This window comes from Planotetraspora kaengkrachanensis (genome assembly GCF_016862895.1).
Taxonomy (GTDB): Bacteria; Actinomycetota; Actinomycetes; order Streptosporangiales; family Streptosporangiaceae; genus Planotetraspora; species Planotetraspora kaengkrachanensis.
Genome location: NZ_BONV01000003.1, coordinates 1 through 56,927 on the forward strand (window position 1 = coordinate 1; position 56,927 = coordinate 56,927).

The following is a 56,927-nucleotide window of genomic DNA, read 5'->3' on the forward strand; positions in this document are numbered from 1 at the left end:
CCAACCAAGACGCCGACCCCACCAACCAAGGCGCTGACCAGGGAGCTGAACCAGACCCCGCCGACGACACCACCGACCGCGTCACAAGGCACGCCGGGGAATGGCCCAGCGACCCACGAACGCGGCCAGGCACCCCCGACGAAGACCAGGCACGAAGACAAGGCCAGGCCCGAGAGCCAGAACAAGAACCAAAGCGGTCGCGGCTGCGATGGAAAGTACCCGGACTCCTGCTGTCGACCGGACAACTGCTGTCCCCCTCCGACATCGACCGGCTCGCCCGCACCTCCACCCTCATCCGCCTGGTCATGAACGCCGACGGACAAGTCCTCGACATGGGCCGCGCCGTACGACTGGCCACCAAACCCCAACGCAAAGCCGTCTACGCCCGCTACTCCACCTGCTGGATCGACGGCTGCCCCCTACCCGCCACCATGTGCCAGATCGACCACGCCGACAACTGGACCGACGGCGGCCTCACCAACCTCAACCTCCTCGGCCCCGCCTGCCAGTTCCACAACCGCGACCGCTACCGGCACCCCCATCGCTACCAACGCCACCCCCAAGGCAAAGACCGCTGGGCCTTCACCTACACCCCCCGACCCCAACACCACCCACCACAACCCCGCAGACAGCGACCACCGTGACCACAGAGGACACATGAACCACAGGGACCACAGCAAAAGACACCCCACCGGACCGGCCGCCATGAAAGCAGCAACGCCACATGCACCGGCGGCCGGTGATCTTCTCGATCCGGAGGTAGCCCGTGATCAAATTCGCACGTCGGCGGACGGCTGACCGGCGCCCTCGGTACCGGTGTCCGCCGGGTGCCCGAACCAGCGGCCGAGGGCGGATCGCAACTCCGCGCGCTGCCGGTCGTCTGGACTGGGTGACGCCGAGGCCCAGGCGACGTAGCAGTCGGGCCGCAGGAGCAGCGCGGTGACGCCGGCGTCGTCGCATCGGGCGGTCACGACGTCGACCCGGTCGCGCCACGGTGCCGCGACATCGGCGAGCGTCCCGCCGTCGGTGAGTGTCCCGCCGTCGGTAAGCGTCCCGCCGTCGGTGAGGTCCAGGAGCAGCGGCCGGGCGTCGCGGGTGAGTTCGGCGAGTCGCACCGCACCCCCAGCGGTGCGCAAGAGCAGGTCGGGCGCCCAGCGGCCGGTCAGAGCGGCGTCCGCCTCGCCAGGGACCGTCCCCGCGACACGGAGAGCCCCGCCCGCGACACCAGGAGTCATCCCCGCGACACCAGGAGCCCCGCCCGCGTTGCCAGGGACCACCCCCGCGACACCGGCGGAAGCCGTACCCTCACCCCCGGATGCCATGTCCATGTCGTAGCGGATGTCCGCGCCGGCTATCAGATTCGCGAGGTGCCGCACGGTGTTCTGGTCTGCCAGCAGTTCGCTGAACAGCTCACGGAGCGCGGTGACCTCGCTGCCGGGACCGGACAGGACGGCCTGCGCCTGGGTGTGCATGGTCACCCGTCGGCCGGCCGGGCGGCGCTCGGCCTCGTAGGTGTCCAGCAGGCCCTCCGGCGCCCAGCCGCGCAACTCGGCCGCGAGCTTCCACCCGAGGTTGATCGCGTCCTGCAGGCCGAGGTTGAGCCCGGGCCCGCCCATCGCGGAGTGCACGTGGGCGGCGTCTCCGACGAGCAGGATCCGCCCGGCGCGGAATCGGTCGGCCAGCCTGGTGTTGCCACCGGTCAGCCGCCGCAGCAGGTGCGGTCCGGGCCCTTCCGGCGGGCCGATCGGCACATCGACGCCGAGCACCCGCTGGACGCTGTCGCGCAGTTCGGCGATCGTGAGCGGCTCCTCGTAGCCGGCGTCGTCGCCGGGCTCCAGCCACTCCGTCGTGTTCATCAACTGCGGCCCGCTGGGGAACCGCGCGAATGTGATCAGTCCCCGCTCGGTGCGGTGGTGCAGGAAGGGCGGGACGGTGCCGTAGCCGGGGACGAGCAGCCCGCCGGAGACCGGATCGATCAGTTCCGCCGGCATGCTGACGTGGGCGCTGCGCGAGATCCTGCGGTCGGTGGTCACGCCGGGGAAGCCGACCCCGGCGAGCTTGCGGACCACGCTGTGCCCGCCGTCGGCTCCGACCAGGAACCGCGCCTCGATCCGGTACGGCCCGGCGGGACCGGTCACCTCGACCGTGACCGCGCCGGAGTCCTGGGTCAGCCCGGTCACCTCGTGACCTCGCCGGATCTCGACGCCGAGCTCGGTGGCCCGCTCCGCCAGCATCTCCTCGATGCGGCGTTGCGGCACCATCATCACGTAGACGGGGTTGTCGGGCAGCGCGGTGAAGTCCAGGGGAAACGCGCCGAACATGAAGCCCGGTGCCGGGCTCGGCGGGGCGGCGGTGCCGGTGAGCCGTTCGTGGAGGCCGCGCCGGTCGAGCATCCGCACGACCTGGCCGACGAGCCCGTTGGCCCGCTGTTCACCGGACGGACCGGTCAGTCGCTCGAGGACGAGTGGCCGGACACCGGCGAGGGCCAGTTCGCAGGCCAGCATGAGCCCGTTCGGTCCGGCACCGGAGATGACGACGTCGATGGGCATGACAAGATCCTTTGAGTGCGGGCGCGCGTGCGCGCACGATGGATCGACCCGGCGGCGCCGGGTTGACGTACTGGAGGATGAGCCCGCGCTACGGCGTGGGCAGGCCCGCGGCGAACTGCGCCAGAGCCTCGGACAACAACTGCTCCATCCCCACGGGAGGCTCGGACAACAACCGCTCCATCTCCCCGGGAGGATCGGTGCGCAGCCAGTGCTGCATGGCCACGTTGCCGGCGGCCGTGACGGCGGCGGCCACCAGATGCGGATATAGGTCACGGTTGACGTCGGTGCCGGTGCGCTCGGCCACCGCGGCGGCGATCTCGGCCTCGGCGAGCGCGCCGGCCCGCAGGAACTCGCCCTGCATCGCCGGCTCGGCGACCATGAGCCGCACCCCGGCGATCCACTGCTGGCGGTCGGTCACCGGACGCGCGACCGTCTCCGGCGGCGGCTCGAACTGCGCTCGCGCCGCGTAGGCGATGGACTCCCAGAGCGGCTCGGAGGCGGGCCGGCTCCGCAGTATCTCCGCGACTCGCAGGGCGCGGTCGAGGTGGCGGGCGACGATCGCCTCGGCCTTACTGGAGAAGTAGTTGTTGAACGTGCGTGGTGACACCCCCGCCGCCTCGGCGATGTCCTCCACCCTTACGCGGTCGAACCCGCGCTCGACCGTGAGTCTGACGGCCGCCCAGCTGAGCATCGCCCTGGTTTCGCGCTTCTTGCGCTCCCGCAGGCCGATTCTCGCGACGTCCTCAGTGCTCATGGCACCCACCCTAACCGATGTTGCGCGTTCGGCAAAGATGCGTGCCCCGCAATTTTCCAATCCGCGCGGGGTCTCATTTCCGGGCGGCGCGGGAGCTCCCCCACCAGCGATGTCCAGTGACGTGAAAGGTTCAGACTTCTTAAAGCTTCCAGTTTGTCTCTATATATCCGCTTATGCGTGGCTTACGGTGGCCCAATGGACAGAGGTAGTCCCCTTGGCGATTTCCTCCGCGCCCGGCGCCAGGCCAGAGACATCGAAGACCTGGGGCTGCGCGACTCCGGGCGTCGCCGGACGCCTGGACTGCGCCGCGACGAGGTGGCCACGTTGGCCGGCGTCAGCGCCGACTACTACACACGGCTCGAGCAGGGGCGCGAGCGTCATCCATCGGATCAGGTGCTCGGCGCGCTCGCACGGGTGCTCCAGCTCGACCACGAGGCGACCGATCACCTGTTCGAACTCGTCCGCCCCCGGGTGGGGAGGCCGACGACGTCCGAATGGACCGACCGGGTCAGCCCGAGCGTTCAGCGCCTCATGGAGCGCTGGGACGACATGGTGACGTTCGTGACGAACCGCTGGTACGACGTCCTGGCCATGAACCACGTGGCCGCCGCCCACCTGGGTGCGCTGGAGCACAGCGACAACCTGCTGCGGCTGACCTTCCTCAACCCGTCGGCGCGCGAGTTCTACCTGGACTGGGAGGAGCAGGCATGGTCCAAGGTGGCGCACGTGCGCGCCGCGGCGGGAACGGAACCGGACGACCCGGCGCTGCTCGAGTTGGTCGAGGAGTTGTCGCGGCGAAGTGAGGACTTCCGCCGGATGTGGGCCCGCCACGACGTGCGGGCCAAGACCAATGAAGTGCTCCACCTGAACCACCCGATCGTCGGCGAGGTGGTCCTCTTCCAGGAGTCGTTCACCGTCAACAGCGCCCCCGGGCAGTTCCTCTTCGTCGCCCAGGCCGAGCCGGGCAGCCGGTCCGAACGGGCACTGGCCGCGCTGGCCGCGCTGGGCGACCCCTCGTCCGGCGCCGGCCGCCCGAACGCCCGCCGCGCCGGACGGCCAGGCGGATCTTCAGATTTGAGGGGCTCCACCGGACCCGCGCGCCGACCGGACTCGGCCGCCGTCTCCCCGCGGATGAGCGGGCGCGGGTAGCGCGCTCCCTCCCCCGTCCGCACGACCCAGACTGGCCACATCTCATTTCGCAATCGATTGCGCAACACCCCTGATCTGAAGCCCGAGGTAAGCCTCTTACTGCCCAAATTATTCTGTATACAGCTCCTTGACGCTGGTCAACCGGTTGGGTACCGTCGGCGCAACCGATTGCAGCGGGCAACGCCAGAGGCAGGAAAACAGGCTGATCTGAGCAGGGAGCTGGGATGGGGCAAGTAGAGGCCCGCAGTGCGCCCGGCGCACAGCACGCCGCGGATGAAAGACCCTCGGAGCCGGCGCTCATCGAGGCGGCACATGTGACCGCGGGCTACGACAACAGGCGGGAACACACACGACTGATCGCGCTACGAGACGTCTCACTCCAGGTGCGGCGGGGCGAGTTCCTCGCCATCGTCGGACCGTCCGGTTGCGGCAAGACGACCTTCATCAATCTGATCGCCGGGTTCGTCAAGCCGCTCGAAGGTTCGGTGCGCGTGCGCGGCGAGGAGGTGACCGGACCGGGCGCCGACCGGGCGATGGTCTTCCAGGACTACGCGCTGCTCCCCTGGCGGACGGTCGAGCGGAACATCCGGTTCGCCATGGAGAACCGTCGCGGACACGTGCCGAAGGCCGAGCAGGCCGAGCGGGCGGCGCGCGCGCTGCGGCTCGTCGGGCTGACGGGTTTCGAGAAGTCCTATCCCCATGAGCTCTCCGGAGGCATGCGGCAGCGCGTCGGGATCGCACGCGCACTCGTCACCGAGCCCGAGATCCTGCTCATGGACGAGCCGTTCGGCGCGGTGGACGCGATGACGCGGGAGGCCATGCAGGCGGAGCTGGAGAAGATCATCGCCGAGACCCGGCAGACGGTCGTCTTCATCACCCACTCGATCGACGAGGCCATCCTCCTGGCCGACCGCATCGTGGTCATCAGCAAGCGGCCCGGCACGATCCGGGAGGTCATCGACGTCGACCTCCCCCGCCCGCGGTTCGACGAGCAGTCCGACGTCCAGCGCTCGCCCAGGTTCGGAGAGATCCGCAGTCATCTGTGGTCGCTTCTGGCGGACGAGGCCCTGGGCGCCAAGCAGGAGGGCGCGACACGATGACCGAGACGATCCAGAGCCCCGCGCGCACGGACGGCCAGCAGATCGAGACCATCGAAGTCAGCAAGTTCGCGCGGTTCAAGAGCGTCGGGATCACGGTGGTCAACCTGACCATCTTTTTCACGATCTGGGAGCTCGTCGCCCGCGCGGAAGTGATCAACTCGCTGTTCTTCCCCCGGGCGACCGACATGTTCGCCGCCCTGTTCAACGGCTTCGCCGACGGCACGATCTGGCCGCAGCTCAGCCACAGCCTCACGAACTTCCTCATCGGCCTGGCGATCTCGGCGGTGATCGGCATCCCCGTCGGTCTGCTCATGGGCGCCAGCAAGGTCGCCGACCTGATCCTCAGCCCCTACGTGTGGGCGATGACCTCGCTCCCCCGGGTCGCCCTCATCCCCCTACTGATCCTGATCATGGGATTCGGCAACTCCATGCAGCTGACGATCATCGTCCTGTCCGCCGTCTTCCCGATCATGGTCAACTGCATGGCGGGCGTGAAGACGGTCGAGCCTTCACTGGTCCGCGCGGGCGTCGTATTCGGTGCGAGCAGGCCGCAGATCTACCTCAAGGTGATCCTGCCCTACACGCTGCCGTTCGTGATCTCCGGCGTCAACCAGGGCATCGCACGCGGCCTCGTCGGCATGCTCATCGGTGAACTGCTCGGAGGCGGAGGCAACGGCCTCGGCTTCCTGCTCGACAGGGCGGGCGAGCAGTTCGACGCCCCGATGCTGTACGCGACCTTGATCCTCCTCGCCGTGATGTCCGTCGGGCTGGTGCAGGCGATGCGCTGGCTCGAACAGCGCGCGGCGCCATGGCGTGACATCTCACGCGCATAGATTCCTCACCCCCCACCCGGGTCGGCGCGGTTCGCCATCCCCCACTCGACACAGCCGCTTCCATACAGCCGCTTCCATGGGACGACGCCCAGGAGTCACCGATGCACAGATCCAAGCAGTTACTGTCCGTATTCAGTCTCACCGTTCTTCTCGCGGCCTGCGGAGGCGGAGGAGGAGGAGGAGGCGCGGCGGCCCCGAACGCCGCCAACAAGAGCGCCCCCGCGAGCGCGGAGGACATCGACGCGACGATCGATACGAGCAAGGTCAAGCACACTCTCGTGGTCGGCGTCGACAACCCCTACTACCTCTTCCACGAAGACATCCTGGTGGCCCAGGAAAAGGGCTACTTCAAGGAAGTCGGCATCGACAACGTCGAGATCAAGACCATCGAGGACCCGCTGCCCGCCCTCATCGGCGGCTCGCTCGACATGGCGCTGTACGACTCGGACACGACGATCGCCGCCGCCAAGAAGAGCAACACGGGGGTCCGGTTCCTGTCGGTCTACCTGGGCGGCGAGGCCAACATCCTGGGGGTCGGCAAGGGCATCAACACCGCAGCCGACCTGAAGGGCAAGACGATCACCGGCGGTCAGTTCAACAGCCGCAACGACGCGATCCTGCGTGAACTGCTCGTCAAGAACGGCGTCACGCCGGACACGGACGTCAAGATCGTCAGCACCGGCGGCCAGTCGAACGAGCGGCTCCAGTCCGTGATCGCCGGTGTGGTCGATGGGGCCAGCCTCCAGCTCCGCCACCGCGAGGTGCTGGAGAAGGCCGGCGGCAAGTTCCTGTTCGAGGAGACCCGCAGGGTGCCGCAGAACGGGTGGGCGGCCAACAAGCTGCTGACGGAGAGCCCGGAGACCGTCACTGCGTTCCTCACGGCGACGCTGAAGGCACGGCAGTTCATCACGAACCAGGCGAACAAGGACGCGGTCCTGGCCCTGATGGTGCAGAAGGGATTCGACGTCCCGCCGGAGTTCGCGGACGCGTACTCGGCCGAGAACGCCCCCGACTACCACGTGGCCGACGGCGGCTTCGACCCCGCCGACATGGACAAGTTCATCCAGGACCAGATCGGCTTCAAGTCGGTCCCTGAGGGCACCGACTGGCGTGCGTACACCTACCTCGAGCCGCTCTGGCGTGCGCAGAAGATCCTGGGCCTGCCGTTCCGGCCCGCTCTCGGGAACGTGTGAGCATGAGCCTGGGAACGGCTGCCGCCAAGGGGCTCCGCCTTCTCGCCCACCATGACCTCGCCGGCAGCGGCGACGGCATGCAGGTGATGCGTGAAGGCGACGCCATCTACGTCGGCCACAGCGGCACGTCCAGGATGGGAACCTCGATCCTGGACGTGTCGGACCCGCTGCGGCCCCGGCTGGTCGACCAGTGGGCCGCGCCGGACAACACCCACACGCACAAGGTCCAGGTCGCCGGCGGACTGCTGCTCGTCAACCACGAGCGCTTTCCCTACCGGCCGACCGGGCCGCTCGGCCCCCACTCGGCGGGCCTCGCGGTGTACGACCTGACGGACCCGTTCGCCCCGGAGCAGATCGCGTTCTGGGAGTCCGGGGGCAAGGGCGTGCACCGCATCGTGTGGGAGGGCGGCCGGTACGCCCACATGTCGGCGGTGCCGGACGGCTTCCGGGACCGCATCTGGGTCGCCGTCGACCTGTCGGACCCCGCACGTCCCGTGGAGGCCGGCCGATGGTGGTGGCCGGGACAGTGGGAGGCGGGCGGCGAGCAGCCGGACTGGCCGGAGGGCCGGCGCTACGCCGCCCACCACGCCCTCGTCTCCGGCGACGTCGCCTACCTCGGTTTCGACGACGCCAACCTGGTCGTGCTCGACGTCTCCGACATGGCCGCGCCGAAGATGATCGGCCGGTGCAGGTGGGGCGGCGGTGCGACGCACACGTGCCTCCCTCTGCCCGGCCGCGATCTCCTCGTGGTCACCGACGAGCAGCAGCACGACGGCCCGCGCGCGCCGGAGAGGCGGATCCACCTCGTGGACGTCGCCGATCCGGCCGAGCCGTCGTACCTCGGCGCCCTCCCACATCCGGACGGTCCGTACGACGACCTGCCGATGCGCTTCGGACCGCACAACCTGCACGAGAACCGGCAGGGGTCGTACCGGAGCGAGCGGCTCGTCTTCGCGACGTACTTCAACGCGGGCGTCCGCGTCTACGACCTGGAGGATCCGGGCGATCCGCGCGAGGTCGCGCACTGGGTCTCGGAAACGCCACCCGGCCAGCGGGCGCCGCAGGCCAATGACCTGTTCGTCGACGACGGCGGGCTCATCTGGGTGACCGACCGGACCCATGGCGGGCTGTTCGTCCTGGAGCCGGAACCGGAACTGGCCGCGCTGATGGAGGAGGCGCGCGCGTAGGGAAACGGCCGACGCAATCGGTTGCACGCCAAGATGACGTGGCGTTCCCGAGCAGCAGCGGATGAACCCCCGGCATCGTGCCGCACGTGCTCGCACCACATCATGCAACCGATTGCGTCGGCGCCCGGCAGCACGGCGTCAGCGGTTCGGCCCGGCGGCACCTACATCTTCGCCGCCGCCCTCTTGATCGCCTCGCGGATCCGGACGTAGGTGCCGCAGCGGCAGACGTTCTGGATCGCGTCGATCTCGGCGTCGGTGGGGTTCGCGGTCTTCCTGAGCAGCGCGACGGCGGCCATGATCTGACCGGGCTGGCAGTAGCCGCACTGGGCGACGTCCTGCTCGAGCCATGCCTCCTGCACGGGGTGGAGCGCATCGCCGTCGGCGAGCCCCTCGATGGTGGTGACCTCCCTGCCCGCCACCTCGGACACCGCGACGACGCACGGGTTGATCGCCTCCCCGTCGAGGTGGCTTGTGCAGGCCTTGCAGACGTCGATGCCGCAGCCGTACTTCGGGCCCGTCACGCCGAGCCTGTCGCGCAGCACCCACAGCAGGGGCATGTCGGCGGGCGCGTCGACGGTGACGGTCCTCCCGTTCACGGCGAAGGTGTAAGCGGGCACGATCGGACTCCTCAGCGGGGGAACGGGGTGAAGTCGACGTCGAAGTTGATGGGGAAACTGCGCGGCCGGATCCCGGTGGCCCGCGCGTAGGCGTTGGCGATCGCGCCGACCGCCGCGGGGACGCCCAGCTCCCCCGCGCCGCCCGGCTCACCGCCGGCGGGCATGATGAAGATCCGCACGTCGGACGGCGAGTCCTTCTGCCGCGCGTAGTGGAACTGCGAGTAGCTGCCCTCCAGCGGCAGGCCACGGTCGATGTGCAGGCCCGCCCGCAGGGTGGTGGAGATGGCGTCGGTCAGGCCGCCGAGCAGCTGCGCCTCCAGCCCGCGCGGGTTGATCGGGCGGCCGACGTCCGCCGCGATCACCGCACGGACCACCCTCGGCTCACCCGGATCACGCGCGTCGATCTCGACCAGGCACGCCGTGCACGACTGGTACTCGTCGTGGAAGCCGACCCCCTGGGCGAAGCCCGCCGGCATGGCGCGTCCCCAGTCCCCCTCGGCGGCGACCTTGTCCAGCACCCTGCGCTGCCGGTCGGTCTTGAGGAACGCGCGGCGGAACGCGACGGGGTCCCTGCCCATCTTCTTCGCCAGTTCGTCGACGAGGATCTCCTCCGCTCCGCGGGTGTTGGCCGAGTACACGGACCGCCAGCTCGCGGTGTGCATCTTCAGCGGCACCTCGTTGAGCAGTTCGGTCACGACGCCGAAGTCGTAGGGCACCTTCACGGTGGTGAGGAACACCGTCTGCGCGAAGCTCAGGTTGCCCGCGACCGGGAGACCGGCCGCGGTGGCCGTGAGGATCTCGCCGAGGCCGTGCCGCAGATCGGTCTCCACGGCGGCCACGCGATGTTCGTAGGTGAGCACCCGCCCGAGCGCGTAGGTGGCGCGGATCTTGTGATGCGTCGCCGGGCGGGCCCTCCCGTGCCGCATGTCGTCGATGCGCGACCACATCAGCTTGACGGGCCTGGCCATGGCCTTGGAGATCTGCGCGGCCTCGAGCGCGCCGTCGAAGAACAGCCTGCGGCCGAACGAGCCGCCGCTCTGCCTCACGTGCACGGTGACCCGGCCCTCCGGCAGGCCGATCGCCGCGGCGATGGTCTGCCTGGCGACGATCGGGGATTTCAGCCCGGCCCAGATCTCCGCCCGGTCCTCGCGTACGTCGGCGATCGCACAGTTCGTCTCCAGCGGGGCGTGGCTGACGAAGGCGAAGTCGAACTCCGCGTCGACGTACCGGGTCAGCAGCGGCGGCACGGCGAACGGCAGGGCGGCCGCGCGGAGCCGCTTGCGGATGCCGGCGTCCGACAGGGAGTCGACGGTGCCCCCGTTCCAGGTGACGTCCAGCGCGTCCTTGGCGTCCTGTGCCTGCCCGAAGGTCTCGGCCATGACCGCGACGCCGGTCGGGACGACGGCGAGGTCGATCACGCCGGGCATGGCCCGCACCTCGGCCTCGTTGTCGACCGAGCGCACGGTGCCGTTGATCGTCGGTGGGCGCCGCACCATCGTGGGCATGGCACCCGCCACGTCGAGGTCCAGCGTGTAGCGCATCGCGCCGGTCACCATCGCGCGGGCGTCGACGCGCGACGTCGGGGTGCCGACCAGGGTGTGCTCGGACTCCGGTTTCGGTTTCGCGGTGAGGCCCGGCAGCGGCAGCGTCGCCGCGAGGCTCGTGAGGGAGCCGTAGGAGGCCGTGCGCCCGTCCGGTGCGACGACCGCGCCGTCGCGGGTGGCGAGAAGGCCGGGCGCCAGGTCCCATCGCGCGCCCGCGGCCGCGACCAGGCGTGCCCGCGCGGCCGCGGCGGCCCGGCGCACGGGCCCGTACACCGAGCGGATCGTGTTGGATCCTCCGGTGAGCTGGTTCATCAGCAGTTCGGGCCGCGCGTCGGCGAGCCGCACCCGCACCTTGGCCAGCGGGAGGTCGAGCTCCTCCGCGACCAGCATGGCCACCGCCGTGGTGATGCCCTGGCCGACCTCGGCTCGTGGCAGCTCGAAGTGGGCCTCGCCGTCCTCGGTCACCTCCAGCACCAGCAGATGCGCGGTGGGCGTGCCGGCGAGGATGAGCACGTCGCCGAGGTCCATGATGTCCGCGGGCTGCGGCAGGCCGGGCAGGCCCGCCGCGACGTCCACGGAGGCGGCTGCCGCGGAGTCAGGGGCCAGGTCGGTCGTCGCGAGCGTCAACGTCGGAGCGGCGACGAGGAAGGTCAGGAACCGCCTGCGACCGACCGCGCCGCCGGTGAGTTCTGTGGAGCTAGCGGTGGGGTCGCCCATGGAAATCCCCTCTCACCGGACGCCGCGGTAACTCACGGGTAGGGAGCATCGTCGCACCGTGACGGATTCGGGATGGGCTGTTCCGCGGTATCCGCCGGAAATCTTCCGTCAGCCGCTGCTCAGGCGCCGCTCACGGGCCCGCGACCTTCGCCGCCGCGAGGTGCGGCAGGACCTCGGCCCCGATCAGGGCGATGTGGTCCAGGTCGTGGATGTCGAAGATGAACAGGTAGACCGTGTCGAACCCGATCTCCCCCAGACCCGTGAGTTGTTCGGCGATCTGGTCCGGGGAGCCGATCGCCGCGGCGCCGAGGAAGAACGGCGCGATGCCCTCGGCCCGGCGCTCCACCTCCGCGGGCGTGGACCCGCAGGCGACGGGCACACACGCCGACCGCCGCGGCTCGCCCGGGTCTCTGCCGATCTCCTCGCAGGCCCGGGTGAAGGTCGCCATCTGCTCGCGCAGGTCGCCGCCGAGACCCGCGTTGAACTCGGACGCGTACCTGGCCGCGATGGCCGGGGTCCGCTTCGGCCCGGTGCCGCCGATCAGGATCGGCGGGTGCGGCGACTGGAACGGCCGCGGCGGGGTGCGGTTGGCCTCGATGCGGTAGTGAGCCCCTTCGAAGGAGAATCCCTGCTCGTCTCCGAAGGGCGTACGCCACAACCCGGTGATGATCTCCAGCTGTTCCTCGAGCCGGTCGAACCGTTCGCCCGTGTCGGGGAACGGGAAGCCGAACGCGGCGTGCTCCCTGGCGAACCAGCCGGTGCCGATGCCGAATTCGACCCGGCCGCCGCTCATCTCGTCGGCGGACGCGACGATGGTCGCCAGCAGGCCGGGGTGACGGAACGTCGCCGCGCTCATCAGCGCGCCGAGCCGGATCCGCTCCGTGTCCCTGGCCAGCCCGCCGAGCGTGGTCCAGCAGTCGGTGGGCCGGTAGGCCGGGTCGTCCGGGTCGACGCCGAGCAGATGGTCCGAGCGGAAGAACGCGTCGAGCCCGGCGCGCTCGGTCGCCTGGGCGAGCCCGAGGATGTCCTCGTAGCGGGCGCCGTGCCGGGGCTCCATGAGAACGCGAAGCCTGATCCCTTCCCTGCTTGCCACGTGACCGCACCGCCTTCGTCTGAGACGTATCCGAGATCCACTATGCAAAGCGGCGGCATCGTGATCAAGAGGCGATCCGCGTCGGATTCCGGTGGAGACGCGGACTGTGGACAACAGATGCGATGATCTGCCGCCATTTCGGCGTGATCATTGGAAAGGACGACGCCACCTTCATCTGGTGAGCGCTCTTGTGCAGCGGGAAGCTGCAGAAATCCGCGAAGAATGGCTGGGCCGGGCGTTGTCGACGCCGCCCGCCGACCGTGGCGCCGCCGAAGCGGCCATCTCGGGCCTGTACGGCCTGATCGGACTCGATCCACCGCGCTTCCACTGGGTCTCCTCACCGGTCGCGGCCCTGACGACCGTTCCGCCGGGGCTGCCGTCACGGCCTGCGGAGAGCATCGAGCGGATGTGACGCCGTACGCCGGGCGGCCGGGGCGGTCTTCACCTCCGAACCCGCACACCCTCGTCGCCGACCCGGGAACCTGCCGCTGGACGCGCGGGGTGTCGGACTCCCACCTGTTGGCGATCGGCGTCTTCGAGACCACGGCCGTCGCCTACCTGCTCCATCCCGAGCACGGGGCCACGGGCTGCACGCCCGGCACGTACCTCGTCCGCCGGCAGCGCGAGTTCGAAGGGCGCGGTGCACGCCTCGTCGCCGACTGATCCACACAAGCCGTGAGCTCGGCTGAAGACTGAGCGCACGAGTGCACGGCCGCCTGAGGTGGCCGTGCACCCGTGCGGGATCTCGCCGTCACAGGTCCGTGGCGATGATCTTTTCGATGTTCCGTTCGGCCAGGGCCGTGATGGTCACGAACGGGTTGACGCTGGTGTTGCCCGGGATCAGCGAGCCGTCGATGACGTAGAGGCCCGGGTAGCCGACGAGGCGGCCGTAGTTGTCGGTGGCCTTGTCCAGCACCGCGCCGCCGAGCGGGTGGTACGTGAGGTGGTCGCCCCAGATCTTGTACACGCCGAAGAGGTCGGTCCGGTAGATCGTCCCCTCCTTCGCGTTGATCTTGTCGAAGATCGTCTTGGCCATGTTGATGCCCGGTTGCTTCCAGGCGGTCTGCCAGTTCAGGTCGACCTTGCCCGTCGCGGCGTTCCATGAGAACTGGGCGCGGTTCGGGTTCTTGGTGATCGACAGGTAGAACGACGCGAACGTCTCGATCCCCACCGGGAGCGGGGCGACCTCGGAGAACGCGCCGCCGGCGGTCCAGTTGTCGATGCCGGAGCAGGGAATGGTCGACTGGAGGCTGCCGGTCGGGTCCCACAGGTGGTTGGCCCGGCCGCACATGACGTTGCCGTTGTCGCCCCAGCCCTTGCCGATCTCGTCGTTCAGGTTGGGCAGCACGCCGGTGGCCTTCAGCTTCACCAGCAGCTTGCTGGTGCCGACGCTGCCTGCGGCGAAGAACACCCTGTCGGCGAGCACGGTCTTGACGTTCGTGGTGTCGCCGTTGGTGTTGAGCTGGTCGATGGAGACGGTGTAGCCGCCGCCGGCCGCCGGAGCGACCGAGGCGACCCGGTGCAGCGGGGAGATGGTGACTCTGCCGGTGGCCTTGGCCTGGGCGATGTAGGTCTTCTGCAGGGACTTCTTGCCGTAGTTGTTGCCGTAGAGGATCTCCCCGGCCAGCGCGGACCTGGTGACGGTCCCGGCCTGCTCCTGCTCCATGTAGTCCCAGTCGTACACGTTGGGCACGAAGCCCCACGGGAAACCGGAGCGTCCGGCGTGCTTACGCCCGACCCGGGAGTACTGGTAGGCGGAGGCGGACTCGAACCAGGCCGAGTCGATGACGCCGACGCCGAGCCCGGCGTTGGCGCGCGGGTAGTAGGTGTCGTACATCTCGTCGGGGTTCACCGTCGGGAGGACGAAGCTGAAGTTCTCACGCTTGGGCGTGACCGCCATGCCGCCGTTGACCAGCGAACCGCCGCCGACACCGCGGCCCTGGTAGACCGTGATGCCGGCGAAGTCCTCCGCGTCCAGGATCCCGGTGTAGCGCGAGATGTTCCGGTCGATCGGGAAGCCGAGGAAGTAGTTGAGAGGCTGCTTGGTCTTGGTCCGGAGCCAGTACGACCGCTGATCCGGGTTCAGCGTGCTGCAGAAGATCTTGCCATCGGAGCCGGGGGTGTCCCAGGCCATGCCCATCTCGATCATGTGCACGTCGATGCCCGCCTGGGCGAGACGCAGGGCGGCGACCGAACCGCCGTATCCGGTGCCGATCACCAGGACCGGGACGTGGTCGCCGGAGGCGATCGGGGCGGCTGCGGGGACGGCCGCCGCCTGGGCCGTGGTGGTACGGCCCGCGAGGGCCGCTACGCCAAGAAGAGAACCGGTTCCAGCGATGAACTTACGACGTGAGAATCCTTTGTGACCTGTGCCGCCCGAGGGGTTGTCGACCATTCGATCTTCCTTACTCTTAAACATGTTCTGGTTACTGTGCGTTAAGCCGCTACCTCTCCTTGAGTGACGTGTGGGGGGATCGCCCCACCTGACGTTCCGGACCGCTGCGCGTCTAGCCGCCGGTCCGGGGGCGCGGGGCCGACGGCAGCGCGCACACGGTGTCGAGGCCCAGCACGTGGTTGAGCCGGCCGAAGGCCAGCCAGGAGCCGATGCTCATACTCAGCTCGACGATCTCGAGTTGGCTGTAGTGCGCGGTCATCCGCGCCCAGAACTCCTCGTCGAGGCCGTGGTGATCCAGGGAGTACCGCTCGGCGTACTCGGCGGCCAGCCGGGTGCGGTCGTCGAAGGCGCCGGTGGTCCGCCACTCGGTGACCGCGTCGAGGAACTCGGGCTCGACCTTCTGGCCGTCCCGCTCGGTGCGCCAGTCGAGGCAGAAGGCGCACCCGTTGATCTGCGCGATCCGCAGCCGTGCCGCCTCGAACTCGCGCAGCCCGAGGGTCGTGTGGGCGTACACCGACATCGAGAACTTCGAGGCGGCGATCCCGATGCCGGGGACCATCTCGCCCCACACGTACTCGATCGCGTCCTTGCCCTCGGGGATGTCGATGTTCACGGGTGCTTCCTTCCGAGTCTGCCGACGGCGGGACGCAGGGGGACGTCGAGCGCGTCGTAGAGTCCGGGATCCGCGTCCACGAGCCAGTCGACGGCGCTCACCAGCCGGCCGACGGCGGTGGCGTTCCCGCCCGCGGCCCGGTTGCCGCCCTCGTCGGTGGCCTCGACCGTGACCTCGATGCGCGGGCTGCCTTCGATGATCACGCGGTGCGCTCCGTCGCCGTCGGGCGGCGTCGGCCAGTCGGGTGCGCAGGACGCGTGGATGCGGGTGACGTGCTCGATGACGATGCGGGGCTCGCCCTCGACGATGCCCTGCACCTCGAACCGGACCGCGCCCTGGGTGCCCGCCTCGAAGTCGCCCATCGACCTGGTGCTGATCGTGGTGTCGAGCGGGCGCCGGTCGAGGGTCTCGCGGATCTCGTCGAGTTCGACGCCGAGGGCCCTGGCCATCAGCCGTATCTGCCCGCCCCACACCATGGTCGGGACGGTAGGCGCGGTCATCGGCGGCTCGTAGTCCATCGGCTGGCCCATGCCGACCAGGTAGCGGACCGAGTCGGGCTGGTCGTAGGTGGAGTAGTCGAAGATCTCCTGGCAGCGGATCACGTCGACGGTCGTGCCGAGCCCGCTGACCAGCAGCGGCAGCACGTCGTTGCCCCAGCCGGGGTCGATGCCGGAGACGAACAGCGAGCCGCCCCCCTCCGCCGCGGCGGCCAGCACGGCCTCCCGCATCTCCGGCGGGGCGTTGCGCTGGTCGTAGAGGGCGTACAGCGAGGGGGTGACGACCACCGCTCCGATTCGGATCGCCCTGATGATGTCGGCGAGGGCCTCGTCGGGGCGGATTTCGCCGGACGCCGCGTACACCACGGCGCCCGGACGGGCCGCCAGCACCGCGTCGACGTCATCGGTGGCCTCGACACCAAGATCGCGGCCGAGCCCGGCGAGGTCGCCCGCGTCGCGGCCGACCTTGCCCGGGTCGTGGACGAGCACGGCCGCGAGTTTCAGGGCCGGATGTGCCTCGACGGCGCGGATGGCCGCGCGGCCGACGTTGCCGGTGCCCCAGACAATCGTGGGAATCATGGCCGGATCCTAACAAGCGCTTGCTTTGCTGTATAGTGTCCCCCCGATCCCCCGACGACCGTTCTCACCAGAGGCGTTCCACGATGGTGACGTTGGCCTGACCGCCGCCCTCGCACATCGTCTGCAGGCCGTACCGGCCGCCGGTGCGCTCCAGTTCGTGCAGCAGGGTGGTCATCAGCCTGGCGCCGGTCGCGCCGAGCGGATGGCCCAGCGCGATGGCGCCGCCGTTGGGGTTGACCCGCTCCGGGTCGGCGCCCGTCTCCTTGAGCCAGGCGAGCACCACCGGGGCGAAGGCCTCGTTGATCTCCACGAAGTCCATGTCGCCGATGGACATGCCGGTCTTCTTGAGCGCGTGCGCGGTCGCCGGGATCGGCGCGGACAACATGCGGATCGGGTCCTCGCCGCGGGCCGACAGGTGGTGGACCCGGGCCCGGGGGCGCAGGCCGTGGGTCCGCACGGCCTCCGGCGAGGCGATGAGGAGCGCCGCCGCCCCGTCCGAGATCTGTGAGGCCACCGCGGCCGTGAGCCGGCCGCCCTCCTCCAGGGTCCGCAGCGCCGCCATCTTCTCCAGGGAGGTGTCGCGTCTCGGCCCCTCGTCGGCGGCGACGCCCTCGAGCGGCGCGATCTCCCGCTCGAAGAGTCCCTCGTCGATCGCCAGGATCGCGCGGCGGTGCGACTCGTACGCGAAGACCTCCATGTCCTCCCGCGAGATGTCCCAGTCGCGGGCGATCATCTCGGCGCCGCGGAACTGGGAGACGTCCTGCCCGCCGTACCTGCCCTGCCAGCCGCGCGAACCGGCGAACGGGCCGCCGGTGAGGCCGAGGGAGTCCGTCGCGCCGCGGGAGGCGAAGGCGATCGGGATCTGGGACATGTTCTGCACCCCGCCGGCGACCACGAGGTCGCTCGTGCCCGACATCACGGCCTGGGCCGCGAAGTGCACCGCCTGCTGGGACGAGCCGCACTGACGGTCGACGGTGACGCCGGGCACCTCCTGGGGCAGCCCGGCGGCCAGCCAGCTGGTGCGGGCGATGTCGCCCGCCTGCGGGCCGACCGCGTCGACGCAGCCGAAGACCACGTCGTCCACCGCCGCGGGATCGACCCCGGAGCGCGACATGAGCTCGGTCAGCACATGGGCGCCCAGGTCCGCCGGGTGCACGCGGGAAAGACCGCCGCCGCGCCTGCCCACCGGGGTGCGCACCGCTTCGACGATGTAGGCCTCCGCCATCGGCAACTCCTCAGGTCGTCACGATCCCGTCCAGGACCATCGCCATGTACTGCCTGGCTATCTCGTCCGCGGACAGCCTGCCGTCGCGGCGGTACCAGCTCGCGGCCAGCCAGACGGTGTCGCGGGTGAAGCGGTAGATGAGACCGGTGTCGAGGTCCGCGCGGAAGACGCCCTCCATGACGCCCCGGTCCAGCACCGACAACCACATCGCGCGGAACCGGCGCTGCGAGTCGGTCAGGTAGGCGAACCGCGGATTGGTCGCCAGGTGCTTGGACTCGTTCTGGTAGATCACGACGGCGGGGCGATGCCGGTCGATCGTGCGGAACGACTCGGCGATGAGCGACCGGAAGGTCTCCCGAGCGTCGAGCCCGGCCGCGGTCACCGCGTCGTAGGCCGCCCACATGTCGGTGAGGAAGACCGACAGGATCTCGTCGACCATCGACTCCTTGGAGTCGAAGTGGTAGTAGAGGCTGCCCCCGAGCATGCCCGCGGCGTCGGCCACCTCGCGGACCGTCGTCGACGCGTATCCCCGCGACGCGAACACCTCTGCGGCGGTCGCGAGCAACTCCGCCCTGCGCTCGGCGCGGGCGGCCGCGGTGCTCTCGGAGTCTCGGCGTCGTGGGCTCATGGAAGGGCGGACCTCTCAGGGATGCTGGCTGGAGACCGAGACGACCTCCCCGGTCATGTACGAGGAGTAGTCGCTCGCGAGGAAGACGATAACGTTGGCCACTTCCCAGGGCTCCGCGTGACGGCCGAAGGCCTCCTTCTCGACGAGCCGGGCCAGCAGTTCCTCCGTCGTCACCTTGGCCAGGTGCGGATGCAGGGCCAGTGAGGGCGCCACCGCGTTGACCCGCACGCCGTACGGCGCGGCCTCGATCGCGGCGCATCTGGTCAGGGCCATGACCCCCGCCTTGGCCGCCGCGTAGTGGGCCTGGCCCTCCTGTGCCCGCCAGCCGACCACCGAGGCGTTGTTCACGATCACGCCGCGGCCCCTCGGCTGCATGCGCGACAGCGCGGCCCGCGTGCAGCGCATGGTGCCGGTCAGCGTCACGTCGAGCACCCGGGCCCACTGCTCGTCGGTCATCTCGGTGAGCCTGGCAGTGCCGCCGAGACCGGCGTTGTTGACCACGACGTCCACCGGGCCGAACCGCTCCTCGGCGACCGCGAACAGGTTTTGCACCTGCTCCTCCGAGGTGACGTCGCAGGGCACCGCCGTCACGTCGTCGCCGAACTCCGCACGCAGCTTGCCCAGGCTCTCACCGAGCCGCCGCTCGTGTGCGTCGCTGATCACCACGCGCGCGCCCTCCTCGAGCAGGCGCCGCGCGCAGGCGCCCCCGATGCCGGTGCCGGCCGCCGCGGTCACCGTCGCCACCCGGCCCCGCAGCAGGCCGTGACCGGGAACGTAGGTCGGCTGCATGCCCCGCCCTCCACGGATCCCCGGCCCGCCGGGATCCACCTCGCTGAGCTGACGTGGTTTACTCTATCAAATAGTTGTTAGAAAGAATCGAGGGTGCCATGAGCGGTGCCGTGAGCGTGGTGCGCTACGAGCGGCGCGGGCCCGTGGCGGTGGTCACCATGAACCGCCCGGAATATCGCAACGCGCAGAACTCGGCGATGACGTACGCGCTGGACGAGGCCTTCTACCGGGCGGCGGCCGACGACGAGGTCAAGGTGATCGTGCTGGCGGGCGAGGGCCGGCACTTCTCCGCCGGGCACGACATCGGCACCCCGGAGCGGGACGCCCACCTGTCCTTCGACCGCAGGGCGAGCCTGTGGTGGGACCATGTGGGCAGGGAGGGCGCGGAGAGCCGGTTCGCCCGCGAGTCGGAGGTCTACCTCGGCATGTGCCGGCGGTGGCGGGAGATACCGAAGCCCATGATCGCGATGGTCCAGGGGGCGTGCATCGCCGGCGGCCTGATGCTCGCCTGGGTCTGCGACCTGATCGTCGCCTCCGAGGACGCGTTCTTCTCCGACCCGGTGGTGCGGATGGGCATCCCCGGCGTGGAGTATTTCGCCCATCCGTGGGCCATGCCGCCGAGGATCGCCAAGGAGTTCCTCTTCACCGGCGACCGCATGCCCGCGCGGCGCGCGTACGAGGTCGGGATGGTCAACCGGGTGGTGCCCCGCGAGGAGCTGGAGGCACAGGTCCTGGCGCTCGCCGAGCGCGTCGCGGCCATGCCCCGCATGGGCCTGGCCCTGGCGAAGAAGGCAGTGAACCAGGCCGAGGACCTCCAGGGCATGCACGCCGGGATGGACTCGGTCTTCGGGCTGCACCACCTCGCCCACGCGCACAACGCCGAGACCTCGGCCGATTCGCTCGCCGGGATGGACCCCCGGAGCATGAAGGCGGCCGCCGATGGATCTTGACCTGTCGGCCGCGGAACGGTTCCGCGCCGAGGTCCGGCAGTGGCTGCGCGCCCACGTCCCCGCCACGCCGCTGCCCTCGCTGGAGACCGAGGAGGGGTTCGCCGCGCACCGCGCCTGGGAGCGCGAGCTGCATGCGGCCCGGTTGTCGGTGGTCTCCTGGCCCGAGGAGTACGGCGGGCGGAACGCGACCCCGCTGGAGTGGCTCGTCTTCGAGGAGGAGTACTACGCGGCCGGGGCGCCGGGCCGGGTCGGCCAGAACGGCATCACCCTGCTCGCCCCGACCCTGTTCCGGTACGGCACGCCCGAGCAGCTCGCCCGCGTCCTGCCGCCGATGGCCTCCGGTTCGCAGATCTGGGCGCAGGCCTGGTCCGAGCCCGGAGCGGGCAGCGACCTCGCCTCCCTGCGCGCCACCGCGACCAGGGTCGACGGCGGCTGGCTGCTGAACGGCCACAAGACGTGGAGCTCGCGGGCGGCCTTCGCCGACCGGGGCTTCGGCCCCTTCCGCTCCGACCGCGAGGCGGAACGGCACCGCGGGCTGACCTACCTGATGTTCCCGCTGGACGCCGAGGGGATCACCCGCCGTCCGATCGGACGCCTCGACGGGAAGCCCGCCTTCGCCGAGCTCTTCTTCGACGACGTGTTCGTGCCCGACAGGGACGTCGTCGGCGCACCGGAAGAGGGCTGGCGGGTCGCGATGACGACGACGGGCAACGAGCGCGGGCTCACGCTGCGCAGCCCGGGCCGGTTCCTGGCCGCCGCCGACCGGCTGGTGGAGCTCTGGCGCGAGCACGGAGACCCCGCCGACTCCGCGATGCGCGACCGGGTGGCGGACGCGTGGATCCGGGCCCGCGCCTACCGGTTGAAGGGCTTCGAGACCATCTCACGCACCGACGACATCGGCGCCGAGTCCAGCGTCAACAAGGTCTTCTGGTCGGAACTGGACGTGGCGCTGCACGAGACGGCCCTCGACCTGCTCGGCCCGGACGGCGAGCTCGCGGGCGAATGGCTGGAGGGCTACGTGTTCTCCCTCGCCGGCCCGATCTACGCGGGGACCAACGAGATCCAGCGCGACGTGATCGCCGAGCGGGTGCTCGGCCTGCCGAGAGCGGGGCGATGACACGTGAGGTTCGTCCTGGACGCCGAACAGAGACTGTTCGCGGAGACCCTGGACAAGCTGCTGACCGAGGGGTCCGCCGCCGTCGTCGCCCGGGAGTGGGCCGCGGGGAGACCCGAGCCGGGCCTCGCGCTGTGGCGCTCGCTGGCCGGCGCCGGAGTCCTCGCGCTCGCCGTGCCCGAGTCCGCGGGCGGCGCGGGGCCTCTCCCCGTCGAGCTGGTGACCGCGTTCCACGAGTTCGGCAGGCACGGCGTGCCTGGGCCGTACGTCGAGACCGTGGCGGCCGCGGTGATGCTCGGCCGTCTCCCCGAGTCGTCGCCGGCCGCCGCGTGGCTGCCCGCGATCGCCGACGGCGCCCTGGTCGTGTCGCTCGCGCTTCCTCCGGCGGTGCCGTACGCGCTGGACGCGGACGTCGCCGGGCTGGTGCTGTCGGTGGACGGGGAGGAGCTGCGCGTGGCCGGGTGCGGCGAGGCGCACGCCTCCCTGGACCCGGTCCGGCGGCTGTTCTCAGTCACCGGAGTCACTGCGGGCGAGGTGATCGCCTCTGATGCGGCGGCGGCCGAGGCGTACGACATGGGGGCGCTGGTGTGCGCCGCCCAGCTCGTCGGGTTGGGGCGCCGGCTGCTGGAGGTGTCGGTGGATTACGCGCGAACGCGACGGCAGTTCGGGCGGCCGATCGGCGAGTTCCAGGCGGTCCGGCACCACCTGGCCGACGCGCTGGTCGGGCTGGAGTACGCCCGTCCCCTGGTGTACGGCGCCGCCCTCTCGCACGGCACGCCGGACTTCGCGAGGGACGTGTCGGCGGCGAAGGCCGCGGCGTCCGAGGCCGCGTACGCGGCGGCCAGGATCGCCCTGCAGGTGCACGGGGCCATCGGCTACACCGACGAGTACGACCTCAGCCTGCTCATCCGCAAGGCGCGGGCGCTGCACTCGGCGTGGGGCTCCCCCGCCGATCATCGTGCCCGGGTGATGTCCGCGCTGGCGTGAGCGCACGCCGATGGCGACTAGATGTCCTTAAATCAGTAAATGTCTGATGTTAGGGTGACGATCACGCTTCTGCCCCTCGTAGTGGTCACCGGGGCCGAACCTCCGGTGACGCGCTCCGCCCCCCAGGAGACACGATCGTGCGAACCCGGACCGCGACCGCCCTCGTCCCCGCCCTCATGCTCGCGCTTCTCACCACCGGCCCCGTCGCCCTGCCCGCTTCGGCGGCGGCGACCCCAGTCAGGTCGTCCGTCACGGCCGCCGAGGATCCCCTGCTGGCCGCGCTCAAGGCCGTCCCCGGCCTGACGGTGGTCTCGGAGTCCCAGCCGACGGGCTACCGGTACTTCATCCTGAGTTACACACAGCCGATCGACCATCGCAACCCGAAGAAGGGGACGTTCCAGCAGCGGCTGAGCCTTCTGCACCGCGACACCGCCGCGCCGGTGGTGCTTTACACCAGCGGGTACGGCATGTCGACGAACCCGTCCCGGACGGAGCCGACCCGGCTGCTCGACGGCAACCAGGTCTCGGTCGAGCACCGTTTCTTCACGCCCTCCCGGCCCGCCCCCGCGAACTGGCGCGATCTCGACATCTGGCAGGAGGCGAGCGACGAGCACCGCATCGTCGAGGCGCTCAAGACGGTCTACACCGGCAAGTGGATCCAGACGGGCGCCAGCAAGGGCGGCATGACCTCCGTCTATCACCGGCGGTTCTACCCCGGCGACGTCGACGGCGTGGTGGCCTACGTCGCACCGAACGACCGGGTCAACCCCGCCGACCGCGAGTACGACGACTTCTTCGCCCATGTCGGTGACGCCGCGTGCCGCACCGCGCTGAAGAACGTGCAGATCCAGGCGCTCAAGCGGCGCGACCGGCTGGTACCCAGGCTGAAGGCGTACGCGGCGGACAACGGCTACACCTTCACCAGGACGCTCGGCACCGCCGACCGCTCGTTCGAGATGACCGTGCTCGACGCTCCGTGGGCGTTCTGGCAGTACTCGACCGCGGCCGACTGCGCTGAGGTGCCGACCGCCACGGCGACCGACGACGAGATCTACCAGTGGCTCGACCAGGTGGCGTCCTTCGCGTTCTACACCGACCAGGGTCTGGAGTACTACACGCCGTACTACTACCAGGCCGCCACCCAGCTCGGCTGGCCCGAGCTGAAGTTCGCGCACCTGCGCGGGCTGCTCCGCTACCCCGGCCTCTACCAGGCCAACTCGTCGATTCCCGCGGAGCTTCGCTCACGGCACGACCCCCGGCCGATGCTCGACGTCGACCACTGGGTGCGCAAGCAGTCGAGCCGGATGATGTTCATCTACGGCGAGAACGACCCGTGGAGCGCCGAGCGGTTCACGCCCACCAAGAAGGACTCCTACCTCTACGTCGCGCCCGGCGCCAACCACGGGGCGAACGTCGCCGGGCTCAACGAGGCCGACCGTCTCGCCGCGACCGCGACGTTGCGGCGCTGGGCCGGGGTGTCCGGCGTGACGGCGCTCCAGCGGAACGCGCAGGCGTCGGTTCCCGACGACGACATGCTTGAGCCCCGCCGCCCGTCCTGATCAGCACACCTGGTCACTACACCTGGTCACTACAGCTGGTCACTACAGCTGGGCGGCACACCTAGGCCGGCACGTCGCCCAGGCCGCGCAGGACGCCTGCGGCCTGGGCGACGATGCGGCCGATCAGCTCCTCGCAGGTGGGCAGGTCGTCGATCAACGCCACCACCTGGCCGGACGCCATCACGCCGAGGTCCGGCCTGCCGTCCACCATGGCCGCCTTGAGCAACATGGGCGTGTTGGCGGCCATCAGGACCTGCGACCAGCTCAGCTCCCTGTCGCGCCGCATCGCCAGGCCGTCGCGGATCAACGCGGGCCACGACATCCCGGAGATCCTCCTGAACCTGGCGGCGCTGCGCACGGCCCGGAGCAGGCGGGACGCCCCGCCCGACCGCTCGAGCCCGTCGACGAACTCGGTCCGCAGCACGCGGTGCGGCATGCCGTCGACCTGACGGGTGACGACGGTCTCCGTCGTGCCGAGGTAGGCCTGCTTGACCGCGTCGGGCACCGGGCTGTCGGCGGTCAGCAGGAACCGGGTGCCCATCCCCACCCCGGCGGCGCCGTACGCCAGGGCGGCCGCCAGGCCGCGCCCGTCGAAGAAACCTCCTGCGGCGATCACCGGGATGTCCACCGCGTCGACGACCTGGGGCAGCAGCAGAGTGGTGGCGACCGCCCCGGTGTGGCCGCCGCCCTCGCCGCCCTGGACCATCACGGCGTCGGCTCCCCAGGCCGCGACCTTCTCCGCGTGGCGTCTGGCGCCGACCGACGGGATCACCACGACCCCGGCCTCCTTCAGCGTCGAGATCAGTTCCCGCCGCGGCGCGAGGGCGAAGGAGGCGACCTTCACCCGGTTCCTGACCAGCAGGTCGACGCGGTCGCCCGCGTCCGCGGCGTCGGCGCGCAGGTTCACGCCGAACGGCGCGTCCGTACGCTCGCGCACCTCCGCGATCGCGGCGGCGAGCCGGTCCAGGGTCATCGTGGCCGAGGCGAGGATGCCGAGGCCGCCGGCGTTCGCCACGGCGGAGACCAGCCGGGGACCGGCCACCCAGCCCATGCCGGTCTGCACGACCGGGTGTCGGACGCCCGTGAGGCGGGTCAGCGGCGTGTCCAGCACCTGGGCGGTCACGCCCTGACCTCCCGGTCGCGCAGGCATTTCGGGTCGAGCACCTCGCGGATCAGCCGCAACTCCTCGTCGGAGGGCTGCCGGGTCTGCGGCACGTCGCCCTCGACGACCAGGTCGAAGCCGGTCGCGGCGACCACCCGTTCGACGTCGACTCCGGGATGCACCGAGACGAGCCGCATCGACCCGTCGGGCGTGGCGAAGTCGAGCACCGCGAGGTCGGTCACCACGCGGCGCAGACCGTGGAACCGGGAGGCTCGGGGCCCGAGCGCCGCCGCCCGGTCGAAGCCCACTCCGCTCACCATGTCGACGGCGGGCACGAAGACCCGGGTCGAGTGCCGCGGGATCCAGTAGCTCGTCGGGTCGGCGATCGTGTTCCCCGGCGCGCCGCGCGCGCCGAGGAGCTGCGACTTCGGCCGCGCCCAGTCGCCGATGGCGGAGATGTTGGTGTTGCCGTGCCGGTCGATCTGCGAGGCGCCCATCATCACGTGTCGCCGGCCGTTCTGCACCAGCCACAGGTGCTCGCGGAACGGCAGCCATCCCTCCACCGCGCCCGCGGGCGCGCCGAGCGCCACCGGCTCCGCGGTGAGCAGCGCGCCGCCGTCGGTGGTCAGCAGCCCCGGCTCGAACGTGAGCCTGGCCAGCCTGGCCCCGAGGATCGAGCACGTGCCCATCGCCGCGGCCAGCACCTCGCCGTCGCCGCGCCACGCCTCGGCGCAGGCCACCACGCAGATCTCCGCACGGGCGGCCGACGACGCGCTCACCGCGCCTCCCCCCGGCCGTGGTCCCTGTCGCCGTCCTGCTCGTGCCATCGCCGTACGGCCTCCTGGTAGGCCGCCTCGTCACCGGACAGGAACCGGCCGGCGAACGCCGCCCACGCCTCCGGGTCGGCGGCCGAGGCCGCGTAGTGCCGCTGGAACGCCTCGTCGCGCTCGCGGCCGGAGCCTCGTTCGGTGAAGTGGCCGCCGTCCGGCGTCTCCACGACTCCCGTGACGTGCATGCGGCTGACCAGCAGCGTCTGCGGCGGGCCGCCGAGCTCGCCGGGCTCGACCATCCGCTCGCAGGACAGGTAGGCGCGACCGGCCGCCTTGACGAACAGGTCGTCCAGGTAGGGGTCGGGGCCGAGATAGCGGCCGTTGCCCCGGGTGTCGGCCAGGTCCAGGTGCACCAGCGCCGCGTCCGTCGTCAGCGCGGGCACCGCGACCAGTTCCTCCCCGTCCTCGTACGGCGAGCGGACGGTGCGCAGGCCCGGATTCACGCGCATCACGTCGGAGCCGAGCCCCGCCCGCGTCGGCAGGAACGGCAGCCGGTGCGCCCCGGCGAGCAGGCCGAACATGAACATCCCCTCGTCGTACTCGGTGAACTCGACGGCTCCGCTCTGCCGGGCGGCCCGGAAATGCGGTTCGAGCGCGATGGAGTCGAGCGTCACGAAGGGGGCGATCACCCGGCGGACCTTGCCCGCCGCGCACAGCAGGCCCACGTCGGGCCCGCCGTACGAGACGACGGTCAGGTCCGTCAGCGGGGACCGGCAGATCGCCCGGACCAGGGCCATCGGCTTGCGCCGCGAGCCCCACCCGCCGATCCCGATCGTCATGCCGCTGTCCAGCGAGCCGACGATCTCCTCGATCGACATCACGACGCCCATCAGGTCGCCCGGTCCGAGACGAAGGCGTCGCGGTGCCTGTCGCCGGCGCCGGTGAGGCTGAGCTCGAACGTGAAGCCCTGCTCGAACCGGTAGCTCCGCCTGACGTCGACCGGGTCGATGCCGTTCAGCGACTCCTTGGCCCGCCGGATCACCTGCGGATCCTTGGCGGCGATCTGGGCGGCCACCTCGAGCGCGGCGTCGCGCAGCCGCTCTCGCGGCACGACCTCCAGGACCGAGCCGTACGCGTGCAGTTCGGCGGCCGTGACGGTGCGGCAGGTGTACACCATGGCCCGCATCAGATGCTGGGGAACCAGCCGCGCCAGGTGGGTGGCGGCCCCGAGGGCTCCCCGCTCGACCTCGGGTAGCCCGAAGTAGGCGTCGTCTGAGGCGACCACGATGTCCGCGTTGCCGGCCAGGCCCACGCCTCCGCCGAGGCAGAACCCGTGCACGGCGGCGATCACCGGCACCTCGCACTCGTAGACGGCCGCGAACGCCTCGAAGCAGCCCCGGTTGGCGCCCACCAGGGCCGTGAAGTCACCGTCCGCCTGCATCTCCTTGAGGTCGACGCCCGCGTTGAACCCGCGGCCCTCGGCCCGCAGCACCACGACCCGGGTCCGCATGTCCCGCCCGGCCTCCCGTACGGCGCCGGCCAGGTCGAACCAACCCCGCACGGTCAGCGCGTTCACCGGCGGGGCGTCCATCACGATCTCGACGACGCCCTCGCCGTGACTGCTGGCGGAGATTCCCATACAACCGCCTTTCGATCTAACATTTGTTAGAAAATACGCTAGCAGAGTCGCCCGGAGACCCACAGAAGAGAGCGCACGATGATCTGCGAGGACCGCGTCGTGATCGTGACCGGCGCCGGGCGGGGCCTCGGCCGCGCGCACGCCCTGGGCTTCGCCCGGCAGGGCGCCAAGGTCGTGGTCAACGACCTCGGCGTGAGCCTGTCCGGCGAGAGCGGAGCCCAGGGGTCCGCGCAGTCCGTGGCCCAGTCCGTGGCCCAGTCCGTGGCCCAGTCCGTGGCCCAGTCCGTGGCCCAGTCCGTGGCCGAGGAGACGGCCGAGGAGATCCGGGCGATGGGCGGCGACGCGGTGGCCGACCGCTCCGACGTCGCCACGGGCGAGGGGGCGCGGCGGCTGGTCGCGACGGCGCTGGACCACTTCGGCCGGCTCGACGTGCTGGTCAACAACGCCGGGTTCCTCCGCGACCGCATGCTGGTGAACCTCTCCGAGGAGGAGTGGGAGGCGGTGACGCGCGTCCACCTCACAGGCCATTTCCTGCCGCTGAAGTACGCCGGGCTGCACTGGCGGGCCGAGTCCAAGGCGGGCCGCCCGGTGGACGCCCGCGTGATCAACACCTCGTCGGGGGCCGGTCTGCTCGGCAGCGTCGGGCAGGGCAACTACTCGGCGGCCAAGGCGGGCATCGTCGGGCTCACGCTCGTCGCCGCGGCCGAACTCGGCCGCTACGGCGTGACCGTCAACGCCATCGCGCCCTCCGCCCGCACCCGGATGACCGAGCAGGTCTTCGCCGCGACGATGACTGAACCCGGCGACGGCCGGTTCGACGCGATGGCCCCGGAGAACGTGTCCCCGCTCGTCGTCTGGCTCGGCTCGGCCGAGTCGGCGGCCGTGACGGGACGCGTCTTCGAGGTCGAGGGCGGCCGGATCTGCGTGATCGACGGCTTCCGCCGCGGGCCGGCCGCCGACAGGGGCGCCCGCTGGGACGCGTCCGAGCTCGGCCCCGAGATCGCCGCCCTGCTCACCGCGGCCGCACCGCCCGAGCCCGTCTACGGCGCATGAGAACCGCTATGTCCCCTCGGCGGGTGGCGGGCTGACACCGCCGAGCTGCTCCCCGAGCCCCGTGCGCTGGTAGCGCAGCCTGCGGCCGGCCCGCTCGCCGACCACCAGGCCGGCGTCCCGGAGCGTCGTCAGGTGATGCGAGGCGGTCGCCGGGGCCAACCGGAGGGCGGCGGCCACCTCACCCGTGCTGCACGGCACGGCCAACAGGGTCAGCACCGCCGCCCGGGTCGGACCCAGCAGGGCGGCCAGCGCCGCCGGGGGCTCGACTGAGGCCGGCCGGTCCCAGAGCCCGCCGTGGCCGCGCGGGGCGTACCAGAGCGCCCTGCCGGTCGGAGACTCCGCCATGGTGTACACGTCCGGCCCGGCGAACCCGGTGGGCAGCAGGGCGAGCGGGTGCCCGTCCAGGCTGAAGTCCCCGTCCTTCGTATAGGCCAGCCGCAGCGCCGCGCCGTCCCAGTCCAGCTTCGGGTGCAGGTCCGCCAGCAGCGCCCGCGGCCCCCGTTCCGCGGCCAGCAGCCCCCGGCGCACCAGCTCGCCCTCCGCGACCTCGCGCAGTCGCGGCCAGGCCGGTGCGATCGCCGGCTCGAAGTAGCGCCGGACCTGTCGTACCAGCTCCGTCAGCCCGCCGGCCGGGTCGGTCGCGAACCGATCGATCTCCGGCGGCGCCCGGTGCCCGGTCCAAGCCCTGTCGACCTCCTCTGCGACACGGTCAAGCGGGGTCCCGGCCACCACCCGCAGTTCCTGGTCCAGGGTGGGCCGGGCGGTGTCCGGCGCCGGAGTGAGGAAGTCCGGCACATACCCGGTGGGACCGCAGACCACCGCGCGGAATGTGCTCAGGTCCCGGCCTTGGAGCAGCGGCCCGACCCTCGCCCGCCAGGACGGGTGCGGCCTGCGTTCCGATCGCGACCTCAGCGCCAGGCAGCTGGCCACGACCTCGGCCATCGGGGAGTGCGCGAATCTGAGCCCGATCAGGTCGGCGGGGGCGAACTCGATCCGGATCACCCCTGTATTCGAGCATGGTCGAACGGCTACCAGGTGGCCGGGGGGCCGGACCTACGGTCGGCGCATGAAATACATCCATCTGGGCCGGACCGGCCTGACCGTGAGCCGGTTGTGCCTCGGCACGATGAACTTCGGCTGGCAGATCGACGAGTCCGACAGCCACGCCGTTCTTGACCGGGCCCACGACGGTGGCGTGAACTTCGTGGACACCGCGAACATGTACGGCCGCGAGACCGGTGACGGTCTGAGCGAGCAGTTCATCGGCAGCTGGTTCGACAAGACCGGCAACCGGGACCGGATCGTGCTGGCCACCAAGGTGTACGCGCCGATGACCGACTGGCCGAACGACGGCGGCCTGTCCGCCCGGCACATCATCGCCGCCTGCGAGGCGTCGCTCCGCCGTTTGCGCACCGACTGGATCGATCTCTACCAGATGCACCACGTGCAGCGGGACACGCCGTGGGAGGAGATCTGGCAGGCGATGGAGACCCTGGTGGTCCAGGGCAAGGTGCGCTACGTCGGCTCGTCGAACTTCGCCGGCTGGCACCTCGCCCGCGCGCAGGCGGCGGCCGACCGGCGGAACTTCCTCGGCCTGGTCTCCGAGCAGTGCAAGTACAACCTGCTCACCCGGCACGTCGAACTCGAGGTGCTGCCGGCGGCGATCGGGCTCGGGATCGGGATCCTGCCCTATTCGCCGCTGCACTTCGGCGCGCTGTCCGGCGCGCTGCGCAAGCAACGCGACGGCGTCGCCGGCCGGAGCGTTCTGCATGCTCCCGAGCGGGTCGAACCGCATCGGGCGGCCTTGGAAGGCTACGAGGAGCTGTGCGGTGAACTGGGTGAGAAGCCGACCACCGTCGCGCTCGCCTGGCTGCTGTCGCGGCAGGGGGTGACCAGCCCGATCATCGGGCCGAGGACCCCCGAACAGCTCGATCTGCCCCTGACCGCACTGGACACCGAACTGTCCGCCGAGACCCTGGCCCGGCTGGACGAGCTGTTCCCGCCGATCGGCAAAGGCGGCCCGGGCCCGGAGGCCTGGGCCTGGTGAAAGGACGGCGCGGCCGCTTCAGGCGGTCAGGGCGGCGAGCGCGGCCTTGTCGACCTTCCCCGCCGCGTTGCGCGGAAGCTCCCCGACGAGCACGACCTCACGGGGCACCTTGAAACCGGCGAGCCGGTCCCGGCAGTGGTCGACGAGTTCGCCGGGCACCAGGACGGCGCCCGGACGGGCCACGACGTACGCCCGGCCGGCCTCGCCCATCCGGGCGTCGGGGACCCCGGTCACCGCGGCCTCGGCGACCCCCTCATGGGCGGCCAGCACCTGCTCGACCTCCGCCGGGTACACGTTGAACCCGCCGACGACGTACATGTCCTTCGACCGGCCGGTGATGACCAGGTTGCCGCGCCCGTCGAGCCGTCCCCGGTCGCCGGTCACCAGCCAGCCGTCCCTGATCGTCTCCGCGGTCGCCTCCTCGTCGTCGAGGTAGCCCACCATCACGTTGTGGCCGCGGACGAGGATCTCGCCGTCCTCCCCCGGCGGGACCGGCGCGCCCCCGCCGTCCGTCACCATGACCTCCACGCCCTCGATGGGACGGCCGGACGTGGTCGCCACCGTGACGTCGTCGTCCGCCAGGGAGCAGGCGGTGACCGTGCCGCACGACTCGGTCAGCCCGTACGCGGTGACCACCTCGGGGAAGAGTTCGGCCCGCATCCGCGCGACCAGCGCGACCGGCACCACGGCGGCGCCGGTCACCGCGAGCCGCAGCGACGACAGGTCGAACCGCCCACGCTCCGGCGCGTCGAGCATCGAGACGTAGATGGTCGGCGCCCCGGGCAGCACGGTGATGCGCTCGGCCTCCACCAGCCGCATCGTCTCCCCCGCGGCGAACACCGGCTGGAGGACCATCGTGGCTCCCCTGAGCAGGCAGGCGAACACGCCCGCCTTGTAGCCGAAGGAGTGGAACAGCGGGTTGACGATCAGATAGCGGTCACCGTCGCGCAGGCCGGTCCGGTCGCTCCAGGCCAGATAGGTCCGGACGTTCTGGCGGTGGGTGCACATGGCGCCCTTGGACCTGCCGGTCGTCCCGGAGGTGAACAGGATGTCCGCCACGTCGTCCGGGCGCACCGCCTCGGCCCGCGCGTCGGCCTCCTCGTCCGTGACCGCCTCGCCGGCCGACACGAACTCCTCCCACCGTGTCGCGCCCGGACGCTCCTGCGCGTCGTAGGTGACCACGGTGGTGAGGCCGGGCAGGCCGGGCGCCCGCCCTTGCTCCGTCACTCCGAGCATGCCGAGGTAGCCGTTGCCGAGGAAGCCGTCCGTCACGAAGAGCGCCCGCACGCGGCTGCGGCCGAGCAGCCACCGCGCCTCCTCGCCCTTGTACCGGGTGTTGGCGGGGACCACGACGGCGCCGGCGCTCAGCGCCCCCAGCGCGGTGACGATCCACCTGAGGCTGTTCGGCGCCCAGATCCCGATGCGGTCCCCCGGCTCGACGCCGAGCGCGATGAACGCCTTCGCCGCCTCGCGCACCCGGCTGTGCAGTCGCGCGTAGGTCAGCCGGGAGACGCCGTCCACGACGGCCTCGGCGTCGGGGAACCGCGCGGCCGCGCGCCGCAGGACGCCGGGAATCGTCAGTGCCACGTCGTCGCTCATGGGTCCCCATGGTGTACGGCCGCGCCCGGGCCGGTGGGCCGCCGTCCCGCTGGCCGGAACCTGTCCCCCGCGCCGGGACGCCCGGCCGTACCCTCCGAGAGATCCTTCTCCTCGACCCCCTCTCCGGGAGGCCCATGTGGACGTGACGGCGGACTTCGGCGGCCGGGCGGTCCTGGTGACCGGCGGCACCAAGGGCATCGGGTTCGTGATCGCGGAGCGGTTCCTCGCCGCGGGCGCGGACGTCGTGGTGTGCGGCCGCGGCGAGCCCGAGGTGCTGCCCTCCGCCGGCGGCAGGACGGCCCGTTTCCTCGCCGCCGACGTCCGGGACGCCGGCGCCGCCGCCCGCCTGGTGGAGGAGGCGGTCGGCCATCTCGGCCGGCTCGACGTGCTCGTCAACAACGCCGGGGGCTCTCCTCCGGCGGACGCGGGGACCGTGTCGCCGCGGTTCGTGGAGAAGGTCGTGGACCTCAACCTGCTCGCGCCGTTCTACGTGGCGCAGCCCGCCAACAAGGTCATGCGGGAGCAGGAGACCGGCGGCTCGATCATCAACATCGGCAGCGTCGCGGCCGTCGACCCCCAGCCGGGCATGGCGGCCTACTCGGCGGCCAAGGCCGGCCTGCTCGTGCTCACCAGGGCCCTGGCGCTCGAATGGTCGCCGAAGGTTCGGGTCAACCACATCACCACCGGTCTCATCCGGACGGAGTCCGCCGCCTGGGCGTACGGCGAGGACGGCGGCGCCGCCGTCGCGCAGCTGATCCCGATGGGGCGGATGGCGGTGCCCGCCGACGTGGCGAACACCTGCCTCTACCTGGCGAGCGATCTCGCCTCCTACATCACGGGGGCGGACATCCCGGTGCACGGCGGAGGCGAGGTCCCGGCCCGTTACGTGCTGACGCGGAACTGAGCGCGCCCGGCCGTCAGCACGGGCGTGCCGTTCACCGCCGCCTCGAAGAGCACGTCCTCGCCGCGGCCCGCCTGTTGCCATCCCCGCACGTCCAGCAGGTCGCCGGGGAAGACCGGCGAGGCGAACCTGCCCTCCAGTTCGACCAGGTCGGCCGGGTGCGCCCCCGCCGCCTCGGCCAGCGGCAGCGTCACCGTGGCCAGCGTGCACAGGCCGTGCATGAACGGCCGCGGCATCCCGGCCGCCTTCGCCGCCTCCGGGTCGATGTGCATGGCGTGCCGGTCGCCGAGCAGCCGGTACAACGCCGGCTGGTCCGGCCGGGTGGCGAGCCGCGATTCGTGGCCGGGCGGGCCCTGCCGCCGCCCGGAGGCGGACGGGCCCCGTTCACCGCCGAACCCGCCGAGTCCCGGCGCGAACAACGACCAGGTGGCGACGGAGAACTCGCTCTCCACCTCGACCTCGAAGATCGCGGCGCTGCCCTTGTCCCACACGTGCGTGACGCGCGCGGACATCGTCACCTCTCCCGCGGGAGGCAGCGGCCGCAGCACCCGGAGCCGCTGCGAGGCGTGCATGGTGGTCCTGACGTCGAACGCGCCCAGCGAGCCGAGGGCGTCCGGTGCCCACTGCGCCCTCGTCAGCGCGAACGTGGGCAGCACGCGCAACCGCTTCTCGAAGACGAGGTCCAGGTCCGTGGGCGCGGCGCCCACCGCGAGCGCGTAGAGGATCACGTCGCGTTCGTCGTAGGCGGCCGTGTGCGTCCCGAGGTCGCAGCCGATCCACCGGCCCGCGCCCGGCCCGTTCCCGCTCAAGGCTCCGCCGTACCCGAGGCGAGCACGGCGCCGAGTCTCGCCAGGTCGGCGCTGGGCCCGCCCAGGGTGCCGGAGATCTGCCGCGCCCACAGGAAGTGCCGGTGCACGGGGTATTCGACGTCGACGCCGATTCCGCCGTGGACGTGCTGCACCCGGTGCGCCACGGTCAGGCCGGCCTCACCGGCCCACCACTTCGCAACGAGCACGGCCGCCTCGGCGCCTTCCTCCGTGTTCTCCGGGATGTCCGTGTTCTCCGGGATGTCCGCGCCGAGGGCGGCGACGGCCTGCCACAGGCACACCCGCATCGCGTCGATGTCGATGTAACAGTCGGCGAGTTGGTGCTGCACCGCCTGGAAGGTCGCCAGAGGGCGGCCGAACTGCCTGCGCGCGCTGAGATGGGTCACCGCGTGGCGCAGCGCGCCCTGGACGACGCCGAGCTGGACCGCCGCCAGGGCGACGGCCGCGCGATGGAGGGTCCACCGGAGGGCGTCGCCGCCCGGCACGCCGACGGCCGTGGCGGGCGCTCCGGTCAGGGTGAGGTTGCCGCCGCGGTCGTGGTCGGTGGTCTCCACGCGGTCCCAGGCGACTCCCTCCGCACCGATGTCATCGGATACGACCAGGAACAGGCCCGGGCCGGTCTCCGCCATGGCGGAGACCAGAACCCCGGCCGCGCCGAAGGGCGAGGGGACGGCGGCCTTCACCCCGGTCAGCCGCCAGGTGCCGCCGTCCCGCCCGGCCACGCACCCCGGCCCGGCCGGATCGGCCGCCCCGAACTCCTCCAGCGCCACGGTGAGCCGGATCGAGCCGTCCGCCACGCCGGGAAGCAGGCTCTCCCGCTGCTCCGCCGTACCATGCCTGGTGAGCGCGAGCGCGGCGACCGCGGACGGCCACAGCGGGACGGGCGCCACGGCACGGCCCTGCTCCTCCAGCAGGACGCACAGGGCGCCGAGGCCCAGCCCCGCCCCGCCCGCCTCCTCCGGCAGCGCGATGCCGAGCAGGCCCGTACGGCCAAGCTCCGCCCACAGCTCCTCGTCGATCCCCGTGGGGGTGCTCTCGACCAGGCGGACGCGGTCGGTGCCCGCCCGGTCGGCGAAGATGCGGCCCGCCAGCTCGCGGACCGCTTCGAGTTCGTCGTCCAGAGTGAAGTCCATCAGCGGCTCCCCGTCCGTGGCAGGCCGAGTCCCTGGGTGGCGACCATGTCCCGCAGGACCTCGTTCACGCCGCCGCCGAAGGTGTTCACGATGCCCTGCCGCGACAGCTGTTCGATCTGACCGGCGAGCACGGCCCCCGGCGAACCCGGCCGGAGCCGCCCGCCGGCGCCGATGATCCCCGACAGCGTCCGCTGCACGTCTATGTGCGTCTCGGTGCCGTAGACCTTCGCCGCGCCCGCGTCCGCGCCGGACAACGTGCCGCCCGCGACCGCGGCGGTCATCTTCCAGTTCATCAGCCGCATCGCCTCGAGACGCGCGTACGTGCGGGCCAGGTCGCGCTGGACCCACGGCAGGTCGATCGCCCCGTTGTCCCTCGCCCAGTCCCTGACGCGCTCCCACAGCTGGATCATCCGGCCGCCCAGGGCGGCCAGGCCGATCCGCTCGTGGTTGAGCTGGTGGGTGATGAGCCGCCAGCCGCCATCGACCTCGCCGACGACGTCGCCCGCGGGCACGCGGACGCCGCTGTAGTAGGTGGTCGTGACGACCATGCCGCCCACGCACCTGATCGGGCTCCAGGAGAAGCCGGAGGCGGCGGTGGGGACGATCAGGATGGAGATGCCCTTGTGCTTGGGGGCGTCCGGATCGGTGCGGCAGGCGAGCCAGACGTAGTCGGCGGTGTTCGCGCCGCTGGTGAAGATCTTGCTGCCGTCGACGACCCACTCGTCGCCGTCCCTGACCGCGCGGGTCGTCAGGGAGGCGAGGTCGGTGCCCGCGCCCGGTTCCGTGTAGCCGATGGCGAAGACGATGTCGCCTGACAGGATGCCGGGAAGATACCTCTTCTTCTGCTCGTCCGTCCCATGGCTCATCAGGGTCGGCCCGACGGTGTTGACGGTGACGAAGGGGAAGGGCAGCCCGGCCCGCTGGACCTCGTCGAAGAACACGTACTGCTCCTCGACCGACCTGCCCTGGCCGCCGTACTCGACGGGCCACCCGATGCCGAGCCAGCCGTCGGCGCCGAGCCGTCCGACCACCTCGCGGAAACGGCCGCCGCCCACGCCCTCCTCGCCCGACAGGCGCCGCTCGTCCTCGGGCAGCAGGCCGGCGAAATACTCCCGCAACTGCGTGCGCAGCCGTCGTTGCGCGGCGGTCTCGCGCAGATCCATGGTCCGCTCTCCTCCTCGGTGGCCGTAGGGCTAGATCCCCGGCAGGAACCGCTGACGGCCGTGGGCGGCGAACTCCGCCCGCAGCGCGGCCCTGTCCTCATCGGTCAGCGGCGTGTATTCGGGGCCGCCGCGGCCCGCCCACCGGTAGACCCGGTCGCCGGTCCGCCAGCCGTCGTGCCGCATCTCGTTCTTGCGGAGCTTCCCCGAGCCGGTCGCCGGCAGCGCGTCCGAGACCCGGACGAAGCGCGGCGCCCCCTTGGTGCCCAGGTCCGCCTGTCCCGCCAGGAAGTCGGCCAGGCGTAGTTCCCCGAACGAGGTCCCGCGGGGGATCTCGATCGCGGCCATCACCTGGTCGCCGGACCGCGGGTCGGGCACCGCGAACACGGCTGCGGCCACGATCCGCGGGTGGCGGCGCAGGACGCGCTCGATCCGCAGCGCGGAGACGTTCTCGCCGTCCACGCGGATCCAGTCGCCGGAGCGTCCGGCGAAGTAGATGTAGCCCTCCTCGTCGACGTAGCCGAGGTCGCCGGTCCAGTACCAGCCGTGGCGGACCCGCTCCGCGTCCGCCGCCTCGTTCTTGTAGTAGCCCTCGAACCGGGCCGCGCCTTCGACGTCGACGATTTCGCCGATGGCCTCCTCGGCGTTGGTCACCCGGCCGTACTCGTCGAGCCGCGCCGGTGGGCGCGTCCGCCTCGTGTCCGGATCGACGACCCTGACCCCGCCGTGCGCCGGCCGTCCCAGCGCGGACGCGGGCGCCTCGGGCACCGGCCTGATCATGCCCGCGCCCTCGCTGGACCCGTAGCCCTCGAGCAGCCTGCAGCCAAATCGGCGCAGGAACGCGGCCCGGTCCTCGGGCGACGCCTCCGTGCCGAAGGCGTGGGTGAGCGTGTTGGCCGCGTCGCCCGGGTCCTCCGGCGTCGCCAGGACGTAGGTGAAGAACGTCGCGCCGTAGAAGCGCACGTCCGGCAGGAAGCCGGATGCGGAGAACCGCGGAGTGAGCGTGACGGTCGCGCCCGCCACCAGCGACGGGGCCCACAGGGCCATCACCGCGTTGCCGTGGAAGAGGGGCATGCAGCAGTACGTGACGTCGTGCCGCCTGACGTCGTGTTTCGCGGAGTTGGCGTAGCCGAGCCCGGTGAGCCTTCCCTGCGAGCATCTGGCCGCCTTCGAGGCGCCGGTCGTGCCCGAGGTGAACAGCAACAACATCTGGGTCCCGGCGGTGATCTCCGGGTCGCGCAACGGCTCGGACGCGTGCGCGGCCACCGCCTCGGCATACTCCTCGCCGTCGACGAGCAGGAAGCGGTCGCGGGGCACGCCGACGTCGAGGCCGTCGAGCAGTTTCAGGCCGGCTTCGTCGGTGACGATGAGCTGCGGGTCGGCATGCCTGACCTCCTCCTCCAGGGCTGAGCCCCGGTGGGTGGGGTTGACGCCGACGATCGTGGCGCCGCTCAGGGCGGCCGCGCCGAGCCAGAAGACGTACTCCGGCACGTTGTCGAGCAGGACCCCGATGTGGAAGGGGCCGCCGATCCGGGACTCGCGGGCCAACCGGGCGCGGGCCGCGCTCGCGCGGACCACCTCGTCCCAGGTCCACGTGCGCTCGCGGGTCCGCAGCCCGGCGTGATCGTCGCCGGATCGGGCGAGCAGCAGATCGGCGATCGTCTCGTGGCGCACTGGCGTGGATCTCCCCTTGGTCCCGGAGCAGGGCCGACGTTAGTCGGCGGGTCCCGCCCCTGGCCGGCGAGTCCCGCTGACCGGGAGGTCCCCGGACGTCAGAAATCGGCCGTCAGCCGTCAGCCGTCAGCCGAAGAACGCCTGGCCGCCGTCCAGGGGCACGGTGGCGCCGGTCAGGTACCGCATGCCCGGGCCGACGATCGCGACGACCGCCCGGCCGATGTCCTGCTCGCAGTCGCCGATGTAACCGAGCGGGATCGTCCTGCGGAACTCCTCCGCCTCCTCCGGGTTGGTCTCCGTCCACCACTTCAGGCCCGGGGACAGCGCGTGCGGGGCGATGGAGTTGGCGCGGATTCCGTCGGGCCCCCATTCGGCGGCGGCGGTGCGCGTCAGCGAGCGGAGCGCCTGCTTGGCCGCGGCGTATGCGCCGTAGGTGGCCGGATCCCACCGGACCATCGCCGAGGTGACGAGGTTGACGATGCTGCCGCCGCCGCGCCGCTTCATGTGGGGGTGACACGCCTTCATGAAGGCGAACGCGGCGAAGGGTCCGCTGCGGAAACCCTTCTGGAAGGCCCTGTCGCTCATGGCCAGCAGCGGGCCGTACGCGCCGGAGTAGGCGTTGTTGACGAGGATGTCCACCCCGCCGAACCGCGCCGCCACCTGGTCGACCACCGAGGGGATCGTGTCGGTGTCGCTGACGTCGCACAGGAAGGGTTCGGCCGCCGCGCCGCGCTCGCGTACGAGCTCACAGGTCGCCTCGAGCTTCGCCATGGTGCGCCCGATCACCGCGACGGACGCCCCCTCGGAGGCGAGGGCGAGCGCGATGCCCTGGCCCACCCCCTGACCCGCTCCGGTGACGATCGCGACCTGTCCGTCCAGACTTCCCATTCGGGCTCCCCGCTCCGCCGTGTGCTCGACCGCAATAGTGGTGTCGGCCCGGCCCGCGCAGGAAGGGCCGTCCCGGTGACCGGGAGACGGCCCTCGGCGGACGCTCCCCCTGCGGTCACAATGAGCGCCCGAGAGAGAGGGCGCAGATGGGGACGTCGGCAGATCCGAGAACCGCGGCGACGGCGATCGTGACCGGTCTCACCGGCCCCGGGGGTGAGTTCGAGCTCGCCGAGGAGGACGTCCTCGGATCCCGCATGCCGGTCTTCCGCAACCGCCGCCGCAACCTCGGCGAGGTGCTCGCAGGCTCGGCCGGGTTCGGCGACCGCGACTACATCGTCACCGAGCACGAACGGATCAGCTATGCCGCGCACGCGCGCCAGGTCGCGTCGTTCGCCGAGGCGCTGCGCGAGGAGTACGGCGTGCGGCCGGGCGACCGCATCGCCGTCAACGCGGCGAACCGGCCGGGCTGGATCGTGGCGTTCTGGGCCGCCGTCGCCGTGGGCGCCGTGACCGTCGGCTACAACGCGTGGTGGTCGCGCCGCGAGGTCGAGTACGCCCTGGGGCACACGACGCCGAAACTGGTCGTGGCGGACGCCAGACGGGCCGCGCTCGGCGGCGCGGGCACACCGGTGGTGCGCATGGAGGACATGCCGCTGCTCGCCGGGCGGTACCCGGACGCGCCTCTGACCCCGCACGCCGCCGGCGAGGACGACCCGGTGATCATCGTCTACACCAGCGGCACCTCCGGCAGGCCGAAGGGCGCGGTGCACTCGCACCGCAACCTCACCTCGGTCATCGAGTACCACCGCATGAACGACGCGATCGCCCGCGCGTTCGGCGACCCCACCGACCCCGCGACGCGGCGCTACCTGCTGGCGCTGCCGTTGTTCCACATCGCGGGCCTGCACAACCTCGCGATACCGCGCCTGGCGACCGGTTCCGCGGTCGTCATGCACCAGGGCGGGTTCGACGTCGACCGGGTGTTGCGGCTGGTCGAAAGGGAACGGGTCACCAACTGGGGTGCCGTGCCCACAATGGCGCACCGCCTGCTCGAGCACGGCGACCTTTCGGGGTACGACCTGTCCTCGCTGGCCGCATTCTCGCTCGCGTCCGCGCCGTCGTCACCGGCGTTCAAGGAACGGCTGCGCGCGGGCTTTCCCGTGGCCCGCCAGTCGCTGGTCGACAGCTACGGCCTGACCGAGTCGTCCACAGCGATCTCCGTGGCCTCCCCGGCCGACCTCGCGGAGGCGCCGGGTACGCTCGGCCGTCCCATCGCCACGGTGCGGATGGAAGTCCGCGACCCGCAGGGCACGCCGGTGCCCGAGGGCGTCGAAGGGGAGATCTGCGCGCGCAGCCCGTTCAACATGCTCGGCTACTGGCAGGACCCGGAGGCCACCGCGCGGACGATCCGGGACGACCGGTGGCTGCACACCGGCGACATCGGTGTGATCGAGAACGGCCGCCTGCGCCTCACCACCCGCCGTTCCGACCTGATCCTGCGCGGCGGGGAGAACGTCTACCCCGCCGAGGTGGAGAGCGTGTTGTGGGAGCACCCCGGCGTCGTCGAATGCGCCGTCGTCGGCGCTCCCCACCCCGACCTGGGTCAGGAGGTCGCGGCCGTGGTCGTCACCGGGGACGACCGGCCGGTGGGCGAGGACGAACTGCGCGCACACGCCGCCGAGCACCTCGCCTACTTCAAGGTGCCGTCCCTGTGGCGGATCACGACGAACCCCCTGCCGCGCAACGCCACGGGCAAGGTCGTCCGCCACGAGGTCGAGCTGTCCCTCGGGATCCGACAGAGCAGGAGCGTCCAGTGAGCCAGAAGACCAGCCTGGAGGGCAGGACCGCCGTCGTCACCGGCGCCGGCGCCGGACTCGGCCGCAGCGAGGCGCTCGCCCTGGCCGGCCAGGGCGCGAACGTCGTCGTCAACGACGTGGGCTCGGCCGCCGACGACGTCGTGGCCGAGATCAAGGCTCTCGGCGGGCAGGCCGTCGCGGTGACAGGCGACGTCGGCGAATGGTCCATCGGCGACCGCCTGGTCCAGGCGGCGACCGAGACGTTCGGCGGCCTCGACATCGTGGTGAACAACGCGGGCGTGCTCCGCGACAGGATGTTGTTCAACCTGAGCGAGCGGGACTGGGACGACGTCGTCCGCGTCCACCTCAAGGGCCACGCCGCGGTGTCCCGCGCGGCCGCCGCCTACTGGCGGGCCGCCGCCAAGGCCGCAGGCGGGCCGGTCTACGCCCGCGTCGTCAACACCTCCTCCGAGGCCTTCCTCTTCGGCTCCCCCGGCCAGCCGAACTACTCGGCCGCCAAGGCGGGCATCACCGCGCTCACCCTCTCGACCGCGCAGGGCCTCGCGAGGTACGGCGTGCGCGCCAACGCGATCTGCCCACGGGCCCGCACCGCCATGACGGCGGAGGTGTTCGGCGACGCCCCCTCGACGGGCGGGCTGGACGCCCTGTCCCCGGATCGGGTCGCCACCTTCGTGAGCTACCTCGTCTCCCCGGCGGCCGACGGGATCACCGGCCAGGTGTTCGTGGTGTACGGCGACATGGTCGCGTTGCTGGCCGCCCCGACGGTCGAGCAGAAGTTCACCGCCGCCGACGGCGTGTTCTCCGTCGGCGAGTTCGACGAACTGCTCACGCCCTACTTCAGCGGGCGCGACCCCCACCGCACGTTCGCGGCGCACAGCGTGGCCGAGCTCGGCACCTGAGTCAGGCGGAGTTCGACCGCGGGGCGAGCAGCAGCCGGCAGGCGATCCTGATGTCGCTCTCGGTGTCGGGGATCGACATCCGGCCGTTGAGGCTCGACTGCAGCACGCCGTACCAGCACTGCATGAGCAGGCGGATCAGCGTGACGTCGAGGGCGGTGGGCTCGCCGATGCCGAGCGCCCGCACGATGATCTGACTGAAGGTGCCGTCGATCCGCCCGGCGTCGGCCACCGCGGCCGCGTTGGCCGCGTTGGCGGACTGGAGCATCGCGACGGCGAGCCTGGGCCTGCGCAACAACTGGCGGCTGGCCTGCACCAGCACGTCGGCGACCGCGTCCTCCGGGCTCGTGCCCGGCGCGGGAGGCCGGATGCCCTCGTTGAAACGGTCGATCTGCTCGGCCAGCACGGCCGTGAACAGATGCGTCTTCGAGGGGAAGTAGCGGTACAGCGTCGCGATCGCGACACCCGCCGCCTTGGCCACCTCGTGCATCTGCATGCGCTCGAGGCCCCGGTCCGCCCCGATCCGCGCGGCTGCCCGGAGGATGCGCAGATGCCGGGCCCGCTGCTCCGGGGAGCTGGGCTCCGCCGGCGCTCTGACCTCGGCGATTCTCGGCACGGTCTCCCCCTGGTCGGTTCTGTCGCAACGACCATACACAGCGCCACCGGCGGTGACGCGAGCCGTTCGTACCGGTCAGTGGGATCGGACTGGGACCGGACTGCGCCCGCCTCCCCCCTCAGACCAGGTTGTCCTCGACGGTCAGGCCGAACTCGCCCCTCCCGTACATCGCGAGGGCCCGCTCGACGTCGTTGGCCACATGGACGCTGCCCGCGTGGGCGTCCCGCCAGGCCCGCTCGATGGGGTTGCCCCGCCGGAGCGAGTTGCCCCCCGCGGTCTTGAAGAGGATGTCGATCGCCTCGAGCGCCCTCTCGGTCGCGCGGACCTGGTCCCTGCGGACACGCAGGCGCAGCTCCATCGGGATCCGCTCGCCCCGGACCGCGTGCTCGTACACCTCACGGACGTTGCGGTCCGTCTGCAGGACCGCCGCGTCGATCTCCGAGGCGGCCCGGGCGACGGCGACCTGGGCGAACTGGTCCTCGGCGAAGCGCCCGCCGCCGAGGCTCAGCCGTACGCGGTCGCGCATCGCCGTGACGTAGGACCGGTAGCAGCCGGCCGCCATGCCGATCACCGGAGCAGTGATCGCGGTCGTGAACACGCTCCCGAACGGCATGCGGTACAGCGGGCCGGAGTTGACCTTCTGGCCGGGGCCGCGGAGCTGGGCCTGCTCGTAGTTGCGCATCGTGCGGTGCTCAGGCACGAAGGCCCGCTCCACGATCAGGTCGTTGCTCGCCGTGCCGCGCAGGCCGATGACGTCCCACACGTCCTCGATCACATAGTCGGGCCGGGGGACGAGCACGGTCATGAAGTCCACCGGCCTGCCCTGGGCGCCCACGACCAGGCCGCCGACCAGCGCCCACGAGGCGTGCTCGCAACCGGAGGAGAACCGCCACCGGCCGGTGAGCTCGTATCCGCCCTCGACCGGGGTCAGCCGCCCGACGGGCGCGTACGACGAGGCCACGAGCGCGTCCTGGTCCTCGCCCCAGACCTCGTCCTGCGCCGCCTCGTCGAACAGGCCGACATGCCACGGATGCACCCCGAGCACGCTCGCGACCCACCCGGTGGACCCGCAGACCCCGGAGATCTCCCTGACGACCTCGAAGAACCACACCGGGTCGCTCTCCGCGCCGCCGTACCGCTTGGGCTGCAGCATCCGGAAGACCCCGGCCTCGACCAGGGCCTGGATCGTCTCCGCGGGCACCCCCCGGTCCTCGTCCGTGGCACGGGCACGCTCCGTGATCACGGGCAGCAGCGTGCGAACCGCCTCCAGGACCTCGTTGCTCATCGTGTCGATCTCCATCGTCGCTTTCGTCCGGGCGTATCCGTCCATGATGGTGCGTCGCCCCGATGCGCGCATGTCAGGGCCATCCCGGCCAATGGGACTGGCGGCGGGCCGCGCGGATCCCGCTTGGCATGCTGGGAGCACGCGCGTCCTGAAGGGATGGGTCAACGTGACTGCAGTCGAAGCCTCGACCACCGGTGTCCGCAGCATCGAGGCGGAAGCGGTGCCCACGCGATTCGCCCGGGGCTGGCACTGCCTCGGCCTGTCCGGGCGGTTCAAGGACGGCAAGCCGCACACGGTCAACGCGTTCGGGCAGAAGCTCGTGGTCTTCCAGAGCGGCGACGGCAGCCTCAACGTGCTGGACGCCTACTGCCGTCACATGGGCGCCGACCTCTCAAGGGGCACGATCAAGGGCGACGAGCTCGCCTGTCCCTTCCACGACTGGCGCTGGGGCGGCGACGGCCGCTGCAAGAAGATTCCTTACGCCCGCCGCGTCCCCCTGCGCGCCCGCACCGCCTCCTGGACCACGATGGAGCAGGACGGCCTGCTGTTCGTCTGGAACGACCCGGAGGGCAACCCGCCCCAGCCGGAGGTGGCGATCCCCCGCATCGAGGGGGCCGGCCGCGACGACTGGACCGACTGGGTCTGGCAGGAGATCGTGGTCGAGACGAACTGCCGCGAGGTCATGGACAACGTGGTGGACATGGCGCACTTCTTCTACGTGCACTACTCGTTCCCCACGTACTTCAAGAACATCTTCGAAGGCCACGTGGCGACGCAGATCATGAACGGCCTCAGCCGCCCGGACGCCCGCCCGCCCGGCAAGGGCCCGCGGATGCTCGGCAACTCCTCGGTGGCGTCCTACTACGGGCCGTCCTTCATGATCGACGACCTGACCTACCACTACGACGACATGGACCTCAAGTCCGTGCTGATCAACGCGCACTACCCGATCGACGGGAACTCGTTCATGCTGCACTCCGGCATCATCGTGCAGCACAGCGACAAGCTCCCCCAGGAGTCCGCCGAGGCCATGGCCCACAAGCTGGGCGAGTTCATCCTCAAGGGCTTCGACCAGGACGTGGAGATCTGGAAGCACAAGACCCGCATCGACAACCCCCTGCTGTGCGAGGAGGACGGGCCGGTCTACCAGCTCCGCCGCTGGTACGAGCAGTTCTACGTCGACGTGGCCGACGTCAGGCCGGAGATGGTGGAGCGCTTCGAGTTCGAGCTCGACACCACCCGGCCGGTCGAGGCGTGGAAGCAGGAGGTCGAGGCGAACCTCGCGCGCAGGGCCGCCGCGGCGGGCCGACAGGCATGACGATCCGCGCCGACGACCGCCTGACCGACGGAGCGCCGATGCGGCCGCTGTGCTGCCTGCGATGCGGCGCCGCAGTCGAGGTGCGCAAGGCGAGCTGGCAGCAGACCAGCGTCCAGTGGAGCGCGCAGTCCCTCGGCGTCTGCCTCGAACGGCGCGACGCCCTCTCCGTCAACGGTGACGGCCGCGCCGTCTTCCAGGGCTGTACGGCACTGCGGGAGTCGATCGTCCGGGCGGCGCTCGAGGGGGCCGTCCCCGTGCCGGAGGACTGACGGGGTTCCGGAGACTGACGGAATGCCGGAGGACTAAGGAGCGCCGGAGGGCTGACGGAGCGGGCGGCCGCGAGCCGCCCGCGCGATCAGCTGGGGATCAGCTCAGAGATCAGCTGTGGGAGCCGCCGTCGACGCGGACCTCGACGCCGTTGAGGTAGGCGCCGTCCGCCGAGGCCACGAAGGCGATCGTCCCGGCGACGTCCTCAGGACGGCCCGGCTTGCCCCACAACGGGTAGGTGCGGGCGTACCAAGAGGTGTCGATGCCGGCGTACGTCCGCCTGTTCGCCGTCAGCGGCGTGGCGACGCCGCCCGGCGAGACGGGCACGACGCGGATCCGCCGCGCCGACAACTCCGCCGCCAGGCTGATCGAGAACGACAGCAGGGCGCCCTTGGAGGCCGCGTAACCGGTCATCCAGGGGTGGGCCTTCGTCGCCGCCGTCGAGGTCACGTTCACGACGACCCCCGTGCGGTCCGGGATGTGCGGCAGCACCTCGCGGCAGAGCACGACCGGCGCGAACACGTTGACCGCGAAGATCTCCCGGTAGTCGTCGAGGCGCAACGAGTCCATCGGCGTGACCCGCAGGATCCCCGCCACGTTGACCAGCACGTCGACCCGCTCGAGCGCGGCGACGGCCGCTGCCGACGCCGAAACCGCCCCCTCCTCCGCCGCCAGGTCGGCCACGTGAGGGAGGAACCGGCCGTCGTCGCCGGCGAGCTTCCCGGTCTCGGCGAGACCCGCCTCGTCCCGGTCCACGGCGAATACCGTCGCCCCCTCAGAAAGCAGCCTCAGGGCCGTGGCCCGGCCGATGCCCGACCCCGCCCCGGTCAGCAGGACGTTCCTGTCCTCGAAACGGTTCATCCATCCTCCGTGTCTATGGCCGCGCCTTCGGCACGGCGGCTCGGGGCCGCACTTGAGGCCGCGGCTTCCCTCGTCGCGTCCTCACTCGTTCCTCGCTCCGGGCGCTCCTCAGTCCAGTCCACGGCCGCGCCCCTCCCTGTCCATGGCCGCGCCTTCGGCACGGCGGGTCGGGGCGCACTTGAGGCCGCGCCTTCCGGCACGGCGCTCCTCATTCGCCGGCGGCGGCGCGGCCCGCCCGGCGGCCGAAGAAGGTGCCGTCGCCGAGAGAGGTCCCGCTGATGTAGCCCTCGCCGTGGATCCCTGCGCTCGCCCGGCCCGCGGCGTACAGTCCGGGAATCGCCAGCCCCGAGTGGTTGAGCACGGCGCCGTCCACGGTGGTGTGCAGCCCGCCGAGAGTGAATCCGGCGACCCCGGTGCCTTTGCCCGCGCCCTCGGCGTCTCCGGGCGCGAAGCCCTCCTGCGGGTCGACGGCGGCGAGCGGCGGTCTGAGCGGCCGCAGCCACCTCGGGTCCTTGTGGAAGTAGGGGTCGTTCCCCTGCTCCGCGTGCCGGTTGTACACGGCGAGCGTCGCCTCGAGCGCCCCCGCGGGCATGCCGAGCGACTCCTCCAGCTCGGCGACCGTCTCCGCGACGAACCGCGGGCGCACGCCCCACAGGTCCTCCGGGGGGATCTCGTCGAACCCCGCCTCGTCGATGATCGCCCAGTAGGGGCCCGGCTGGTGCCGTACGGCGGCGACGCTGAACAGGCCCGGATAGACGTCCTCGTTGACGAACCTCTGGCCGAGCGCGTTGACGAGCATGCCGCGCACGAGGATCGCGGGCAGCGCCGTCAGAGCGATCTCCACGACCGACATGCGCCGGGTCGCGGCGCCGAGCGCCGTCGCCATCCGGATGCCGCCGCCGTCGTCCAGGCCGTCGCTGACCTTGCCGTGGCCGAGCAGCACCGGGGCGTGGTCGGCCAGCATCTCCTCGTTGTCGACGAATCCCCCGGTCGTGAGGATCACCGCTTTGCGTGCACGGCAGGCCAGCGTCGTGCCGTACCTGCGGGCCACGACGCCGGCGACCCGGCCGTCGTCGTCCACGACCAGATTGGTCGCGCGGGTGTCGGTACGGCAGACGGCGCCCGCCGACTGCGCCGCCTCGGCCAGCTTCTCCATGATCAGCCAGCCGCCGAAGGCCTCGGTCGCCGGCCGGTGACCGCGCGGGACGGGCCTGGCGATCGTGTTGTACGGCCAGGCGTTCTCACCCAGCCACATCAGGCCGTCGGCCGTCAGGGGCATCCAGGTCGGGTCCTCGTGCAGGGTCGCGTTGAACGTGAGCCCCAGGCCACGGAACCATTCGAAGTGCTCGACGCTCTCGTCGCAGTACAGCCGCAGCTTCTCCTCGTCGGCGTGCGGACCGAGCGCGGCCGTGAGGTAGGCGAACATGTTGTCCGGATCATCGTCGAATCCGCACGCGCGCTGCACCGCCGTGCCGCCACCGAGGTAGAGCTCTCCCCCCGACTGCGCCGAGGATCCGCCTGGGCCGCCCGCGCGCTCCAGCACGAGCACGTCGGCGCCCGCCCTCGCGGCCTCGTAGGCGGCGGCCGCGCCGGCGCATCCGAAGCCGACGACGAGCACGTCGCATTCATGGTCGAAGGCGCTGATCGAGCCCAGGGGCACGGGCTCGACCGGCGGCACGGCGTTCACGATCAGGACCTGGGCACGAACGCGGCCAGCGGCTCGGAGCCCGACCAGTCGTGACCCCAGTAGCTGTCGGCGGTGATCTCCTCGGCCGTGTAGTACGTCTCGTCGACGAGCATGCCGCCGGTGCCGTACTCGAGGTCCCAGCCGCCCGGCGCGCGGACGTAGAAGGAGACCATCTTGTCGTTGGTGTGCCGGCCCAGGGTCGAGGAGATGGAGAAGCCCAGCTCGCTCACCCTGTCGAGCGCCCTGCCGACCGCGTCCAGGCTGTCGACCTCGACCATGAGGTGCACCAGGCCGGGGTCGCCGTTGTGGGCCGCCGGGCAGATCGCGAGGCTGTGGTGCCGCTGGTTGATCCCCATGAAGCGCATCCGCCGGAACGGCGGCTTCCGCCGGCCCACCTTCATCGCTCCGCGCGGCAGGAACCCGAGCACCTCGGTGTAGAAGGAGACCGTCTCCTCCATCGCGATGGTGGGCAGCACCACGTGGCCCATCCCCTGCGGGCCGGTCACGAACCGCTGCCCCCTGCCCGTGACCACGGGGCTGTGGTCGAGGACGGGGCCGAAGTAGACCTCGACCGGGATGCCGGCGGGGTCGGTGAACGCGATCACCTGCTCGGCCCCGCGGTCGATGGCCTCCTGCTCGGAGAGCACCTTGACCGGCGTCCCGTGCGCCTCGACGGCGCGGCCGACCGCGGCGAGGGCGAACTGGTCGCGGACCTCCCACCCGACGGCGAGCACCCGGTCGGCGTCCCCGGGGAGCACGATGAGCCGCGCCTGCCGTTCGTCCATCCGGAGGTAGAGGCCGTCCGGCTCGGGTCCGGAGCCCTCCGCGAAGCCGAGCCCGTCGATCACGAGCTCACGCCAGCGACCGATGTCACGCGTCTGGACCTTGAGATAGCCCAGTCCTCGGATCTGCGTCACCTGTCCACCAATCTCCCGGGCTTTCGTCCACCCAAAAGTGACAGACAGGCCGCCCGGCTGCCTGGAGGCTCCCGCTGAGTGAGAGTCCCCGGCGACGGTGGGTTGGGGCGGCCTCCCGGCCGCCCCAGGCTCAGATCGAGCCGCGGGTGCGAGCGGGCAGCCCCTCCTGCTCCGCGATCGGACCCCACAGTTCGACGAACGCCGACTTGGCCTTGGTGGCCCTCTCGGACGCCGCGTTCCCCGCGTCGTAGTAGGCGTCTCCCGCCGTCGGCCCTGTGCAGTTGTTGGCCTGGTACTTCTTCGCCCACTTCAGGTAGGCCGCGTCGGCCTGCTGCGAGGCCACGAGCGCGTTCACGAGATGCTGCTTCAGCTCGTCGCCTCCCTCGATCAAGCCGACTTTCAGCTTCTTCGCCTGCTGGACCTGCGCGGCCCGCTGGTTGGTGGCCTGCTGGATCGCCGCGATCGCCTGGCCGGTCTTCGTGCAGTGGAGCATCTGGCTGAGCCCCTGCTGGAGCTTGCCCCGGCTGGGCTTGCTCCCGTCGAGGACCTTGTCGATCGCCGCGGCCTGCCCGTGCATGCCGCTGCTCTTCGGAGCGGAGGGGGACGCGCTGGCGGTCGCACCGGTGCCGCCGGCCTTGTCACCCTGAAATCCGTAGATCACGAAGGCGACCCCGACGCCGACCACGGCGGCGACACCGATGGCGGCGAGCGTCTTCCACAGGGGTTCGGGAGCCGCATCCGGCGGTCCGGCCTCGGCCCCGGCCGGACCGAGCGAATCGGGACCGAACGAATCGGGACCGGCGTAGGCGGGGCCGGGGTAAGCAGACCCGGGGTAAGCAGGGCCGGGGTAGGCAGGGCCGAACCCATCCGGACCGCCCTGGGCGGGGAAGCCATCGTGACCGAACGCTCCCGGGGCCCCTGGACCGGGACCCATCGGATGCTGGCCCATGGGCGGCTGGCCCATCGGAGGCCGACCCATCGGCGGGCCCATCGGGGCCGGGCCCGCCGGACGCTGATCGAAGGCGCTCGGCCCAGGACCGAACGCCATGGTGTCCCCGGCGCCCCGCAGAGCCGTCAGATCACGAACCCACCATTCCCAGTTCGCCGGGGGCTCCGGCCAGCCTGGGCCGGGCCCGGCCCAGTTCGGAGTGGGGATCCAGTCCCTGGGGGGAACCGGCCAGCCTGGCGGGGGGTTGAACCGCCACTCGGCACCTGGCTGTGGAGGGATGTTCAAAGCCGCTCACCTAACGGGCAACAATGTTGACCGTTGGGAGTTTAGTCGTATTCACCCCCACCAGATGATCGGCATGAACGCCCCCGGCTTCAGATCATCGAACGCATCGGCCCCTGGGGCGGCTCGATGCCGAGCTGCGTCAGCGCCGAGACGTGGAAGACCGCACCCGGCACGTGGATGGCGTGCGTCAGGCCCACGTGCGCGTCACGCCAGAAACGCTGGATCGGGTTGTCCACGCGCATGGCGTTCCCGCCGGACCGGTTGACGATCTCGTCGACCGCGCGGACCGCCCGCCAGGCCGCCTGCACCTGGGTGCGCCTGCTCACCGCCCGCTCGTCGAAGGTGACCTCGCGGCCCGCCGCGACGAGGTCGTACATCCGCGAGGCGTTGTCGAGCAGCGCCGACCGCGCGGCCGCGATGTCAGCAGCGGCCTCGCTGATGGCGTAGAGCACGTACGGATCGTCCTTGATCTTGGTGCCGGTGATCTGCACCCGGCCCTTCTGGTAGGCCAGGTGGTGCGCGAGGGCGCCCTCGGCCATGCCGATCACGGACGCGGTGATCCCGAGGGGAAACGCGACGGAGAACGGCAGGTGGTAGGTCGGGTTGGTCAGCCCCGCCTCCCTGGCCGCGCTGCCGTCCACGACCTTCGAGAACGGGATGACCCGGTAGTCGGGGACGAACGCGTCCCTGACGACGACGTCCTTGCTGCCGGTGCCGCGCAGGCCGACCACGTTCCACGAGTCCTCGACGATCTCGTAGTCGGACCGCGGGAGGATCAGGTGCAGCGACTCCGGCGGTTTGGCGACGTTGCCCTCCGCGTCGCCGAGCATGCCGCCGAGGAAGATCCAGTCGCAGTGGTCGGTGCCGGAGGAGAACTGCCAGCGCCCGTTGAAGACGTAGCCCCCGTCGACCGGCCGGGCGACGCCCATGGGCGCGTACGGCGAGGCGATCCAGGTGTCCTGGTTCTCGCCCCAGATCTCCCGCTGGACCCGGGGATCGGCGTAGGCCATCTCCCAGGGGTGCACGCCGACGACCCCGGCCACCCAGCCGGTGGAGCCGTCCAGACTGGCGATCTTCATGACGGTCTCGGCGAACTCGCACGGGTGGAACTCGAAACCGCCGTGGATCCGCGGCTGGAGCATCCGAATGACTCCGGCTTCGCGGAGCACTTTGGCGGCCTGGTCGTCCAGCCTGCACAGGGTCTCGTTCACGGAGCCGAGCGCGCTGATCTCCTCGGCCCGCCGGGTGATCGCCTCGAGTACCGGGTTGCCCATGGCTTCTCTCACTTCTTCGCCGCGAGGGCGACTGCGATCTCGATGAGCTGGTCTTCCTGGCCGCCGACGAGCTTGCGCCGCCCGGCCTCGAGCAGGATCTCCGCGCCGGGCACGCCGTACTTCTTCGCCTGGCGGTCGGCGTGCTTGAGGAAACTGGAGTACACCCCCGTGTAGCCCATGGTGAGCGCCATCCGGTCGAGCAGGCACTCGCCGTCCATGATCGGACGGACGACGTCCTCGGCGGCGTCCATGATCTTGATCGTGTCGATGCCGGTCCGGATGCCGAGCCTCTCGGCGACGGCGGTGAACGCCTCGACCGGCGTGTTGCCCGCCCCGGCGCCGAACCGGCGGGCCGAGCCGTCGATCTGGAGCGCGCCCGCCCGCACCGCGAGGATCGAGTTGGCGACGCCGAGGCCGAGGTTCTCGTGACCGTGGAAGCCGACCTGGGCGTCGGCGCCGAGTTCCGCCACGAGCGCGGCAACCCGGTCGGAGGTCTGTTCCATGATCAGGGCGCCCGCCGAGTCGACGACGTACACGCACTGGCAGCCGGCGTCCGCCATGATCCGGGCCTGCCTGGCGAGCACCTCGGGCGTCCGGCTGTGCGCCATCATGAGGAACCCGACCGTCTCCAGGCCCAGTTCCCTGGCCAGGCCGAAATGCTGCACCGCGATGTCGGCCTCGGTGCAGTGCGTGGCGATCCTGCAGATGCTCGCGCCGTTGTCGGCGGCCTCCCGGATGTCGTCCTGGATTCCGAGGCCGGGCAGCATGAGGAAGGCGATCTTCGCCTGCCTGGCGGTCGCCACGGCGGCCTTGATGAGCTCCTGCTCGGGCGTGAGGCTGAAGCCGTAGTTGAACGACGAGCCGCCGAGCCCGTCGCCGTGCGTCACCTCGATCACCGAAACGCCCGCGTCGTCGAGCGCGGCGACGACGGACCGGACGTGCTCCGCGGTGAACTGGTGCTGTTTGGCGTGGGAGCCGTCGCGCAGCGACGAGTCGGTGACCCTGATGTCCAGGTCGGCGCTGTAGGGCATGCGGTCGATCTCCTTGTGGCTGGGAGTCCCTGGTGACTAGGTCCGCGCGAAGCCCTCGCCGACCCTGGTGGCGGCCGCGGTCATGATGTCGAGGTTGCCGGAGTAGGGCGGCAGGAAGTCCCCCGCGCCCTCGACCTCGAGGAACACCGCGACCCTGGCGAGCCCGCCGCTCACCGGGGTGGGGTCGTCGAACTGCGGCTCCGCGCGCAACCGGTAGCCGGGCACGTAGGACGCGACGGCCGCGACGACGTCGTCGATCGAGGCGGAGATCGCGTCCCTGTCGGCGGCGGCGGGGATCGCGCAGAAGACCGTGTCCTGCATGATCATCGGCGGCTCGGCCGGGTTGAGGATGATGATCGCCTTGCCCCTCCCCGCTCCCCCGATCGTCTCGATGCCACGACCGGTGGCGCGGGTGAACTCGTCGATGTTGGCCCGGGTGCCCGGGCCCGCCGACGGGGAGGCGACGCTGGCGACGATCTCTGCGTAGGACACCTCGGCGACCCGGGAGACGGCGTGGACGACGGGGATCGTCGCCTGCCCGCCGCAGGTGATCAGGCTGACGTTGGGCGCGTCGAGGTGGGCGCCGAGGTTCACGGCGGGCACCACGGCGGGCCCGATGGCCGCGGGCGTCAGGTCCACGGCCCTGATGCCGAGCGCCTCGTACCTGGGCGCGTTCTCCCTGTGCACGTGGGCCGAGGTCGCCTCGAAGACGATGTCGGGCAGCTCCCGCCGGGCCAGCAGCCACTCGACGCCCTCGGCGGAGGCGACGAGGCCGGCGGAGTCCGCCCGTTTCAGCCCGGGGCTGTCCGCCTCGACGCCGATCATCCAGCGCGGCTCGATCAGCTCGGAACGGAGCAGCTTGTACATCAGGTCGGTCCCGATGTTGCCCGAGCCGACGATCGCGGCGGTCGCCTTGGTCACTGCTGTCTCACTCTCATTCGAATCGGGCGCTCACGGACCCGAGCCCGGCGAACTCGGCCACGAAGACGTCGCCGGGGCGCACGTCGACGGCCCTGGTGCACGAGCCGGGAAGGATGACGTGCCCCGCCTCGAGACGCACCCCGAAGGCGGCGACCTTCCTGGCCAGCCAGGCCACGGCGATGGTGGGATCGCCGAGGACGGCGCTGGTGTTGCCCCGCGTGATCTCCGTGCCGTCCTGGTAGAGCACGGCCTCGACGTCGGCGGGGTCCAGGTCGGCCGGGCTGACCCTGGCGGCGCCGAGCAGCACGCCGGCCGAGGACGCGTTGTCGGCGACGGTGTCCGCCAGCCCGATGCGCCAGTCCTTGATCCGGCTGTCGATCAGCTCGATGCTCGGCACGACGTACTCGGTCGCGGCGAGGACGTCGGCTTCCGTGCATCCCTCCCCGGGGAGGCTCGACCCGAGGACGTACCCGATCTCGACCTCGATCCGCGGGTGGCAGTACCGGCCCGCCTCGACGGGGACGTCCTCCGACAACACCATCGTGTCGAGCAGGTGACCGTAGTCGGGCTCGTCGACGCCCATCATCCGCTGCATCACCGGGGACGACAGCCCCACCTTGTGCCCGTACACCCGGGCGCCCTGGGCGAGGCGGCGCCGGATGTTGCTGAGCTGGATCTCGTAGGCGTCCACCACGTCGATGCCCGGGTAGGCGTCGGTCAGCGGCTCGATCGGCACCCGGTCCCGCTCCGCCGCCCACAGCCGTCCGGCCGCGGACGCGCGCTGCGCCGCCTCCAGCATCCAGTCCTCCCGCGATCGGCCCTGCGAATCTCAAAGGTTCCAGCCGGGGCTCTGCGCCGGTGCCCGTTTTCCCGCTCAGTGGGAACCGCCCGGCGTCCGGGGGCGGGTTCAGCCGTCGTAGGTGACCTTGAGCCGTTCGCTGACCGGGATCGCCTGGCAGGACAGGATCAGGCCGTCGGCGAGGTCCTGCCGGTCGAGCACGGTGTTGCGCTCCAGCGTGACCTCGCCCTCAAGGAGCACGCAGGCGCACGCGCTGCAGGACCCCTCCCGGCAGGAGTACGGCGCGTCCATCCCGGCGTCCAGGATCACGTCGAGCAGCTTGTTGCCCGCGGGCCAGGCCAGCGTCCTCGTCTCCCCGTCCAGCTCGACCTCCACCGTGCTGACCGGGCCGGACACGTCGAGGACGACCGCCGACCCGGCGAACGGATCGGTGGCCAGCGACTCGAACCGCTCCACGTGGATCCGCCGGTCCTGGGCGCCCAGCCCGGCGAGTACCTCCGAGGCGAGGTCCATGAACGGCCCCGGCCCGCAGACGAAAGCCTCCCTTCCCGCGTACGGCCGGACCAGGCCGGCGAGACCGGCCGCGGTGGGCAGGCCCTGCACCGACTCCAGCCAGTGGAGGACCGTCAGCCGCTCGCCGTACTCGGCGGTCAGCGCGACGAGCTCGTCCCGGAAGATCACCGACTTCTCGTCCCTGTTGGCGTAGACGAGGGTGAGCACTCCCGTCCCCGCACGCAGGCACGACTTGAGGATCGACATGACCGGGGTGATGCCGCTGCCGCCCGCGAGAAGCAGCAGGTCGTCGTCGAGCGAGGTGGGGGTGAACGTCCCGGAGGGGCGCAGCACCTCGAGCACGTCCCCCTCGGTGACGTTGTCGCAGATCCAGTTGGACCCGTAACCGCCCCGGGTCCGCTTCACCGTCACCTTGAGCTTGTCGTCGCACACCGGCGAACTGCTGAGCGAGTAGCAGCGCGCCGCGCCCTCCGGGCGGGTGGTCGGCACCCGGACGGTGAGGAACTGGCCGGGCCGGTAGCCCAACCGGGAATGGTCGCCGTCGGCGGGTTCGAGGACGAGCGAGTGGGCGTCCGCGGTCTCGCGGACCACCTCCACCACCCGCATCCTGAGCGGGCCCGGCTGTGTCATCTCCGGTGTGTCATCTCTTGGCGACTGTGTCATCTCTTGGCGGCCGCGTGCCGCGCGGCGATGTACCCGAAGACGATCGAGGGGCCGATCGTGGCGCCCGGGCCGGCGTACTCGTTGCCCATGACGGAGGCCGAGGTGTTGCCGGTGGCGTACAGGCCCTCGATCACCGACTCGTCCGCGCGCAGGACCCTGCTGTGCTCGTCGCACACCAGCCCGCCCTTGGTGCCCAGGTCGCCGACCTCGATCCGGAAGGCGTGGAACGGCGCCTTGCCGATCACGTCGAGGTTCGGGTTCTTCAGCGTGGGGTCGCCGTAGTACCGGTCGTACGCGCTGTCCCCGCGGCCGAAGTCCTCGTCCTTTCCCGCCTCGGCGAACCGGTTGAACCGCGCCACGGTCTCGGCCAGCGTGCCCGCCGGCACGCCGATCTTGCCCGCCAGCTCTTCGACGGTCCCGGCCTCGAACGCGATGCCCTTCTCGTAGTACCCCCGCGGGATCGGCGCCCCCGGGAGGATCTGGGCGAACGGGTAGCGCTCTCTGGCCTTGGCGTCCATCACGAACCACGCGGGAACATGCCCGCCGGCCAACTGGTCGTGGACGAAGTTGACGTAAGGCGACGACTCGTTGGTGAAGCGCCTGCCGTCCGACGACACGATGATCGACGGCGGGATGCACCGCTCGGACACGAGCGGGATGACCGCCCCCGCCGGATGCCGGACGGCGGGCATCCACCAGGCGTCGTCCATCAGGCCGAGGTCGGCGCCGAGCCGCTCGCCGGCCAGGATGCCGTCGCCGGTGTTCTCCCTGGCGCCCATGCCGAAGTCCTCCCTGCCGCCCTCGGGCAGGTGTTTCGCGCGCATCTCGGGGTTGTGGTCGAACCCGCCCGTCGCCAGCAGCACGCCGTACCTGCCCCGGATCCGGATCTCCTCGCCGTCACGCCGGGCGACGATTCCGGTGACGGCCTTGCCTTCGTCGGTGACCAGATCCGTCATGGGCGTCTTGAGCCAGAGCGGCACGCCCGCGTCCTTGACCGCCATCCGCAGCCGCGCGACCAGCGCCCGCCCCCCGGTGGCCATGTGCCTGCGCCGCACGAGGTTGGACGCGACCCGCCAGGCCGCGACGACCGAGGCCCGGCGGCCCCGCCAGGTGCGCTTCACCATGGCCAGGTCGTGGTAGTCCTTGGCGGTGATCCACAGCCCGAGGGGGCCCTTCATGCTGTTGGGGCGCTGGTGTCTCTCGTCCTCGACGAGCTTGCGGGTGTCGAACGGCAGCGCCTCGATCGACCGCCCCATCGGCCGGCCGCCCTCAAGCTCTGGGTGATAGTCCGAGTAGCCCTTCACCCAGAAGAAGCGCATCCATCTGCTCCTGCAGAGCAGTTCCATCGCGGCGGGGCCCTCGTCGACGAACGCGTCCAGCCGCGCGGCCGGGACCCGTCCCCCGGTCAGCAGGTCGAGATAACGGCGGATCGACTCACGGCTGTCGTCGTGGCCCTTCGCCCGCAGAGCCGGGTTGTTCGGGATCCAGATCCCGCCGCCGGAGATCCCGGTGCTGCCGCCGAACTTCCCGCCCTTCTCGACCACGACGGCGGACAGCCCGCTGTCGTGCGCGGTCAGCGCGGCGGCCATGCCGCCCGCGCCGCTGCCGACGATGACGAGATCGAACTCGTGGTCCCACTCGCTCACTGGGCGTCCTTCCTCGTCAGGAAGCCGAGCACGACGCTCTCCCAGGCGGCCTTCTGTTCGATCATGACCCAGTGCCCGCAGTCGGGGAAGACGTGCAACTCGGCGTCGGGGATCGTGCGCATCGGCAGGATCGCCATGTCGACCGGGCTCACCCGGTCGTCGCGCCCCCACGTGATCAGTGTCCTTGCCTTCAACCGGTGCAGCATCGCCCAGTACGGCGGGGCGTCCGAGCGGGCCATGGCGGCCGTGCGGGCGGCGGACGCGGCCCTGCCGTACATGCGCCGGGCGCTCGCCAGCGTGGCCGGGTCGGTGGCCTG

General features: G+C 71.3%; 55 protein-coding genes (1 of these 55 running past the window's edge). 19 read left to right on the plus strand and 36 right to left on the minus strand.

The features are described from left to right. The first annotated feature begins 230 nt into the window (after positions 1-230). Positions 231-644 (plus strand): HNH endonuclease signature motif containing protein, encoded by a 414-nt coding sequence (locus Pka01_RS40620; protein WP_275414433.1) that lies wholly within the window; start codon positions 231-233, stop codon positions 642-644. Positions 645-770: 126 nt separating this feature from the next. On the opposite strand, the gene Pka01_RS04645 is transcribed toward Pka01_RS40620, so the two are convergent. Beyond that, on the minus strand, positions 771-2,549 hold the full coding sequence (locus tag Pka01_RS04645; RefSeq protein ID WP_239114736.1) for an FAD-dependent monooxygenase: 1,779 nt from the start codon (positions 2,547-2,549) through the stop codon (positions 771-773). 88 nt (positions 2,550-2,637) lie between these two features. Then, positions 2,638-3,303: an acyl-CoA-like ligand-binding transcription factor gene (locus Pka01_RS04650; protein WP_203881332.1), complete on the minus strand. Its 666-nt coding sequence runs from the start codon at positions 3,301-3,303 to the stop codon at positions 2,638-2,640. Positions 3,304-3,498: 195 nt separating this feature from the next. On the opposite strand from Pka01_RS04650, the gene Pka01_RS04655 reads away from it, so the two are divergent. The 5 genes from Pka01_RS04655 (at position 3,499) to Pka01_RS04675 (ending at position 8,765) form a co-directional block, all read left to right on the plus strand. Then, positions 3,499-4,452 (plus strand): helix-turn-helix transcriptional regulator, encoded by a 954-nt coding sequence (locus Pka01_RS04655; RefSeq protein WP_203881333.1) that lies wholly within the window; start codon positions 3,499-3,501, stop codon positions 4,450-4,452. 224 nt (positions 4,453-4,676) lie between these two features. Beyond that, a complete protein-coding gene (locus tag Pka01_RS04660; protein WP_203881334.1) occupies positions 4,677-5,552 on the plus strand; it encodes an ABC transporter ATP-binding protein in 876 nt (291 codons plus the stop codon). Next, positions 5,549-6,385, plus strand: coding sequence for an ABC transporter permease (locus Pka01_RS04665; RefSeq protein WP_203881335.1), 837 nt, complete (start codon positions 5,549-5,551; stop codon positions 6,383-6,385). Before Pka01_RS04660 ends, Pka01_RS04665 begins: the two co-directional genes overlap by 4 nt. A 101-nt stretch (positions 6,386-6,486) precedes the next feature. Then, positions 6,487-7,578, plus strand: coding sequence for an ABC transporter substrate-binding protein (locus Pka01_RS04670; protein ID WP_203881336.1), 1,092 nt, complete (start codon positions 6,487-6,489; stop codon positions 7,576-7,578). A gap of 2 nt (positions 7,579-7,580) precedes the next feature. Beyond that, positions 7,581-8,765, plus strand: a complete 1,185-nt coding sequence (locus Pka01_RS04675) for an LVIVD repeat-containing protein (protein WP_203881337.1) — start codon at positions 7,581-7,583, stop codon at positions 8,763-8,765. 161 nt (positions 8,766-8,926) lie between these two features. On the opposite strand, the gene Pka01_RS04680 is transcribed toward Pka01_RS04675, so the two are convergent. From Pka01_RS04680 to Pka01_RS04690, 3 genes are all read right to left on the minus strand, one after another. Further along, complete coding sequence (locus Pka01_RS04680; protein WP_203881338.1) at positions 8,927-9,382, minus strand: (2Fe-2S)-binding protein; 456 nt, start codon at positions 9,380-9,382, stop codon at positions 8,927-8,929. A gap of 11 nt (positions 9,383-9,393) precedes the next feature. Further along, complete coding sequence (locus Pka01_RS04685) at positions 9,394-11,643, minus strand: xanthine dehydrogenase family protein molybdopterin-binding subunit (protein ID WP_203881339.1); 2,250 nt, start codon at positions 11,641-11,643, stop codon at positions 9,394-9,396. Positions 11,644-11,773: 130 nt separating this feature from the next. Continuing rightward, positions 11,774-12,736: an LLM class F420-dependent oxidoreductase gene (locus Pka01_RS04690; protein WP_239114737.1), complete on the minus strand. Its 963-nt coding sequence runs from the start codon at positions 12,734-12,736 to the stop codon at positions 11,774-11,776. Between the two features lie 178 nt (positions 12,737-12,914). On the opposite strand from Pka01_RS04690, the gene Pka01_RS04695 reads away from it, so the two are divergent. Further along, positions 12,915-13,148 (plus strand): hypothetical protein, encoded by a 234-nt coding sequence (locus Pka01_RS04695; protein WP_203881340.1) that lies wholly within the window; start codon positions 12,915-12,917, stop codon positions 13,146-13,148. Further along, positions 13,145-13,399, plus strand: a complete 255-nt coding sequence (locus Pka01_RS04700; protein WP_239114738.1) for a DUF8820 family protein — start codon at positions 13,145-13,147, stop codon at positions 13,397-13,399. Before Pka01_RS04695 ends, Pka01_RS04700 begins: the two co-directional genes overlap by 4 nt. Positions 13,400-13,487: 88 nt before the next feature. Here Pka01_RS04700 and Pka01_RS04705 read toward each other — a convergent pair whose 3' ends face one another. The 6 genes from Pka01_RS04705 to Pka01_RS04730 form a co-directional block, all read right to left on the minus strand. Further along, the gene (locus tag Pka01_RS04705) at positions 13,488-15,131 is read right to left on the minus strand and encodes a GMC oxidoreductase (protein WP_203881341.1); all 1,644 of its coding nucleotides are present in this window, start codon (positions 15,129-15,131) and stop codon (positions 13,488-13,490) included. Between the two features lie 112 nt (positions 15,132-15,243). Continuing rightward, positions 15,244-15,744 (minus strand): carboxymuconolactone decarboxylase family protein, encoded by a 501-nt coding sequence (locus tag Pka01_RS04710; RefSeq protein ID WP_203881342.1) that lies wholly within the window; start codon positions 15,742-15,744, stop codon positions 15,244-15,246. Next, complete coding sequence (locus Pka01_RS04715) at positions 15,741-16,820, minus strand: NAD(P)H-dependent amine dehydrogenase family protein (protein ID WP_203881343.1); 1,080 nt, start codon at positions 16,818-16,820, stop codon at positions 15,741-15,743. The genes Pka01_RS04710 and Pka01_RS04715 overlap by 4 nt, the downstream gene beginning before the upstream one ends. Before the next feature lie 64 nt (positions 16,821-16,884). Continuing rightward, positions 16,885-18,045 carry an acetyl-CoA C-acetyltransferase gene (locus tag Pka01_RS04720; protein WP_203881344.1) on the minus strand — a complete coding sequence of 387 codons (1,161 nt, stop codon included), beginning with the start codon at positions 18,043-18,045 and terminating at the stop codon, positions 16,885-16,887. Positions 18,046-18,055: 10 nt separating this feature from the next. Continuing rightward, positions 18,056-18,673, minus strand: coding sequence for a TetR/AcrR family transcriptional regulator (locus Pka01_RS04725; protein ID WP_203881345.1), 618 nt, complete (start codon positions 18,671-18,673; stop codon positions 18,056-18,058). A gap of 15 nt (positions 18,674-18,688) precedes the next feature. Continuing rightward, complete coding sequence (locus Pka01_RS04730) at positions 18,689-19,462, minus strand: SDR family oxidoreductase (protein WP_203881346.1); 774 nt, start codon at positions 19,460-19,462, stop codon at positions 18,689-18,691. A 98-nt stretch (positions 19,463-19,560) separates the two neighbouring features. Between Pka01_RS04730 and Pka01_RS04735 the strand changes: the two genes are divergently transcribed. The 4 genes from Pka01_RS04735 to Pka01_RS04750 all read left to right on the plus strand — a co-directional run bounded on the left by Pka01_RS04735 (position 19,561) and on the right by Pka01_RS04750 (position 24,072). Then, positions 19,561-20,412 (plus strand): enoyl-CoA hydratase, encoded by an 852-nt coding sequence (locus Pka01_RS04735; protein WP_203881347.1) that lies wholly within the window; start codon positions 19,561-19,563, stop codon positions 20,410-20,412. Beyond that, positions 20,402-21,529 (plus strand): acyl-CoA dehydrogenase family protein, encoded by a 1,128-nt coding sequence (locus tag Pka01_RS04740; protein WP_203881348.1) that lies wholly within the window; start codon positions 20,402-20,404, stop codon positions 21,527-21,529. The genes Pka01_RS04735 and Pka01_RS04740 overlap by 11 nt, the downstream gene beginning before the upstream one ends. A 3-nt stretch (positions 21,530-21,532) precedes the next feature. Then, positions 21,533-22,513 carry an acyl-CoA dehydrogenase family protein gene (locus tag Pka01_RS04745; protein WP_203881349.1) on the plus strand — a complete coding sequence of 327 codons (981 nt, stop codon included), beginning with the start codon at positions 21,533-21,535 and terminating at the stop codon, positions 22,511-22,513. Positions 22,514-22,650: 137 nt separating this feature from the next. Continuing rightward, positions 22,651-24,072 (plus strand): S28 family serine protease, encoded by a 1,422-nt coding sequence (locus Pka01_RS04750; RefSeq protein WP_239114739.1) that lies wholly within the window; start codon positions 22,651-22,653, stop codon positions 24,070-24,072. Positions 24,073-24,133: 61 nt separating this feature from the next. Here Pka01_RS04750 and Pka01_RS04755 read toward each other — a convergent pair whose 3' ends face one another. Genes Pka01_RS04755 through Pka01_RS04770 form a run of 4 tightly spaced genes read right to left on the minus strand, consistent with a single transcriptional unit; the run spans position 24,134 to position 27,583 of the window. Further along, positions 24,134-25,222 carry an NAD(P)H-dependent flavin oxidoreductase gene (locus tag Pka01_RS04755; protein ID WP_203881350.1) on the minus strand — a complete coding sequence of 363 codons (1,089 nt, stop codon included), beginning with the start codon at positions 25,220-25,222 and terminating at the stop codon, positions 24,134-24,136. Continuing rightward, positions 25,192-25,953 (minus strand): CoA-transferase subunit beta, encoded by a 762-nt coding sequence (locus Pka01_RS04760; protein ID WP_239114741.1) that lies wholly within the window; start codon positions 25,951-25,953, stop codon positions 25,192-25,194. The genes Pka01_RS04755 and Pka01_RS04760 overlap by 31 nt, the downstream gene beginning before the upstream one ends. After that, positions 25,950-26,834 (minus strand): CoA transferase subunit A, encoded by an 885-nt coding sequence (locus Pka01_RS04765; protein ID WP_239114742.1) that lies wholly within the window; start codon positions 26,832-26,834, stop codon positions 25,950-25,952. The genes Pka01_RS04760 and Pka01_RS04765 overlap by 4 nt, the downstream gene beginning before the upstream one ends. Next, a complete protein-coding gene (locus Pka01_RS04770) occupies positions 26,834-27,583 on the minus strand; it encodes an enoyl-CoA hydratase family protein (protein ID WP_203881352.1) in 750 nt (249 codons plus the stop codon). Before Pka01_RS04770 ends, Pka01_RS04765 begins: the two co-directional genes overlap by 1 nt. 78 nt (positions 27,584-27,661) lie before the next feature. On the opposite strand from Pka01_RS04770, the gene Pka01_RS04775 reads away from it, so the two are divergent. Beyond that, the gene (locus tag Pka01_RS04775) at positions 27,662-28,636 is read left to right on the plus strand and encodes an SDR family oxidoreductase (RefSeq protein WP_203881353.1); all 975 of its coding nucleotides are present in this window, start codon (positions 27,662-27,664) and stop codon (positions 28,634-28,636) included. Between the two features lie 6 nt (positions 28,637-28,642). Here the strand turns inward: Pka01_RS04775 and Pka01_RS04780 are convergent, their stop codons facing one another. Next, positions 28,643-29,638: an ArsR/SmtB family transcription factor gene (locus tag Pka01_RS04780; RefSeq protein ID WP_203881354.1), complete on the minus strand. Its 996-nt coding sequence runs from the start codon at positions 29,636-29,638 to the stop codon at positions 28,643-28,645. Between the two features lie 64 nt (positions 29,639-29,702). Between Pka01_RS04780 and Pka01_RS04785 the strand changes: the two genes are divergently transcribed. After that, on the plus strand, positions 29,703-30,683 hold the full coding sequence (locus Pka01_RS04785; RefSeq protein WP_203881355.1) for an aldo/keto reductase: 981 nt from the start codon (positions 29,703-29,705) through the stop codon (positions 30,681-30,683). A gap of 18 nt (positions 30,684-30,701) precedes the next feature. Here Pka01_RS04785 and Pka01_RS04790 read toward each other — a convergent pair whose 3' ends face one another. Continuing rightward, a complete protein-coding gene (locus tag Pka01_RS04790; protein WP_203881356.1) occupies positions 30,702-32,282 on the minus strand; it encodes a FadD3 family acyl-CoA ligase in 1,581 nt (526 codons plus the stop codon). A gap of 136 nt (positions 32,283-32,418) precedes the next feature. Between Pka01_RS04790 and Pka01_RS04795 the strand changes: the two genes are divergently transcribed. Further along, entirely contained in the window at positions 32,419-33,186 is a 768-nt protein-coding gene (locus tag Pka01_RS04795) for an SDR family oxidoreductase (protein WP_239114743.1), read from the plus strand. Here Pka01_RS04795 and Pka01_RS04800 read toward each other — a convergent pair. From Pka01_RS04800 to Pka01_RS04820, 5 genes are all read right to left on the minus strand, one after another. Then, complete coding sequence (locus Pka01_RS04800) at positions 33,165-33,992, minus strand: MaoC/PaaZ C-terminal domain-containing protein (protein WP_203881358.1); 828 nt, start codon at positions 33,990-33,992, stop codon at positions 33,165-33,167. The two genes, Pka01_RS04795 and Pka01_RS04800, sit on opposite strands and share 22 nt — an antisense overlap. Next, on the minus strand, positions 33,989-35,143 hold the full coding sequence (locus tag Pka01_RS04805) for an acyl-CoA dehydrogenase family protein (RefSeq protein ID WP_203881359.1): 1,155 nt from the start codon (positions 35,141-35,143) through the stop codon (positions 33,989-33,991). The genes Pka01_RS04800 and Pka01_RS04805 overlap by 4 nt, the downstream gene beginning before the upstream one ends. Further along, complete coding sequence (locus tag Pka01_RS04810; protein WP_203881360.1) at positions 35,143-36,306, minus strand: acyl-CoA dehydrogenase family protein; 1,164 nt, start codon at positions 36,304-36,306, stop codon at positions 35,143-35,145. Before Pka01_RS04810 ends, Pka01_RS04805 begins: the two co-directional genes overlap by 1 nt. Positions 36,307-36,336: 30 nt before the next feature. Further along, a complete protein-coding gene (gene casI, locus Pka01_RS04815; protein WP_203881361.1) occupies positions 36,337-37,977 on the minus strand; it encodes a steroid-22-oyl-CoA synthetase in 1,641 nt (546 codons plus the stop codon). A gap of 126 nt (positions 37,978-38,103) precedes the next feature. Next, complete coding sequence (locus tag Pka01_RS04820; protein WP_203881362.1) at positions 38,104-38,865, minus strand: SDR family NAD(P)-dependent oxidoreductase; 762 nt, start codon at positions 38,863-38,865, stop codon at positions 38,104-38,106. Between the two features lie 146 nt (positions 38,866-39,011). On the opposite strand from Pka01_RS04820, the gene casG reads away from it, so the two are divergent. Next, entirely contained in the window at positions 39,012-40,682 is a 1,671-nt protein-coding gene (casG, locus tag Pka01_RS04825) for a steroid-24-oyl-CoA synthetase (RefSeq protein WP_203881363.1), read from the plus strand. Next, on the plus strand, positions 40,679-41,581 hold the full coding sequence (locus Pka01_RS04830; RefSeq protein ID WP_203881364.1) for a 3-oxoacyl-ACP reductase: 903 nt from the start codon (positions 40,679-40,681) through the stop codon (positions 41,579-41,581). The genes casG and Pka01_RS04830 overlap by 4 nt, the downstream gene beginning before the upstream one ends. A gap of 1 nt (position 41,582) precedes the next feature. On the opposite strand, the gene Pka01_RS04835 is transcribed toward Pka01_RS04830, so the two are convergent. Both Pka01_RS04835 and hsaA read right to left on the minus strand, forming a co-directional pair. Then, positions 41,583-42,194, minus strand: a complete 612-nt coding sequence (locus Pka01_RS04835; RefSeq protein WP_203881365.1) for a TetR/AcrR family transcriptional regulator — start codon at positions 42,192-42,194, stop codon at positions 41,583-41,585. A 118-nt stretch (positions 42,195-42,312) separates the two neighbouring features. Beyond that, on the minus strand, positions 42,313-43,479 hold the full coding sequence (gene hsaA / locus Pka01_RS04840; protein ID WP_203881366.1) for a 3-hydroxy-9,10-secoandrosta-1,3,5(10)-triene-9,17-dione monooxygenase oxygenase subunit: 1,167 nt from the start codon (positions 43,477-43,479) through the stop codon (positions 42,313-42,315). A gap of 166 nt (positions 43,480-43,645) precedes the next feature. Here hsaA and Pka01_RS04845 point away from each other — a divergent pair, with 166 nt between their 5' ends. Beyond that, positions 43,646-44,797 carry a 3-ketosteroid-9-alpha-monooxygenase, oxygenase component gene (locus tag Pka01_RS04845; RefSeq protein ID WP_239114744.1) on the plus strand — a complete coding sequence of 384 codons (1,152 nt, stop codon included), beginning with the start codon at positions 43,646-43,648 and terminating at the stop codon, positions 44,795-44,797. Continuing rightward, positions 44,794-45,066 (plus strand): ferredoxin, encoded by a 273-nt coding sequence (locus Pka01_RS04850; protein ID WP_203881367.1) that lies wholly within the window; start codon positions 44,794-44,796, stop codon positions 45,064-45,066. Before Pka01_RS04845 ends, Pka01_RS04850 begins: the two co-directional genes overlap by 4 nt. Before the next feature lie 109 nt (positions 45,067-45,175). Here Pka01_RS04850 and Pka01_RS04855 read toward each other — a convergent pair whose 3' ends face one another. From Pka01_RS04855 to Pka01_RS04905, 12 genes are all read right to left on the minus strand, one after another. Continuing rightward, positions 45,176-45,925 carry an SDR family NAD(P)-dependent oxidoreductase gene (locus tag Pka01_RS04855; protein ID WP_203881368.1) on the minus strand — a complete coding sequence of 250 codons (750 nt, stop codon included), beginning with the start codon at positions 45,923-45,925 and terminating at the stop codon, positions 45,176-45,178. Between the two features lie 208 nt (positions 45,926-46,133). Further along, complete coding sequence (locus Pka01_RS04860; RefSeq protein WP_239114745.1) at positions 46,134-47,612, minus strand: FAD-dependent oxidoreductase; 1,479 nt, start codon at positions 47,610-47,612, stop codon at positions 46,134-46,136. Between the two features lie 2 nt (positions 47,613-47,614). Beyond that, the gene (locus Pka01_RS04865) at positions 47,615-48,529 is read right to left on the minus strand and encodes a VOC family protein (RefSeq protein WP_203881369.1); all 915 of its coding nucleotides are present in this window, start codon (positions 48,527-48,529) and stop codon (positions 47,615-47,617) included. A gap of 130 nt (positions 48,530-48,659) precedes the next feature. Then, positions 48,660-49,508, minus strand: coding sequence for a hypothetical protein (locus tag Pka01_RS04870; RefSeq protein WP_203881370.1), 849 nt, complete (start codon positions 49,506-49,508; stop codon positions 48,660-48,662). A gap of 100 nt (positions 49,509-49,608) precedes the next feature. Further along, the gene (locus tag Pka01_RS41150; protein ID WP_275414428.1) at positions 49,609-49,734 is read right to left on the minus strand and encodes a hypothetical protein; all 126 of its coding nucleotides are present in this window, start codon (positions 49,732-49,734) and stop codon (positions 49,609-49,611) included. A 118-nt stretch (positions 49,735-49,852) separates the two neighbouring features. Beyond that, entirely contained in the window at positions 49,853-51,037 is a 1,185-nt protein-coding gene (locus Pka01_RS04875; protein WP_203881371.1) for an acyl-CoA dehydrogenase family protein, read from the minus strand. 8 nt (positions 51,038-51,045) lie between these two features. Further along, positions 51,046-52,068, minus strand: a complete 1,023-nt coding sequence (gene dmpG / locus Pka01_RS04880) for a 4-hydroxy-2-oxovalerate aldolase (RefSeq protein ID WP_203881372.1) — start codon at positions 52,066-52,068, stop codon at positions 51,046-51,048. A gap of 36 nt (positions 52,069-52,104) precedes the next feature. Next, positions 52,105-52,989, minus strand: coding sequence for an acetaldehyde dehydrogenase (acetylating) (locus Pka01_RS04885; RefSeq protein WP_203881373.1), 885 nt, complete (start codon positions 52,987-52,989; stop codon positions 52,105-52,107). A 13-nt stretch (positions 52,990-53,002) separates the two neighbouring features. Further along, a complete protein-coding gene (locus Pka01_RS04890) occupies positions 53,003-53,788 on the minus strand; it encodes a 2-keto-4-pentenoate hydratase (protein WP_203881374.1) in 786 nt (261 codons plus the stop codon). A gap of 108 nt (positions 53,789-53,896) precedes the next feature. Beyond that, positions 53,897-54,931, minus strand: coding sequence for a ferredoxin--NADP reductase (locus Pka01_RS04895; protein WP_203881375.1), 1,035 nt, complete (start codon positions 54,929-54,931; stop codon positions 53,897-53,899). A gap of 29 nt (positions 54,932-54,960) precedes the next feature. After that, on the minus strand, positions 54,961-56,610 hold the full coding sequence (locus Pka01_RS04900) for an FAD-binding protein (RefSeq protein WP_203881376.1): 1,650 nt from the start codon (positions 56,608-56,610) through the stop codon (positions 54,961-54,963). Then, a protein-coding gene (locus Pka01_RS04905; protein ID WP_203881377.1) for an alpha/beta fold hydrolase crosses the window boundary here: on the minus strand, positions 56,607-56,927 show its final stretch. The gene runs 549 nt beyond the window's last position; the window shows 321 of its 870 coding nt (coding positions 550-870); its start codon lies beyond the right edge, outside the window — the gene reads right to left on this strand; the stop codon is at positions 56,607-56,609. Before Pka01_RS04905 ends, Pka01_RS04900 begins: the two co-directional genes overlap by 4 nt.

Coding starts and splice junctions, on each gene's coding strand:
- Pka01_RS04645 (WP_239114736.1), bottom strand. CDS start 2,549: ATGCCCATCGACGTCGTCATCTCCGGTGCCGGACCGAACGGGCTCATG.
- Pka01_RS04650 (WP_203881332.1), bottom strand. CDS start 3,303: ATGAGCACTGAGGACGTCGCGAGAATCGGCCTGCGGGAGCGCAAGAAG.
- Pka01_RS04655 (WP_203881333.1), top strand. CDS start 3,499: ATGGACAGAGGTAGTCCCCTTGGCGATTTCCTCCGCGCCCGGCGCCAG.
- Pka01_RS04660 (WP_203881334.1), top strand. CDS start 4,677: ATGGGGCAAGTAGAGGCCCGCAGTGCGCCCGGCGCACAGCACGCCGCG.
- Pka01_RS04665 (WP_203881335.1), top strand. CDS start 5,549: ATGACCGAGACGATCCAGAGCCCCGCGCGCACGGACGGCCAGCAGATC.
- Pka01_RS04670 (WP_203881336.1), top strand. CDS start 6,487: ATGCACAGATCCAAGCAGTTACTGTCCGTATTCAGTCTCACCGTTCTT.
- Pka01_RS04675 (WP_203881337.1), top strand. CDS start 7,581: ATGAGCCTGGGAACGGCTGCCGCCAAGGGGCTCCGCCTTCTCGCCCAC.
- Pka01_RS04685 (WP_203881339.1), bottom strand. CDS start 11,643: ATGGGCGACCCCACCGCTAGCTCCACAGAACTCACCGGCGGCGCGGTC.
- Pka01_RS04705 (WP_203881341.1), bottom strand. CDS start 15,131: ATGGTCGACAACCCCTCGGGCGGCACAGGTCACAAAGGATTCTCACGT.
- Pka01_RS04715 (WP_203881343.1), bottom strand. CDS start 16,820: ATGATTCCCACGATTGTCTGGGGCACCGGCAACGTCGGCCGCGCGGCC.
- Pka01_RS04720 (WP_203881344.1), bottom strand. CDS start 18,045: ATGGCGGAGGCCTACATCGTCGAAGCGGTGCGCACCCCGGTGGGCAGG.
- Pka01_RS04725 (WP_203881345.1), bottom strand. CDS start 18,673: ATGAGCCCACGACGCCGAGACTCCGAGAGCACCGCGGCCGCCCGCGCC.
- Pka01_RS04730 (WP_203881346.1), bottom strand. CDS start 19,462: ATGCAGCCGACCTACGTTCCCGGTCACGGCCTGCTGCGGGGCCGGGTG.
- Pka01_RS04735 (WP_203881347.1), top strand. CDS start 19,561: ATGAGCGGTGCCGTGAGCGTGGTGCGCTACGAGCGGCGCGGGCCCGTG.
- Pka01_RS04740 (WP_203881348.1), top strand. CDS start 20,402: ATGGATCTTGACCTGTCGGCCGCGGAACGGTTCCGCGCCGAGGTCCGG.
- Pka01_RS04755 (WP_203881350.1), bottom strand. CDS start 25,222: ATGCCTGCGCGACCGGGAGGTCAGGGCGTGACCGCCCAGGTGCTGGAC.
- Pka01_RS04765 (WP_239114742.1), bottom strand. CDS start 26,834: ATGGGCGTCGTGATGTCGATCGAGGAGATCGTCGGCTCGCTGGACAGC.
- Pka01_RS04770 (WP_203881352.1), bottom strand. CDS start 27,583: ATGGGAATCTCCGCCAGCAGTCACGGCGAGGGCGTCGTCGAGATCGTG.
- Pka01_RS04775 (WP_203881353.1), top strand. CDS start 27,662: ATGATCTGCGAGGACCGCGTCGTGATCGTGACCGGCGCCGGGCGGGGC.
- Pka01_RS04785 (WP_203881355.1), top strand. CDS start 29,703: ATGAAATACATCCATCTGGGCCGGACCGGCCTGACCGTGAGCCGGTTG.
- Pka01_RS04790 (WP_203881356.1), bottom strand. CDS start 32,282: ATGAGCGACGACGTGGCACTGACGATTCCCGGCGTCCTGCGGCGCGCG.
- Pka01_RS04805 (WP_203881359.1), bottom strand. CDS start 35,143: ATGGACTTCACTCTGGACGACGAACTCGAAGCGGTCCGCGAGCTGGCG.
- Pka01_RS04810 (WP_203881360.1), bottom strand. CDS start 36,306: ATGGATCTGCGCGAGACCGCCGCGCAACGACGGCTGCGCACGCAGTTG.
- Pka01_RS04820 (WP_203881362.1), bottom strand. CDS start 38,865: ATGGGAAGTCTGGACGGACAGGTCGCGATCGTCACCGGAGCGGGTCAG.
- casG (WP_203881363.1), top strand. CDS start 39,012: ATGGGGACGTCGGCAGATCCGAGAACCGCGGCGACGGCGATCGTGACC.
- hsaA (WP_203881366.1), bottom strand. CDS start 43,479: ATGAGCAACGAGGTCCTGGAGGCGGTTCGCACGCTGCTGCCCGTGATC.
- Pka01_RS04850 (WP_203881367.1), top strand. CDS start 44,794: ATGACGATCCGCGCCGACGACCGCCTGACCGACGGAGCGCCGATGCGG.
- Pka01_RS04855 (WP_203881368.1), bottom strand. CDS start 45,925: ATGAACCGTTTCGAGGACAGGAACGTCCTGCTGACCGGGGCGGGGTCG.
- Pka01_RS04870 (WP_203881370.1), bottom strand. CDS start 49,508: ATGGGTCGGCCTCCGATGGGCCAGCCGCCCATGGGCCAGCATCCGATG.
- Pka01_RS04875 (WP_203881371.1), bottom strand. CDS start 51,037: ATGGGCAACCCGGTACTCGAGGCGATCACCCGGCGGGCCGAGGAGATC.
- dmpG (WP_203881372.1), bottom strand. CDS start 52,068: ATGCCCTACAGCGCCGACCTGGACATCAGGGTCACCGACTCGTCGCTG.
- Pka01_RS04890 (WP_203881374.1), bottom strand. CDS start 53,788: ATGCTGGAGGCGGCGCAGCGCGCGTCCGCGGCCGGACGGCTGTGGGCG.
- Pka01_RS04895 (WP_203881375.1), bottom strand. CDS start 54,931: ATGACACAGCCGGGCCCGCTCAGGATGCGGGTGGTGGAGGTGGTCCGC.